This is a genomic window from Cohnella terricola (assembly GCF_007786475.1).
Lineage (GTDB): Bacteria > Bacillota > Bacilli > Paenibacillales > Paenibacillaceae > Cohnella > Cohnella terricola.
The window spans coordinates 1-57671 of sequence record NZ_VNJJ01000011.1; the positions used below are offsets into that span (position 1 = coordinate 1).

At 54.0% G+C, this 57671-nt stretch carries 52 protein-coding genes (1 of these 52 running past the window's edge); 2 read left to right on the forward strand and 50 right to left on the reverse strand.

Annotated features, from left to right (window positions below):
- Positions 1–293 precede the first annotated feature (293 nt).
- The 4 genes from FPZ45_RS17535 to FPZ45_RS17550 all read right to left on the reverse strand — a co-directional run bounded on the left by FPZ45_RS17535 (position 294) and on the right by FPZ45_RS17550 (position 4814).
- The gene (locus FPZ45_RS17535) at positions 294–782 is read right to left on the reverse strand and encodes a hypothetical protein (RefSeq protein ID WP_144704755.1); all 489 of its coding nucleotides are present in this window, start codon (positions 780–782) and stop codon (positions 294–296) included.
- 150 nt (positions 783–932) lie between these two features.
- Positions 933–2090, reverse strand: a complete 1158-nt coding sequence (locus FPZ45_RS17540; RefSeq protein WP_144704758.1) for a tyrosine-type recombinase/integrase — start codon at positions 2088–2090, stop codon at positions 933–935.
- A gap of 176 nt (positions 2091–2266) precedes the next feature.
- Complete coding sequence (locus FPZ45_RS17545) at positions 2267–3976, reverse strand: ATP-binding cassette domain-containing protein (RefSeq protein WP_144704761.1); 1710 nt, start codon at positions 3974–3976, stop codon at positions 2267–2269.
- Positions 3948–4814: an ATP-binding cassette domain-containing protein gene (locus FPZ45_RS17550; protein WP_144704764.1), complete on the reverse strand. Its 867-nt coding sequence runs from the start codon at positions 4812–4814 to the stop codon at positions 3948–3950. The genes FPZ45_RS17545 and FPZ45_RS17550 overlap by 29 nt, the downstream gene beginning before the upstream one ends.
- A 100-nt stretch (positions 4815–4914) precedes the next feature.
- On the opposite strand from FPZ45_RS17550, the gene FPZ45_RS17555 reads away from it, so the two are divergent.
- Complete coding sequence (locus FPZ45_RS17555; protein WP_144704767.1) at positions 4915–5556, forward strand: biotin transporter BioY; 642 nt, start codon at positions 4915–4917, stop codon at positions 5554–5556.
- Between the two features lie 143 nt (positions 5557–5699).
- A complete protein-coding gene (locus FPZ45_RS17560; RefSeq protein ID WP_144704770.1) occupies positions 5700–6308 on the forward strand; it encodes a hypothetical protein in 609 nt (202 codons plus the stop codon).
- Positions 6309–6581: 273 nt separating this feature from the next.
- Here FPZ45_RS17560 and FPZ45_RS17565 read toward each other — a convergent pair whose 3' ends face one another.
- The 46 genes from FPZ45_RS17565 to FPZ45_RS17790 form a co-directional block, all read right to left on the reverse strand.
- Positions 6582–7064, reverse strand: coding sequence for a YlbF/YmcA family competence regulator (locus FPZ45_RS17565; RefSeq protein WP_144704773.1), 483 nt, complete (start codon positions 7062–7064; stop codon positions 6582–6584).
- A 38-nt stretch (positions 7065–7102) separates the two neighbouring features.
- Positions 7103–8665 carry a tRNA (N6-isopentenyl adenosine(37)-C2)-methylthiotransferase MiaB gene (gene miaB, locus FPZ45_RS17570; RefSeq protein WP_144704775.1) on the reverse strand — a complete coding sequence of 521 codons (1563 nt, stop codon included), beginning with the start codon at positions 8663–8665 and terminating at the stop codon, positions 7103–7105.
- 146 nt (positions 8666–8811) lie between these two features.
- The gene (locus tag FPZ45_RS17575; protein ID WP_144704777.1) at positions 8812–9396 is read right to left on the reverse strand and encodes a phosphate propanoyltransferase; all 585 of its coding nucleotides are present in this window, start codon (positions 9394–9396) and stop codon (positions 8812–8814) included.
- A 103-nt stretch (positions 9397–9499) separates the two neighbouring features.
- Positions 9500–10366 carry a 2-oxoacid:ferredoxin oxidoreductase subunit beta gene (locus tag FPZ45_RS17580; RefSeq protein ID WP_144704779.1) on the reverse strand — a complete coding sequence of 289 codons (867 nt, stop codon included), beginning with the start codon at positions 10364–10366 and terminating at the stop codon, positions 9500–9502.
- A gap of 1 nt (position 10367) precedes the next feature.
- The gene (locus tag FPZ45_RS17585) at positions 10368–12104 is read right to left on the reverse strand and encodes a 2-oxoacid:acceptor oxidoreductase subunit alpha (RefSeq protein ID WP_144704781.1); all 1737 of its coding nucleotides are present in this window, start codon (positions 12102–12104) and stop codon (positions 10368–10370) included.
- Positions 12105–12288: 184 nt separating this feature from the next.
- Entirely contained in the window at positions 12289–13230 is a 942-nt protein-coding gene (locus FPZ45_RS17590) for a dipeptidase (RefSeq protein ID WP_144704783.1), read from the reverse strand.
- A gap of 145 nt (positions 13231–13375) precedes the next feature.
- Complete coding sequence (spoVS, locus tag FPZ45_RS17595) at positions 13376–13636, reverse strand: stage V sporulation protein SpoVS (protein ID WP_027084382.1); 261 nt, start codon at positions 13634–13636, stop codon at positions 13376–13378.
- 171 nt (positions 13637–13807) lie between these two features.
- Positions 13808–14602 carry a TIGR00282 family metallophosphoesterase gene (locus FPZ45_RS17600; RefSeq protein ID WP_144704785.1) on the reverse strand — a complete coding sequence of 265 codons (795 nt, stop codon included), beginning with the start codon at positions 14600–14602 and terminating at the stop codon, positions 13808–13810.
- A gap of 90 nt (positions 14603–14692) precedes the next feature.
- Positions 14693–16240, reverse strand: a complete 1548-nt coding sequence (rny, locus tag FPZ45_RS17605) for a ribonuclease Y (RefSeq protein ID WP_425457017.1) — start codon at positions 16238–16240, stop codon at positions 14693–14695.
- Positions 16241–16493: 253 nt separating this feature from the next.
- Positions 16494–17387, reverse strand: a complete 894-nt coding sequence (locus FPZ45_RS17610) for a regulatory protein RecX (protein ID WP_144704787.1) — start codon at positions 17385–17387, stop codon at positions 16494–16496.
- Positions 17388–17454: 67 nt separating this feature from the next.
- Positions 17455–18516, reverse strand: a complete 1062-nt coding sequence (recA, locus tag FPZ45_RS17615) for a recombinase RecA (protein ID WP_144704789.1) — start codon at positions 18514–18516, stop codon at positions 17455–17457.
- 288 nt (positions 18517–18804) lie between these two features.
- Positions 18805–20058 carry a competence/damage-inducible protein A gene (locus tag FPZ45_RS17620; RefSeq protein ID WP_144704791.1) on the reverse strand — a complete coding sequence of 418 codons (1254 nt, stop codon included), beginning with the start codon at positions 20056–20058 and terminating at the stop codon, positions 18805–18807.
- A gap of 42 nt (positions 20059–20100) precedes the next feature.
- Entirely contained in the window at positions 20101–20679 is a 579-nt protein-coding gene (gene pgsA, locus FPZ45_RS17625; protein ID WP_144704793.1) for a CDP-diacylglycerol--glycerol-3-phosphate 3-phosphatidyltransferase, read from the reverse strand.
- Complete coding sequence (rimO, locus tag FPZ45_RS17630) at positions 20676–22004, reverse strand: 30S ribosomal protein S12 methylthiotransferase RimO (RefSeq protein ID WP_144704795.1); 1329 nt, start codon at positions 22002–22004, stop codon at positions 20676–20678. Before rimO ends, pgsA begins: the two co-directional genes overlap by 4 nt.
- Positions 22005–22088: 84 nt before the next feature.
- A complete protein-coding gene (locus FPZ45_RS17635; RefSeq protein WP_144704797.1) occupies positions 22089–22580 on the reverse strand; it encodes a YajQ family cyclic di-GMP-binding protein in 492 nt (163 codons plus the stop codon).
- A gap of 98 nt (positions 22581–22678) precedes the next feature.
- Positions 22679–23578 (reverse strand): RodZ domain-containing protein, encoded by a 900-nt coding sequence (locus tag FPZ45_RS17640; protein WP_246120487.1) that lies wholly within the window; start codon positions 23576–23578, stop codon positions 22679–22681.
- On the reverse strand, positions 23568–24338 hold the full coding sequence (locus FPZ45_RS17645) for a DUF3388 domain-containing protein (RefSeq protein ID WP_144704799.1): 771 nt from the start codon (positions 24336–24338) through the stop codon (positions 23568–23570). The genes FPZ45_RS17640 and FPZ45_RS17645 overlap by 11 nt, the downstream gene beginning before the upstream one ends.
- A gap of 212 nt (positions 24339–24550) precedes the next feature.
- Positions 24551–24805 (reverse strand): DUF3243 domain-containing protein, encoded by a 255-nt coding sequence (locus FPZ45_RS17650; protein ID WP_144704801.1) that lies wholly within the window; start codon positions 24803–24805, stop codon positions 24551–24553.
- Positions 24806–24892: 87 nt separating this feature from the next.
- The gene (gene ymfI, locus FPZ45_RS17655; RefSeq protein ID WP_144704803.1) at positions 24893–25627 is read right to left on the reverse strand and encodes an elongation factor P 5-aminopentanone reductase; all 735 of its coding nucleotides are present in this window, start codon (positions 25625–25627) and stop codon (positions 24893–24895) included.
- Positions 25624–26904 carry an EF-P 5-aminopentanol modification-associated protein YfmH gene (gene yfmH, locus FPZ45_RS17660; RefSeq protein WP_144704806.1) on the reverse strand — a complete coding sequence of 427 codons (1281 nt, stop codon included), beginning with the start codon at positions 26902–26904 and terminating at the stop codon, positions 25624–25626. Before yfmH ends, ymfI begins: the two co-directional genes overlap by 4 nt.
- A 1-nt stretch (position 26905) precedes the next feature.
- Positions 26906–28189 carry an EF-P 5-aminopentanol modification-associated protein YfmF gene (gene yfmF, locus FPZ45_RS17665; protein WP_144704808.1) on the reverse strand — a complete coding sequence of 428 codons (1284 nt, stop codon included), beginning with the start codon at positions 28187–28189 and terminating at the stop codon, positions 26906–26908.
- 171 nt (positions 28190–28360) lie between these two features.
- Positions 28361–29140, reverse strand: coding sequence for a spore cortex-lytic enzyme (gene sleB, locus FPZ45_RS17670; protein WP_144704811.1), 780 nt, complete (start codon positions 29138–29140; stop codon positions 28361–28363).
- A 136-nt stretch (positions 29141–29276) separates the two neighbouring features.
- Complete coding sequence (locus FPZ45_RS17675; protein ID WP_144704814.1) at positions 29277–31976, reverse strand: FtsK/SpoIIIE family DNA translocase; 2700 nt, start codon at positions 31974–31976, stop codon at positions 29277–29279.
- A gap of 64 nt (positions 31977–32040) precedes the next feature.
- Positions 32041–32301 carry a YlzJ-like family protein gene (locus tag FPZ45_RS17680; RefSeq protein ID WP_144704817.1) on the reverse strand — a complete coding sequence of 87 codons (261 nt, stop codon included), beginning with the start codon at positions 32299–32301 and terminating at the stop codon, positions 32041–32043.
- Positions 32298–33035, reverse strand: coding sequence for a ClpP family protease (locus FPZ45_RS17685; RefSeq protein ID WP_144704820.1), 738 nt, complete (start codon positions 33033–33035; stop codon positions 32298–32300). Before FPZ45_RS17685 ends, FPZ45_RS17680 begins: the two co-directional genes overlap by 4 nt.
- 123 nt (positions 33036–33158) lie before the next feature.
- The gene (locus tag FPZ45_RS17690) at positions 33159–34838 is read right to left on the reverse strand and encodes a ribonuclease J (protein ID WP_144704823.1); all 1680 of its coding nucleotides are present in this window, start codon (positions 34836–34838) and stop codon (positions 33159–33161) included.
- 204 nt (positions 34839–35042) lie between these two features.
- Positions 35043–35924, reverse strand: a complete 882-nt coding sequence (gene dapA, locus FPZ45_RS17695) for a 4-hydroxy-tetrahydrodipicolinate synthase (protein WP_144704826.1) — start codon at positions 35922–35924, stop codon at positions 35043–35045.
- Complete coding sequence (gene dapG, locus FPZ45_RS17700) at positions 35921–37174, reverse strand: aspartate kinase (protein WP_144704829.1); 1254 nt, start codon at positions 37172–37174, stop codon at positions 35921–35923. The genes dapA and dapG overlap by 4 nt, the downstream gene beginning before the upstream one ends.
- Positions 37175–37271: 97 nt before the next feature.
- Entirely contained in the window at positions 37272–37868 is a 597-nt protein-coding gene (locus FPZ45_RS17705) for a dipicolinate synthase subunit B (protein ID WP_144704832.1), read from the reverse strand.
- Positions 37865–38764 carry a dipicolinate synthase subunit DpsA gene (gene dpsA / locus FPZ45_RS17710; RefSeq protein WP_144705139.1) on the reverse strand — a complete coding sequence of 300 codons (900 nt, stop codon included), beginning with the start codon at positions 38762–38764 and terminating at the stop codon, positions 37865–37867. The genes FPZ45_RS17705 and dpsA overlap by 4 nt, the downstream gene beginning before the upstream one ends.
- A 424-nt stretch (positions 38765–39188) precedes the next feature.
- Positions 39189–39482 carry a hypothetical protein gene (locus tag FPZ45_RS17715; protein ID WP_144704835.1) on the reverse strand — a complete coding sequence of 98 codons (294 nt, stop codon included), beginning with the start codon at positions 39480–39482 and terminating at the stop codon, positions 39189–39191.
- A 443-nt stretch (positions 39483–39925) separates the two neighbouring features.
- Entirely contained in the window at positions 39926–40369 is a 444-nt protein-coding gene (gene dut, locus FPZ45_RS17720) for a dUTP diphosphatase (RefSeq protein WP_144704838.1), read from the reverse strand.
- Positions 40335–41612: a M16 family metallopeptidase gene (locus FPZ45_RS17725; RefSeq protein WP_144704841.1), complete on the reverse strand. Its 1278-nt coding sequence runs from the start codon at positions 41610–41612 to the stop codon at positions 40335–40337. The genes dut and FPZ45_RS17725 overlap by 35 nt, the downstream gene beginning before the upstream one ends.
- Before the next feature lie 65 nt (positions 41613–41677).
- The gene (locus FPZ45_RS17730; RefSeq protein WP_246120488.1) at positions 41678–42673 is read right to left on the reverse strand and encodes a polysaccharide deacetylase family protein; all 996 of its coding nucleotides are present in this window, start codon (positions 42671–42673) and stop codon (positions 41678–41680) included.
- Positions 42674–42837: 164 nt separating this feature from the next.
- Positions 42838–44940: a polyribonucleotide nucleotidyltransferase gene (pnp, locus tag FPZ45_RS17735; protein WP_144704843.1), complete on the reverse strand. Its 2103-nt coding sequence runs from the start codon at positions 44938–44940 to the stop codon at positions 42838–42840.
- A gap of 189 nt (positions 44941–45129) precedes the next feature.
- Positions 45130–45399 (reverse strand): 30S ribosomal protein S15, encoded by a 270-nt coding sequence (gene rpsO / locus FPZ45_RS17740; RefSeq protein WP_144704846.1) that lies wholly within the window; start codon positions 45397–45399, stop codon positions 45130–45132.
- 176 nt (positions 45400–45575) lie between these two features.
- A complete protein-coding gene (locus FPZ45_RS17745; RefSeq protein ID WP_144704849.1) occupies positions 45576–46556 on the reverse strand; it encodes a bifunctional riboflavin kinase/FAD synthetase in 981 nt (326 codons plus the stop codon).
- A gap of 15 nt (positions 46557–46571) precedes the next feature.
- On the reverse strand, positions 46572–47534 hold the full coding sequence (gene truB / locus FPZ45_RS17750; RefSeq protein WP_144704852.1) for a tRNA pseudouridine(55) synthase TruB: 963 nt from the start codon (positions 47532–47534) through the stop codon (positions 46572–46574).
- Positions 47531–48517: a DHH family phosphoesterase gene (locus FPZ45_RS17755; RefSeq protein WP_144704855.1), complete on the reverse strand. Its 987-nt coding sequence runs from the start codon at positions 48515–48517 to the stop codon at positions 47531–47533. Before FPZ45_RS17755 ends, truB begins: the two co-directional genes overlap by 4 nt.
- Positions 48518–48538: 21 nt before the next feature.
- Positions 48539–48895, reverse strand: a complete 357-nt coding sequence (gene rbfA, locus FPZ45_RS17760) for a 30S ribosome-binding factor RbfA (RefSeq protein WP_144704858.1) — start codon at positions 48893–48895, stop codon at positions 48539–48541.
- Between the two features lie 29 nt (positions 48896–48924).
- A complete protein-coding gene (infB, locus tag FPZ45_RS17765; protein WP_144704860.1) occupies positions 48925–51927 on the reverse strand; it encodes a translation initiation factor IF-2 in 3003 nt (1000 codons plus the stop codon).
- Positions 51920–52252: a YlxQ family RNA-binding protein gene (locus FPZ45_RS17770; protein ID WP_144704863.1), complete on the reverse strand. Its 333-nt coding sequence runs from the start codon at positions 52250–52252 to the stop codon at positions 51920–51922. Before FPZ45_RS17770 ends, infB begins: the two co-directional genes overlap by 8 nt.
- Positions 52236–52556 (reverse strand): RNase P modulator RnpM, encoded by a 321-nt coding sequence (rnpM, locus tag FPZ45_RS17775; RefSeq protein ID WP_144704866.1) that lies wholly within the window; start codon positions 52554–52556, stop codon positions 52236–52238. The genes FPZ45_RS17770 and rnpM overlap by 17 nt, the downstream gene beginning before the upstream one ends.
- Before the next feature lie 11 nt (positions 52557–52567).
- Entirely contained in the window at positions 52568–53665 is a 1098-nt protein-coding gene (nusA, locus tag FPZ45_RS17780; protein ID WP_144704869.1) for a transcription termination factor NusA, read from the reverse strand.
- A gap of 71 nt (positions 53666–53736) precedes the next feature.
- Positions 53737–54198: a ribosome maturation factor RimP gene (gene rimP, locus FPZ45_RS17785; protein WP_144704872.1), complete on the reverse strand. Its 462-nt coding sequence runs from the start codon at positions 54196–54198 to the stop codon at positions 53737–53739.
- Positions 54199–54392: 194 nt separating this feature from the next.
- On the reverse strand, positions 54393–57671 hold the 3' portion of the coding sequence (locus FPZ45_RS17790) for a PolC-type DNA polymerase III (RefSeq protein ID WP_425457018.1). Its footprint extends 1026 nt past the window's final position; the window shows 3279 of its 4305 coding nt (coding positions 1027–4305); the start codon falls outside the window, past its right edge; the stop codon is at positions 54393–54395.

The window sequence follows — 57671 nt, forward strand, 5'->3', positions numbered from 1 at the left end:
AAACTCTTCTAGGTTATATGGATAAAAATCACCAATAGGTTTTCCGTTTATGATTTGCTTCAAAGATTCCTCTAATAAATCCATATTTGTTCCTCCGCTCTTGGAGAATTTCGTCTAACGTTCCCGTATTCACGACGTTCAACTCCCTTAAGCCCAAAGGGCGGCCGCGATGCGGTTAGGGAGTTGGATGTGTCCGGCTGCTTTCACTTCCCTGTATCTGAGATTACTCCAATCGAATCCTCTTCAACTTCTGTCCGGACCGAGGGGCTAAGCCCCGATGCGTGAATATGGTGTTAGCTGATGTCGTGCCATCTTCGAATACGCTTTACAATCATTCTTCTAAAAATAAGTTTTATTAATGCTTCTGAATGTAATGTGATTTCATGTTGTAAGTATGTGTTATCAATTGAAGTTATTTCATCATATGCCCATTCTTCCAGTCCCCTTCTATCCTCCAATTCCAAATAATAATCATCAGCTTCATCTGATCTGTAAATCTTCTTCTTGCCACTAAAAGAAAGATCTAATTGATTGATCCCGCTCCATTGAATCACATATTCATATCCATCAATGTCTTGTATCTTTGCTTCGATACTTGTAGGATCTAATGATCTTCTTAACAATGAGGTATTACTGATATTTAATTCAAGCACTCTCGCATCATGAAAAGAATGATTACTTATAACATTAAAAGTGTCTTTAGAAAATCTATTAGATAAAGATCGTAACTGTTTCCAGTACCCATCAATATCCCAATGTTCATCTGAGATAAAATACTTCATTGAATCACCTCAATAATTAGCTCTTGCATGATTTCAGCTAACTTCTCTTCTGCGAACTTCGCTAAACCATCCTAACCATCGTTATCTCGGAATTTCGCGAATGCCCGATTTTTCGAGCAATTTACCGAATCATTTCTCCCGCTGACACGTCTATTCCTCATACTGCTGAGATCCCCGGCTTTTGCCCATAATCCGGTCCAATGGGCTGACGATTCTTCGCGCATCCATGGCTGCGACGTGGGTGTAGATTTCGGTGGTTTGAATGCTCTTGTGGCCCAACAACTCTTGTATGTAGCGAATGTCTACTCCGTCTTCCAAGAGATGTGTGGCGAACGAATGCCGCAAAGAGTGCACGCTCACATTCTTCACGATATGCGCCGCTCGTGCTGCCTGCTCGAATACCTTTTGCACGGTGCGTTCTGTCAGATGTCGGGATGAGTCTTGCCCGGGAAAAAGCCAACCGCTTGGTTCATATGTCCGCATATATTGATCGACCATTTCTAACGCCGCGTCGGACAAAACGGTTATGCGGTCCTTTCTGCCTTTAGCCTGTCGAACGTGAAGTGTTTTGCGCGCGCGGTCAAGGTCAGTGATTCGGAGACGTACGATTTCGCCGACCCGCAGTCCGGATGAGTAAGCAAGATACAGGATCGCCCGATGCTTGCGATTGTCCACGGCTGACAGCAGCCGCACCACCTCGCTCGAAGCGAGCACGTTGGGAAGCTTTCGCACCTTCTTGGGGCGGACATATGGAAAGCTCCCTTCCAACATCCCGCACACCGTCACCAAGTAGAACTTGACCGCACTAATCGCTTGATTGACATAAGCGTGGGAGAGTCCCTGCTCCAGCAGCCGGTGGCTGAAAGCCGGAACCAAATCCAGCGTCGACGCGCCAAGGTTCGCCTCATAGAAACGATAAAACCGCTCAACATGTCCGCGATAAGCGCGGATCGTTTTCACGCTATAACCTCTGACTTTCAATTCGAAAACGAGTTTGCTTTCGACGAACGTTCCCCACTTGGATGTTTCGAATTCCACGCGCTCTACACCGGCTTGGCTTCCGTCTGCCGCCGATTCAGTCAATATATAACACTCTTCTCGCAAATCCGCGGTCACCCGGATAGACGCATCCTCGAACAGTTCTATGAATCTCTCCACATGCTTTAACGTGTACGGAAACGTCCAAACCCGCAGCTTAGTATCCCAGCGGCTCTGCGGAAACTTCCTTAGCCGATTCCACCACTCCGGATGATACGGCAACCGAACCTCAAGTTCCCTCTCGTTCTTTTTCATCAATTCCAATTCCATACCCGATCACTCCCCCTTATTCTATCAGATCAATCCAACATTTGGAAAACAAAAAGAGGCCCTATCCCGCGGATAGAAGCCTCACGATTCTTTCGGAGCTATATGCCAATATGAAGTTTACCAAAATCTTACCACTTGCCACAGCTGTTGTCTATTATCGTTACTTTTAGTGAAAACTATCGGCTTCCGATCGCCCATAACCCGATTGCCAGTCCTAGTGAACCTGCCGCTAAAGCGTAATCTCTGCCGCGCCAGCGCATCCGTACCTGGCAAGTCGGTTGCACCGATCCGCCGACTCCCCGGCTCTCCAACGCGAGGGCTACCTCGTCGCCCAACCGGAATAACGCAAGCAGAAAAGGGATCGCGGTGTCCCGCAGCCTTCTGCCCATTGCAGCCGGGTTGCGTGACACCGATTTCCCTCGAGCCCGGATGATTTTCGCAAACCGTTCCCACAATTCGAGCAGCACCGGCACGAACCTCATGATAAGTGCAACCGTTAATATCATTCTTTGCGCCCATACGGGAGACCTTCCCCGAATCGAAGTTAACTGCTCAAGAGATCTTCTTAGCGATAATGGGGACATCACAAGCGGGATCGCCAAGCCAATCAGCAAGATCAGCATCGTCCGTGAGAACGGGAATAACGTCGCTGCGAAAGCTTCTCCGCGAACGTTCCACTCCCCGCTTGCTCCCCAGGCGAAGATTGCCGACGTCGCGACTGAGAAGATCGCATAGTTCACGATCACCACGCGCCATCGCCGAAGCGATACGTTGCCCGCGCCGAGCAGCGCGGCGACAATCGCCGCCCCGATCAGAATGCCGATCCAATCCCCAAGCCGATAGATGCCAACCGACAAAAGAATATACGCCAGCCATACTGAACGAGGGTCGAACCCCGACAATCGATGTCGCACACCCTGCCTAATTCGTGGAGCTATCTCCTTCCCTAACGGCGACAGTGCACCTTGCCCTTCCGGCAGCACTTCGACCACTTCTGTCTCATCTCGAACCGGCCAAGCCTCCGCAGCTTCCTTCGGATGCCAGAGCAGTTCCGCCGGCACGCCATTCCGCCATAAATGGTGCACCGTCCTCAGCCACTCAGACACACGCATTCCCGCTTCCGTCAGTAGCTCCGGCTTCTCGATCAACTGTTCGCGTGCGCACAGCACGATCGAGCCGCTCGGCTTCAGCAGCATCACCTGATCCGCAAGCGGCAAGGCCCAATCCGAGTCGTGCGAGACGAGGACAACTCCCGTACCTTCCGAGCGCATCCGGCTCAATTGATCCGCTATCGTCTCATGTCCCGCTCCATCCAGTCCCGCGGTCGGCTCATCCAGAAAAAGCCATGGAGCCGGAGCCGCGAACGCCGCGGCAAGCGCCATCCTTCGGCGTTCCCCGCCGCTCATCAAGTACGGATCCCGCTCCAGCCAACCTTCATCCCATCCGATCGCGCGAAGTGCAAACTCCGACCGCTGCTCCCGTTCTTTCACCGACAGTCCGTACGGACGCATGGAATACTCAAGCTCGTCCCGAACGGTTCTCGCGAACAGCGCTTCTTCCGGAGCCTGGCTGGCGTAGCTATAATTCAGGAGCGCTTTCGCGTTCGGCCTTGCCCCGGCTTTTCCCGATTTGCGGCGTTTCCATATTTCCACAGCGCCGAAGCTCACCTGCAAATCTTCCGGGGGACGAAGACCTGCCATCTTCTCGAGCAGAGTCGACTTGCCGGCCCCGTTCGCCCCTATGAGCAACGTGATCGTTCCCGGCGCAAGCGTCAATCCGTCCGAGCGATCGGCTTGCCTATTCTCATCCGAACGACGCCACCGCACTCCATCGATTCGAAGCGCGAACCGCTTCGGCTCATTTTGCCGCGATGTTGTTGTTTCCATGACTTACGTTCCCCCAGTTTTCTAGCCACTCCCGCTCCGTCATCGGCAACGGATCGCTTAGCTTCCCCATACGTCTGAGCTCCAACGCAAGCTCCGTTAAATACGGCAATCGAAGCCCTGCCCTGAGGCAAGGGGATACCGGCAAAGCGGCTGAGCCGTACATGAACTCCCGACCGCCGCCGTCGTAGATCACCCAGCCTTCTCCGATCGCGACAACGCGATCCTCCGGCCCGACCTCGTCCAGCCGCTGCGTCACCCATACGACCGACGTACCTTTGCCATGAATCTCCCGAACCGCCCGCAGAACGATGTCCCGATGTTCCTCATCGAGCATCGACGTCGCTTCGTCCAGAACGAGAAGCGGAGCGGCGCAGGCCGTCGCCGCCGCGATCGCGGCTAGCTGCTGCTGACCACCCGACAACCGCTCCCACGGTTCGTCCGCAAGCGGCGCCAAACCTACTCTATGTAAAGCTTCTTCCGCAGTACTTTTCATTTCACTCGCCGGTATTCCCCGCCACTCCAGGGCGAACCCCATTTCCTCGCGCGGCGTCTCCCCGAACAATTGCGCTTTCGGCTGCTGAAGCACGATCGGACAGGCTCCTTCCCCGGCAAACCCGCGTCGAACGATCCCCTCCATCGCCTCCGGCACAAGCCCGGCGAGCAATCTGGCAAGCGTGGATTTACCGCTCCCGTTCACCCCGACGACGGTTAACCATTCACCCGGCGCCACGGACAAACTCGTTTCTTTTAATCTCGCGGCATGCTCGCCCGATTCGCTGTTTCCATATACCGTTACGCGGTCAAGCAGCATCGGTTCCATCGACGCGTGCGGACTCATTTTATAAAATCCCTCTTTTCAATCGGACTTTCCCATGCTACAATCTCAATTGTTAACCACGAGAACAAATACAGGTTAACATTCAGGAGGCCTTTTGACAATGTCCAATTCAGCAACGCCAGCATCAAACCAACCCGCGATCAAAGCAAACAACCAGTGGATCAGAGGAATCGTCTTCACTGCGCTGTTCGGGGCGCTCTTCATCGCCGGAAGCTTCATCAAAATCAACCTCGGCTTTACGCCGGTACCGATTTCCCTGCAACCCTTCGCCGTTATGCTTGCAGGCGGACTGCTCGGAGCCGTTTACGGATTCTGGAGCATTTTCCTCGTCGTCGCTTTAACCGCTATAGGCCTTCCTCTGATGAACGGCTCTGGCGGAATCGCCCAGATCACCGGACCGACGGGCGGATTTATTTGGATGTTCCCCGTCTCCGCGTTTCTGATCGGCTGGGTGACCGACCTGATCTATGCACAATCGAAAAAAATAAGCCTCATCCGCCAAATCTGGCTGCTTGTCGCGATCTTCGTATTCGGTGCATTGCTCCTCTATGTATCCGGTGTTCCTTGGCTGGCGCATGTCGTGGACAGCGAGAAATACAACACTTTCTCCGGGGCGCTTAAAGCAGGCATGTATCCCTTCTTACCAGGTGACGCGATCAAAGCCGTCGCGGCCACGCTTGTCATTCTATCCTTGAAGCCTGTACTTCCGGCTATACGTCCGGCGGGCAAACGTCGTTCATAATCCCGCTCTTCATCAACATGGGACTCCTTCGAAGAAGGAGTCTTTTTTTCGTCCATGGGACGAAGGTACAAACATGCTTCCGCTGACATTCATATTCTAAAGGATTCCATAGTTTGATAGCCCATAGGAAGGGGTCGCTCTTGATGGCAAGGGGAAGGGTAGATTTATTTATCGCCAAGCTGCCCATGCACACCGTCGTACTGACGCTGAATGGCTTGGATTCGGTCTCCGAGTTGCTTGCCATTCCACGCAATGCGCAGATCACGCTGAAACGAGGCAACATCCGCCAAGCCGTTAAACTGGAGTTTCTTGAAGGGCGGGAAAGCTTCGCCGATTTCATGGAGATGAATGGCGCCTTGGCCCGGAAGTTTCAGCTTACCCCGCTACGGAGATATCTGCTGATCTATAACCCGCTTGACAGTTCGCTGTCGATCAGCCCGTCACCGCTTAGCGAGTCGGCAGTATCTCTTACCCGGAGTACGGCTGGCCCCGGTTCGCTCTCCGTCGGATACGAATTGCTGTCGTATCTAGGCATTCCCGAACGTCAAGGTACGATGATCAAAGTCCGTTACGGAAGAAATTTGGCCCGATTACGCCTGCACGTTCCCGAGAATTTGTCCGACAATCGTCTTCGACTGCCGGCTCAGTTAATGAAGAAGTGGCGGCTACCGCCCAAACAGAATCTCGCCTTGCAGTTCGATCAGCGAAATTTCACGCTTGGTCTGGCTCCTCTATCCCTACTATCTCGCTAACCCGGTAATCGTGCCCTACTTACGGTAAGACAAAGGACCACGCTTCCGCATGGCCCTTCTGGTATTTACTTCGATTTTTTCTTCGCGGCCGAGCGGCCTTGCTTCTTCGGGTCGTCCGGCTTCGGAGCCCGGGTCTGCGAGTTCGGAATGCCTTCCGTCATCGGCTTGTCCTCCTTAGGCGATCGGGACTTCGTATCCCTTGCCCCGCCAGTAGGTTATGAACAAATCCGACCGCTTATGCAGCCTGGCAAACCCGATTCTGGAAGTCCTCGCTTAATCGCACTGTTCCGGATCTTCAGCCGGTTTGGCGGCTTCGATGTCGATCTTCTCCGCGATCGTATCGCGAACGACGGAGATAATCGATTGCAGCATGTAGTTCACGTCGACTTGGCTTTGCTGGAACTGTTGAACGATCGGAATGCCGTCGAGTTCGTCTTGCAGCACTTCAATCTCCGCTTCGATTTTCTCGACCATGGCCGGATTTTTGAACGTATTCTGGAATGCGACGAGTTCCTTCTGTTTTTTCTTGATCTGCACAATCAAGCCCTGAACTCTATCGTGCGACTGGATCAGTTTCTCTGACCGTTGATACAATTCGACCTCTTCGGTCGTCGTGACCAGATGCGCCAATTCTTTGGCTCTGGCTAAAATATCTTCGCGAACGATCAGCTCGCGGTTGTCGAAGGATGGAATTCCGCAGCCTTCCCCGTGCTGATGATCGTGATCATGGTCGTGGTCATGCGCATGTGCTGACATGTAAATTTCCTCCCGAATCGATTATGTTGGCTGATTATTTATCCGGCTTGGCTAGGCATAACTGGCTCTTTTACGACTTCCGCTTTCACGTACCAGGATTGGGCAGCCGTTACCTGAACATCTACGAACTGGCCGATCCATTCTTTCTTCCCTTCAAAATGAATGAGCTTGTTCGCACGGCTCCGTCCGGAAAGCACGTTCGAATTGCTCTTGCTCTCGCCTTCGACGAGCACTTCGATCGTTTGACCTACCAACGACTTGTGATGTTCGAACGACAATTCTCTGATTTCTTCGTTCAGACGCGCAAGTCGCTTCTGCTTCACTTCGTACGGCACGTTATCCGCCATGTCGAACGCCGGCGTTCCTTCCCTCGGCGAGTAAATATACGTGTAGGCCGAAGTGATTCCAGCTTCGCGCACGAGCGTCAGCGTTTCTTCGAACTGCTCTTCCGTCTCACCCGGGAAGCCGACGATAATGTCCGTCGTCAGCACCGCGTTCGGAATCTCCGCGCGAATCCGGTTTGCGAGCTCGAGGAACCGTTCCCGCGTATACTTGCGGCTCATCCGTTTCAAGATTTCCGTGCTGCCGGACTGCATCGGCAAGTGAATATGCTCGACCAGATTGCCGCCCTTCGCAAGCACTTCGATGAGATGTTCGTCAAAATCGCGAGGATGCGAAGTAGTAAATCTCACGCGCGGGATATCAATCTTACGGATGTCGTCCATCAGATCTCCGAAACGGTATTCACGGTCGGTAAAATCTTTGCCATAAGCGTTAACGTTCTGTCCGAGCAGCGTGATTTCTTTATAACCTTGACGCGCCAAGTCGCGCACTTCGGCGATCACGTCTTCCGGCAGTCGGCTCCGCTCCTTGCCGCGCGTATAAGGCACGATGCAATACGTACAGAACTTGTCGCAGCCGTACATAATGTTCACCCAAGCGCGCAGGCCTTCCATGCGCTTCTTCGGCAGGTTCTCGATGATGTCCCCTTCTTTGGACCAGACGTCGATGACCATCTCTTTGCCGAAATGCGCCTCCTGCAGCAAATGCGGCAGTCGATGAATATTATGCGTACCGAAAATCATATCAACGTGCGCATGCTTCTGCATAATCCGGTTAACGACGGAAGCTTCCTGCGACATGCAACCGCATACGCCGAGAATCAACTCGGGACGCTGCAGCTTCAGCACCTTCATATGGCCGAGCTCGCCGAACACTTTATCTTCCGCGTTTTCGCGTACCGCGCACGTATTAAAGAGAATAACATCGGCTTCCATTCGATCTTCCGTGGACACGTAACCCATTTCCTCGAACAGACCGCGCATCACTTCCGTATCGTGCTCGTTCATCTGGCAGCCGTACGTGTAAATGATATATTTTTTCCCGACGCCTAAGCTTTTCAGTTCGTCTGGAACGGCGTTCTCGTAGTGGACTTGAATTTCTTCTTTGCCCCGCTGCTTCTCCTGCCGGTAATCGGGCTCGGAGACGATATGGATATCCCGTCCGTTCAGACGGATCGTTTTGCCGTTCTGGTCCTCGGAGATCACTTTGGCGCCGGAGAAATCGAAGTATTTGCTGAAATCTTTGGATTCTTTAGCCATTTCAATACTCCCCCCAAGCAACATGCTTCTAGGTCAATCTTACCTATTATATCATGAATCCGCGGCCGGACGCGACTTCGAATAACGTGCATAACGGAATAACCGCCCCCCGAGAGGAACGGTTATCGCTGAAGCCTTCCGATTAGTTATTCGACGATTTCTCCGAAATCTCCGGTGCCGACTCCGGCCGCGTTCCCTTCGTCCGTGTCGATATGCATATCGAGCGCGAACTGGTCGGAGACTCGCGCAACGACTTGTTCGAATACGACGCCGCGTTCACCGCCTACGCGGACTTTAAGCAATTGCTTATCATTGATATTCCAACGTTCGGCATCTGAAGTATGAAAATGAATATGGCGCGCGGCCACAATGACGCCTTCTTCCACCGTCACTTCGCCTGCAGGCCCGACGATGCGAATGCCTGGTGTCCCGGCGATGTTTCCCGATTCGCGGACGGGCGGCTGAAGGCCTAACGCGAACGCGTCCGTGCGGGACACCTCGAGCTGCGTCGCGCGGCGAGCCGGTCCGAGAATCCGTACTTTAGGAAAAGAACCTTTAGGTCCGAATACGGCTACCGTTTCATTCGCGGCGAATTGTCCGGGCTGCGATAAAGGCTTCATCTCCGTCAGTTTCGCACCTGCTCCGAACAGAATTTCGACGTGCTCCTGGGACAGATGAATGTGCCGAGCCGATACGCCGACGGGAATTTTCTTGATGTTCGCTTCGCTCATGAACAACCCAACCTTTCCTGTTATCTCCTATCTCTCCCCAGTATAACGCAAGAAACGCGCGGGACAAACCCGCGCGCTTCTCATCAACGGCCCAAAAGGGCGCTTATTTGAATTCCGTCAACAGTTTGTCAAAGTCTTCGCGGGCCAGCGTCAAATCCTGCTTCGCGAGCGCTTCCTCTTTGAAGCCGACGGCCAAGTCCTCGTAAGATTTGCGTTCCTTGTTCTGATAGATCAGACCGGTCAGCATGCCGTTCGTCTCCATGATTTTGTTCATCGCGACGACGCGGTTGGACGGATCGTAATCCGGGAATTGCTCCAGGTTTACGATGTTCTCCTTGAACCAGTCGTAGGTGTTGATCTTGTTGAACGTCACGCAAGGACTGAACACGTTGATCAACGAGAAGCCTTTATGCTGCAAGCCTTGCTCGATCAACGAAGTCAGTTGCTTCAGATCGCTGGAGAACGACTGCGCCACGAACGTCGCGCCTGCCGACAAGGCGATCTCTAATGGAGACAGCGTGGACTCGATCGAGCCTTCCGGCGTCGATTTGGTCTTGAAGCCTTCTGCGCTGCGCGGGGACGTCTGGCCTTTCGTCAGACCGTAGATCTGGTTGTCCATTACGATATACGTAACATCGAGGTTCCGGCGAATGGCGTGAACCGTATGACCCATGCCGATCGCGAAGCCGTCTCCGTCTCCGCCGGAGGCGATGACCGTAAGCTCGCGATTCGCGAGCTTGACGCCTTGGGCGATCGGGAGCGCGCGGCCGTGAATGCCGTGTAGTCCGTATGCGTTAATATAGCCGGAAATCCGTCCCGAGCAGCCGATTCCCGAGATGACCGCCAGTTGTTCCGGTTCCAGGCCGACGTTCGCCGCCGCGCGCTGGATCGCCGCTTGCACGGAGAAGTCGCCACAGCCCGGGCACCAGTTCGGCTTGACATTGTTGCGGAACTCTTTGAATGTAGCCATCTTAGTTCAGCTCCTTGCAGGCTTTATGAATTTCCGAAGGCAGGAACGGAGTTCCGTCGTACTTCAGCAAGTTGCGGATTTTGCTGTGATAGCCGATGTTTTGTTTGATCAAGTTGGCGAGTTGGCCCGTTGCGTTGTTCTCGAGCACAACGACTTGCTTCGCCGCTTCGAGATGCGGCTGCAGCATTTCGACCGGGAACGGGTGCATCTGGCGAACCATAATCTGGTTCGTCGAGATTCCATCCTCCGTTAAGCGAGCGCGCGCCTCTTCGATCGTGCCGCCCGTGGAGCCCATCGCGATGATCAGCAAATCCGGTTTCGCATGAGGCACATCCGACTTGATCGCGTTCGTGACGCGCAGGTTATGGATTTTGCCTAGGCGTTTGTCCATCATTTTCTCGCGATTAAGCGCGTTCTCGGAAGGTCTGCCTTCCTGATCGTGCTCGACGCCGGTCACGTGATGGATACCGTTCTTCGCGCCAGGAATAACGCGAGGGGATACGCCGTCCTCCGTGAACTCGTAACGCTTGAACAGGCGATTGTCTTCGTTCGCCGGCAATTCTTCCGTCACGAGCTTGCCGCGATTGATGACGATCTTGTCGTAATCGAGCGCCTCGGACGTCTGCTTGCCCAAGGACAATTGCAGATCCGTAGCGATAATGACGGGAATTTGATATTGTTCAGACAGGTTAAAGCCTTCGATCATATCGTAGAAGCACTCTTCGATCGTGCTCGGGGCGACGACCAACTTCGGAATCTCGCCGTGCGTGCCGTTGATGAGCGCATTAATATCGGATTGCTCCTGCTTCGTCGGCAGGCCCGTGGATGGACCGCCACGCTGCGTGTCGACGATAACGAGCGGCGTTTCCGTCATACCGGACAGGCCGATCGCTTCCATCATGAGTGACAGCCCCGGACCGGCCGATGCCGTCATCGTGCGGACACCCGCGTAGTTCGCGCCGATCGCCATCGTCACCGCGGCGATCTCGTCTTCGGTCTGAACGACCGTACCGCCGAACTTCGGAAGTTTCTTGATCAAATATTCCATAATTTCGGACGCCGGCGTAATCGGGTATGCCGACATCAACCGACAGCCCGCGGCGATAGAGCCGAGCGCGAGCGCTTCGTTACCGATCATGAACAGCTTTTGTTTGCCGTCCGCTTCCTCAAGCTTGAACTCGTCTAGCGGTCCGCCCGCTTGCTCGAGAACGAATTCCGCTCCGCGGCGCACTGCTTCTACGTTCTTCTCAACGATCGCCGCGCCTTTGCGTCCGAATTCTTCCTCAACCGCTTTATTGAATACTTCCATGGGCAAGCCAAGCAGCCCCCAGGAAGCCCCGGAAGCGACCATATTTTTCATGAGGGAAGTGCCTAATTCTTCTGCGATGGCCGTAATCGGAACCGCGAATAGCCGGGCTTGCACACCTTCCGGAAGCGTCGGCGAGAACTTCGCGTCGGCTACAACGACACCACCCGCCCGAAGCTCACCTGCGTTTAGATCGATACTTTCCTGGTCAAATGCAACAAGAATGTCCAGGTCATCGGAAATCGCTCGAATCGGCTTCGTGCTGATGCGGATTTTGTTGTTCGTGTGTCCGCCTTTAATCCGCGAGGAAAAGTGACGATACCCGTACAGGTAGTAACCCAGCCGGTTCAACGCGGTAGAGAAAATACGGTCGGTACTTTCAACGCCTTCACCTTGCTGGCCGCCAATTTTCCATGACAGTTGACTGATCACAGTGCCCATCTCCTCTTAATCTCTCGTTCGTCAAAAATCGACAGATTTACCCTATAATCTTTTTTATTACCCGTATAAATATTATGTTTTACCAACGTAAAATGCAAGACATATTCGCATATCGGACACATAACTGTTTGCGATGAAAACGTTCCCATTCCGAGATTGATCACCCTCGAACAATTCAATTCGGGAGATGCTTTGTAAAAAAACGGATAGCATTATCCCCCGCAATATCTTGTACGATCGATTCGGGATAACGTTTCAGCAAAGCTTCTATTAGATTCGGATAACAACCCGGGTGGTTCAAATGTTCGACATGTCTCGAGATTCCGTCGAAGTCCGAGCCGAAGGCAATATGCCTTGCTCCGCCCAATGCGCAAATATGCTCCACATGGCGGAGCACGTCCTCGATCGAGGCGGGTTCTACGGATGCGGCGAACCAAGGCACGAACGTCACGCCGATGATACCTCCCGCGGCAATCACGGCCCGGATCTGGTCGTCGGTCAGGTTGCGCGGATGGTTCACGACGGAACGGGCGTTGGAGTGCGACGCAAAGAACGGCCTGCCGGCCCGTTCGGCAAGCTCCCAGAATCCGCGATCCGACAAATGGGACACATCTACTAGGATACCCAACGTTTCGCATTCCGTAACAAGCCGTTTTCCCGCTTTCGTAAATCCGCCCCCGCGTGGCTCCATTGCGCCGTCGCACGCCCAGTTAGCGTGATTCCATGTCGGTCCGAGCAAGCGCAGCCCAAGCCGGTAAAGCAAACGCAAAACCCACATTTGGCCTTGGAGTCCTCCCGCGCTTTCCAGCGATAACATGGCTCCAATCTTTCCCTCTCGATGAGCCGTCGCCAGATCGCCCGAGCTTCGAATCAGCTTAAAGCCTTTTTTCGTCAGAATCTCATGCCAGAACAACTCCGCCGCCCAGAATACGGACTCCGGTTCCTCCCGCTGCGTCTCGGGCAGGAAGATCGGAAACACCTGAAGCCCGATTCCTCCTTGCCTCAATCGCTCGGGAGTCGCGTCGAATACGGTTCCCGCATTCGAATCGTCCCAACCGGCACCAGGGTGCTCCAATAGTTTGCAGATTACGTCGGCATGCAAATCCACGATTCTCATCGCTTGCTCCCCCTCGTTCAGCGACTTGCAACGATATTAAGAACGCGCAACAAAAAAACCTGCTGCATCGATCATGCCCCGTCCGGCGCCGGGCGCCGGGTCGCAAGCATCATCAAGGAACAGGTCAACGACAACCTCCGTGCGCTTACCTCGGCTCGACAATGAGTTTGATTGCCGTCCGATCTTCTCCATCGATCACGATATCCGTAAAAGCCGGGATGCAGATCAGGTCTACCCCGCTCGGTGCCACGAATCCGCGGGCGATCGCGACCGCTTTGACCGCTTGATTAAGCGCCCCTGCGCCGATCGCTTGCAATTCGGCGGCGCCGCGCTCGCGGAGCACGCCTGCCAGTGCGCCAGCTACGGAATTTGGATTGGACTTTGCGGAAACCTTTAATACTTCCATGACCAGTACCTCCTCTTATGACAACCAGACTGGCACATCGGTTGCATCGGGAATTCATCGGAAATCAAAGGATGGGCCCACTAAGGCATACTTATTCGGTAACCCGCCTATTAATTCCTTCTTTTCCAGAGGGGTTTGGTTATGGCGATCGCCCACGAATCTGAATCGCGGCTATACCGCGATCCAGGAGTCCTCATCTACGGATATATTTTGCACTTTAACGGCTTTGCCGGTCGTTTCGTCGATATCCACGAATACGCCGTTCAGCGTCCATTTGCCTTCCGCGACCGTAAATCTGCCGGGCATTCCCGTGATGAAACGCCGCAGCACCGTTTCCTTCTCCATGCCAAGCACGCCGTCGCGCGGTCCCGTCATTCCCGCATCGGTCAGATAGGCCGTTCCCTCCGGCAATATTCTCGCATCGTTCGTCTGTACGTGCGTATGCGTCCCGACGACAAGTGAAGCATAACCGTCCAGATGCCAGCCCATCGCGATCTTCTCGCTGGTCGCTTCCGCGTGGAAGTCGACGAGAATGCATTTCGTCTGGCGGCGAAGCGCCTCGATCTCCTCTTCCGCCGTCCGGAACGGGCATTCCGCCGGCGGTAGGAACGTACGGCCAATCAGATTAACGACGCCAAGCTCCTTGCCTCCGACTTTGACGATCATGCTCCCGCGGCCGGGCGTTCCCGGCGGCAGATTCGAAGGACGGACCATACGCGGCTCGTCGTCGATAAATTCGAATATATCCCGGTTATCCCACGTATGGTTGCCCATCGTAATCCCGTGGACGCCCCATTCGAACAGCTCGCGCGTAATTGCGGCGTTGATGCCGCGTCCTCCCGCGGCATTCTCTCCGTTCGCGATAATGATATGAGGCTGATATTTGTCTTTGATCCAGGGCAGCAGACGTTTCACCGTTTCTCTGCCGACGTTGCCGACGATATCGCCGATAAATACGACTTTCATAGCAGTTCAACTCTCTTTCCATTTGAAAAAAGGGAAAAAGTGGCTGCATATTCGCGCAGCCACTTCTCAGCCTTCCATGCATTCCGTTCCTTATTTGGCGTACTCGACCGCACGGGTCTCACGAATAACCGTAACCTTGATGTGGCCTGGATAATCCAGTTCACCTTCGATTTTCTTCGTGATATCCCGGGCTAGGCGGAACGCCTCCGTGTCGTCGATCTTCTCCGGTTGTACCATGACGCGCACTTCGCGTCCGGCTTGGATCGCGTACGATTTCTCGACGCCTTCGAACGATTCCGAGATCGCCTCGAGCTTCTCGAGCCGGCGAATATACGTCTCAAGCGTCTCGCGACGAGCGCCAGGACGAGCCGCGCTGAGCGCGTCCGCCGCACCGACGAGCATCGCGATAACCGAAGTGGCTTCCACGTCTCCGTGGTGGGATGCGATACTGTTAATGACAACGGGATGTTCCTTGTACTTCTTGCCCAATTCCACGCCGATCTCGACATGCGAGCCTTCCACTTCGTGGTCGAGCGCTTTGCCGATATCATGAAGCAATCCCGCGCGTTTCGCAAGCGTGATGTCTTCTCCCAGCTCCCCGGCCATCAGTCCGGTCAGATAGGCGACTTCCATCGAATGCTTCAGCACGTTCTGTCCATAGCTCGTCCGGAATTTCAGTCGGCCAAGAATCTTGATCAGATCCGGGTGCAGGCCGTGAACGCCAACCTCGAAGGTCGCCTGTTCGCCGTACTCGCGGATTCGTTCGTCGACTTCCTTGCGCGACTTCTCCACCATTTCCTCGATGCGGGCCGGGTGAATCCGTCCGTCCGCAACCAGCTTTTCCAATGAAGTCCGGGCGATCTCCCGACGAATCGGATCGAAGCCCGACAGAATAACCGCTTCCGGCGTATCATCGATAATAAGGTCAATACCCGTTAACGTCTCAAGCGCACGGATGTTACGGCCTTCGCGACCGATGATGCGGCCTTTCATCTCTTCGTTAGGCAGTGCCACGACGGATACCGTCGTTTCCGCCACGTGATCCGCGGCGCAGCGTTGAATCGCGAGAGAGATGATGTCGCGAGCTTTCTTGTCGCCTTCTTCTTTCGCTTGATGCTCGATTTCTTTGATCATTTGCGCCGTTTCGTGACGCACTTCCTGTTCGACGCTCGTCAGAATCAATTGCTTGGCATCTTCCGTCGTCATATTGGAAATGCGTTCCAGCTCGGCGATTTGTTGCTTATGCAGCAATTCGATCTGGTCTTGAATCTCTTCGATCCGTTTCTCTTTGTTGGCGACTTGCTCCTCTTTGCGCTCCAACGCTTCGAGTTTGCGATCCAGCGACTCTTCCTTCTGCAATAGCCGCCTTTCCAGGCGTTGAATTTCGTTACGGCGTTCGCGAATATCGCGTTCCGCCTCGTTACGGAGTTTGTGCACCTCGTCTTTGGCTTCCAGCACCGTTTCCTTGCGGACGGCTTCTGCTTCTTTCTTCGCAGCTTCTACGATCTGAACGGCAGCCGCTTCGGCGCTGGAGATTTTGGCTTCCGCAATGGATTTGCGTACGACATAACCGATCCCAAAGCTAAGGACGCCAACAACGAGAATGATCAAGATCCAGATCCATGGGGCAATCGTCATGGTCTTCACCTCCTCGTTGCATCACCAAGGCAACCGCTTGGGGATACTTATTCAATTGATTTTCCGGTTTCCAAACCGTTTGATTACGTGTGAACAAATCAAAAAGTGTCGAAATAACGCTCTCCGAAACGCTTCTTGGAAGGAAAAAGCGGCCGGAGTGGAAGATGGAATACAATTTCATTTTATCTTTTACGAATTTAGATTGTCAAGCAAGCCTGCAAGTCGTCTTGCGCCAAGCGGCGCGTGCTTTCCATTAATCTTCCATGTATTCCGAATCATGCAAGACGTCGTCTCCGAAACCCTCGTCCGAATCATCTTCGCCAGTCTCTTCTGCCGCTTGCTGCGCGGCCCATTTGACGATATTTGACGGGAACCCTCTACGCATGAGCAGCCCCATCAACTTCATCTTCCGTTCCCTGTCATTCCCTTTCGTATTCGGCCATCTCTTGCGCGCTAACGCCAGCGCCGACTCCCGTTCCACCTCGCCGTCCAATCCGTCGATCGCCCGGTCGATATCTTGGCGCTCGACGCCTCTTTGCAACAACTCCTGCCGAATCAACATCCGGCCTTTGCGCTGCCCCGTCGCGCGCTGCTCCGTATACCGTCTTGCGAATGCCTCGTCGTCTAGCATCCTTTGCGCCCGCAACCGTTCGAGGCAAGCCGACACGGCCTCCGGCGCATACCCTTTGCGCCGCAGCGCTTGGGACAGCTCCGCCGTCGTCCTTGCCTTCCGCTCGAGCATCAGAAGCGCCGAGCGATAGGCTTCTTCCTTCTGTTCATCCTGCACAAGCGCCGCTACCTCTTCCACCGATAACCGACGCCCCTTCAATAATCGCAGGCTCACCAGCGTATCTTCATGTACCGTAATCAACGTCTCGTCCGCTTCCTTCGCCGACTGGGCTCCCGCGATCAGAGCGTCTACCTCATCGTTCCAGTCCGACGTCTCCGGTTCGGCCGTCGAAGCCTCCTTCGATCGTTCATCCGCTTCCATCTCCGGATGCGGATCGAGCTTTAACGAGATTCGATACATATGCGGTTTTTTCGGGTGCGCTTCGATCCCCGTCACGACCGCTCCGACTTCCGGCAGCGGCAACGGCTGTTTCCGTTCCGTTTCCTTGGCCTTCCCGGCACGCCTAGGCTTGTACATCGCTTGATAGGCCTCCTCCGAAAAATAGGCAAGGCGGCACGTAATCTGCCGCCTCGCCTATCATCTATTATTCCTCTTCGCCGAACTCGTCGTCCTCATCGTCTTCATCCGCCGAGAATGAACCCGAAGGGGCGGCGGCAGCCGCAGAACTAAGCAGCGCTTCGCGAATCTGCTTCTCGATCTTCTCCGCGATCTCCGGATTGTCCTTCAAATACTGCTTGGCGTTCTCCCGGCCTTGGCCGAGACGCTCGTTGTTATAGGAGAACCAGGCACCGCTCTTCTGAACAATGTCCTGCTCCGATCCGATGTCGATGATGCTGCCGACTCGGGAGATCCCTTCCCCGTACATGATGTCGACTTCCGCCTGCTTAAACGGAGGCGCCACCTTGTTCTTGACGACTTTGATCTTCGTACGGTTACCAACTACGTCGTTGCCTTGCTTGATCGCTTCGACCCGGCGCACGTCAAGCCGCACGCTCGCGTAGAACTTCAGGGCCCGTCCGCCCGGCGTTACTTCCGGGTTGCCGAACATGACGCCGACTTTCTCGCGCAGTTGGTTGATGAAGACCGCCAGGCACTTGGACTTGCTGATCGCCCCGGACAATTTGCGCATCGCTTGGGACATCAGACGGGCTTGCAAGCCGACGAAAGAGTCTCCCATGTCGCCCTCGATCTCCGCTTTCGGCACGAGTGCAGCTACCGAGTCGACGACGATGATATCGACTGCGCCGCTTCGCACGAGCGCTTCGGCGATCTCCAGCGCTTGCTCGCCCGTATCGGGCTGCGAGAGCAGCAGCTCGTCGATGTTCACGCCGAGGCTTCTCGCGTATGTCGGATCGAGCGCATGCTCCGCGTCGATGAACGCCGCAGTTCCGCCCGAGCGCTGCACTTCAGCGATCGCGTGAAGGGACACTGTCGTCTTACCCGAAGATTCGGGTCCGTATACTTCTATAATACGTCCGCGAGGGTAGCCGCCGATTCCGAGCGCGATATCCAATGCCAGGACTCCGCTGGATACCGACTCCACCGTACGCTGCGCGCTTTCTCCCAATTTCATTACAGAACCTTTACCGAATTGCTTCTCGATCTGGCGCAAGGCCATGTCTAGTGCGGCGCGACGATCCGACAACACACCCACATCCTTATCTATTTGATAGTTTTATCATACCGTGTTTCCAACCGTTTGCCAAGCATTTTAAGAACATTTGTTCGATTATTTTGCGAAAAAAGAACCGCAGCAAAGTAATCTTCGCTACGGTTCTTCCGCAACTTTCATGTAAACTTTAACACAAGCCTGACGAGTTGACAAGCATCGACAAAGATTTGTCACAATCTGTTTTACGTCCCCACCGATCCGATTCCTCTGAGCGAAAGGGATATCGTCAGAGAGGAACGAGACGCGCGCAGCCCGCAGAGCTTAACCCTGACCCGACAGCGATTGCCAGAGCATGTACAGCGCCCGCTTCGCCGCGCGTAGGCGGATGCCCTCGCGGTCGCCGGATAGCTGCAGCTTCTCCACTCTCGTGACTCCGCCGCGTTCTGCCAGGCCGACATAGACAAGGCCTACGGGTTTGTCTTCGGCCGCGGACGGTCCCGCATTGCCGGTAACCGACAGCGCGAAATCGGAGTCCGCGGCGGCTCTCATGCCTTCCGCCATCACGGCCGCCGTCTCGGCGCTGATCGCCCCGGGCGCGCCTGGCCCTTCCAACAGCTCGCGGGACACGCCCAATTGCTTCATCTTCACTTCGTTGCTATACGAGACGATTCCGCCCTTGTAGACAACAGCGCTTCCCGGTATCGTCGTGACGAGCCCGGATAACATGCCGCCCGTGCAGCTTTCGGCCAGCGTCAGCGTCCGCTGCTGCTGCGTCAGCATGCGGACGACAGCTGCCTCGATGGGCACGTCGTCTTCCGCGTACAAGTATTCCCGCGTTCTGCGGCGAATCTCGACGAGCGTGCCTTCCAGCTTCCGTGCCGCCTCATCGGCATCGGTCGCCTTCGTGGACACGCGAACAGCGACTTCCCCCTCCTTGGCGTAAGGGGCGATCGTCGGATCCTGCTGCTCCCGGATCAGGTCGATGAGCAGATCCTCCAGCATCGATTCCCCGATGCCGGCAAACTTCATCATGACCGAATGCAGCGCTGCCGATGGCCCCAACTGCTCCTTCAACCAAGCCGAACCGTCGTTATCGAACATCGGCTTCATCTCGCGGGGAGGCCCGGGCAGCAGCAAATAACTGATGCCGTCAACGGTCAAAGCGTTGCCTACCGCAAGCCCCGTATCGTTGCGAAGAGGCGTAGCCCCTTCGATCAACATCGCCTGGCGGCGGTTGCTCTCGACGAAAGCGCCGCCCCGGCTCGCGAACATGTTCATAATCTTTTCCATCGTCGGTTCGTGCAACCCGATCCCGCGGCCTACATATTCCGCCAGCGCATCCCGCGTCAGATCGTCGAGTGTCGGGCCCAAGCCGCCCGTGAAGACGAGCAAGTCCGCCCTTCCTCTCGCGATGCCGATCGCTTGCATTAACCTTTCCTTGTTGTCGCCCACAACGGTCTGGTAATAAACATCAATGCCCAGCTCTGCCAATCCTCGCGACAGATACTGGGCGTTTGTGTTTACGATTTGACCGAGGAGCAGTTCCGTGCCAACGGCGATAATCTCTGCTCTCATGAAACCGCACCTCGCAAGATTCGAACCCGGCCGCGCAGGCGGTCAGTCCGAAACCGGAATCAGATTTTTGTTTTTCACGAAATAATCGACGCCCGAATACACGGTAATGAGTACAGCCGCCCATACGACGACCAGATCGATGCGAAAGTCGATGAAGTTAAACGGAAAATTGTTCAGCAGCAATACGATGATCATCGTGATCTGTATCGCCGTCTTCCATTTGCCCCATTTGCTCGCGGCCAGAACGGCCCCCTCGAGCAAAGCGACTTGCCGCAGGCCGGTTACCGCCCATTCGCGGCTTATGATAATGATCGCGACCCAAGCCCCGAGCTTCTCCATTTCGACCAATGCGATGAGCACGGCCGCCATAAGCAGCTTATCCGCGAGCGGATCGAGCAGCTTCCCGAGATTCGTGACGATCTTGCGCTTGCGCGCGATGTAGCCGTCTAGACCGTCCGTGCTTGCCGCGATAATAAAGAGCAACACGGCGCACAGTTGGTTATAGGAGATCGAGTACTCTCCGATCGTAAGGGTTCCTAGATTCACTTTGACCAACATCAGTATCGTAACGATCGGAACGAGAAAGATTCTGGCGAGCGTGATCCGGTTGGCGAGGTTCACGCGATTCCCTCCCCTGACAAATCATACTCGTAAGCATGGGTAATCCGGACTTTGCCCATCTCGCCGATCTGCACCGGGCAATTCGTAATGTACACTTCGCCGTCCACTTCCGGAGCATCGTATTGGCTGCGGCCGATAAACACGTCGCTTCGCCCGTCGTAGCGTTCCACGAGTACGTCCAGCGTGCGCCCTACGTATTTCGAGGCGTTCTCCGTCGCCACTTGGCGCTGAATCTCCATTAGCGTATTGGCGCGGAACTGCTTCACTTCATCCGGCAATTGGTCCGGCAACCGGTTCGCAGGCGTATCTTCTTCCTGAGAATAGGTGAAGACGCCAAGACGGTCGAATTTTACTTCGCGGACGAAATCGCACAGCTTCTCGAAATCTTCTTCCGTTTCTCCCGGGAAACCGACGATCATCGAAGTGCGGAGCGCCACTTCCGGAATGTGAGAGCGGATTTTCCCGATCAATTCTCGAACGTCGCGTTGCCGGCCCGGTCTGCGCATTCTTTTCAGAATCGTATCCTCGCTGTGCTGCAGCGGCATATCGATATAATTGCAGATTTTCGGATTCGCGGCGATCGTCTCGATCAGTTCGTCCGTGAAGAAACCCGGATAGGCGTAATGCAAGCGTACCCACTCGATGCCCGGCACTTCGCTCACCCGATTCAGCAATTCCGGAAGCTTGAAGCCATCGTACAGATCGGTTCCGTAGTTCGTGGAATCCTGGGCGATCAGGCTGATTTCCTTGACGCCTTGATCGGCAAGCGACTGAACCTCGGCCAGAATCGACTCGACCGAACGGCTGCGGAACTTCCCGCGCATGATCGGAATGCTGCAGAACGTACAGGCGTTGTCGCAGCCTTCGGCGATTTTTACGTATGCCGTGTGGCGCGCCGTACTGAGCAGTCTAGGCAGTTTTTCTTCATAGTTAAATACGGGGTTGCCTACGTAGACCGGCTTGCGGCCGCGAAGCGCCTCGTCGATAATGTCGTTGATCCGATGGAAATCTCCCGTACCGACGATCCCGTCGATTTCCGGCATTTCATCCATCAATTCTTTTTTATACCTTTGGGTTAGGCAACCCGATACGATAAGCGCCTTTAAACGAGCCGTCTCTTTCAGCTCCGCTAGGTTCAATATCGTATTTACCGATTCTTCCTTCGCCGCGTCGATGAAACCGCACGTATTCACGATGACGACCGTCGCATCCTCCGGCTTCTCGACAAGCGAGAACCCTCTCTGGTGAATGAGGCCGGACATAATCTCCGAATCGACTAGATTTTTCTCGCAGCCTAGCGTGACGACGCTGACTTTCTCTATCATGGATGACTTCCCCCAAACGTTCGTCCGTTATTATCCACAACAGTATATACGAACCCGCCGAATGGTGTCAAAAACGGACGGCCATTACCGATAGTTCGTAAACTGCAGTTCAAGGGACAGACCCGCTCCCTGAAGAAGAGACATAACGGCTTGCAGGTCGTCTTTGCTCTTGCCCGTTACCCGCAGTTGATCTCCCTGGATTTGGCTTTTGACCTTCAGCTTGGAATCCCGAATGAGCACGTTCATCTTCTTCGCGTTCTCCTGATCGATGCCTTGTTTAAGCTTGATCGTTTGGCGAACCGTTCCGCCCGATGCGGGCTCGATTTTGCCGTACTCCAGGTTCAAGATCGGAACGCCGCGTTTGATCATTTTGGATTGCAGAATATCGACTACGCTTTTGAGCTTATAGTCGCTATCGGAGACGACGACCAATTGGTCGTTCTCCAGCTTAATGTCGCTTTTGCTGCCTTTGAAGTCGAAACGGGTTTCGATTTCTTTCAGCGATTGCGTAACCGCGTTGTTCATTTCCTGCATGTCCACCTTGGACACGACGTCGAACGAATATTCCGATGCCATTAACGATCCTTCCTTTCAGCTATTGCCCTATTATGGATATATTATAGCATGAGTACCGCCCATGAATAAAACAAGAAGCCCCATCAAGGGGGCTTCGCTTATTGCGGCTGTTCGGCTATTGGAGTAAAAATGTATTTTGACGATCCCGCCGAGTTGCCGTCGTCGAATGTTGCGTCATCCACGTAGAATGTCACCTGATCGGTACGGCCTACGTTTACGTATAACGGCATATCCAAGTCGAACGTAAATACTTCCGGTTTGGTCGTGCTCTTGGAGAGCCGCGTTTTCCCGTTTCGGTTGTTCTCCCGAACTTCAAACCAGACTTTGCCGGTCACGTCGAGTTTTAATTGGTGTCCTTCTGCGGGGGTCACGTCGTAGTAATTAACGTTGCCCTTTTTCTCCCTGAACGTCAGCGTAACCGAGCTCTCGGAAGGCGACGGAGGGGCGGTTTCCGAAGGGGTCATGCTCGGAATTTCGTCTGAAGGGGACACCGTAGCCGACTCCGTGGATATCGGCGGTTTGGAATTCAGTTCTCTCGCGTCGGGTTCTTTGTTATTCGTCCAATAAACATAAATGACTGCTATGATCAAAATAGGAAAAGCCCACATCAGCATCGATACGGCGGCTTTGCCCCAACGGTCGTTATGCTGCACGCTTCTTCTTCTCGGTTTGATCTTCGGGTCCGCGATGATCGTTTCGATCGACGGTGGCTGCGGCAGTTCCTTGTGATAAAGACGAAGCACCTCCTCCGCGTCCAGACCGACCGTTTCCGCGTACGTTTTAACGAAAGCACGCACATAAAAGGATCCTGGCAGTACTTTATAATCACCAGACTCGATCGCTTCCAGGTAACGTTTGCGTATTTTGGTGTACTCTTGAATATCGTCGAGCGTATAACCGCGCTGCTCGCGCGCCTTGCGAAGCAGATCGCCCAGATCGGACATGTTTTTTTCACCTCCCGGCAGTGCTACTTTCTCGGTATGTAGCTTAGAATTCATCGTTTAGACCCGCCGTCGTGAATTTCTCGTAAGTGATTTCCTCGTCGGGCGTATTGCGCAGTTCCACGATGCAATCGAACAAATCGTAATCGTAATTGGACTCCCTTACGAATATGTCCGGATGTTCGATCACCTTCGTCGAAGGCATGGCCATGATCTCCTGGAGCAACGCGTAATGCTTCTCGTTGGAGCGGATCGTACTGACGATCCCGTCGATAATAAAGACGTTGTTCGGATTCATTTCCTCTTCCGATAATTGGCTTCTTACGGTTTGGCGCAGCAACGTCGAAGAGACGAAAGCCCAACGCTTGTTGGAGCATACGCTTCCCGCGATAATCGATTCCGTCTTGCCTACCCGCGGCATGCCGCGAAGGCCGATCGTTTGATTGCCTTCTTTCTTGAACAATTCGCCCAAAAAATCGACCAATAGGCCTAATTCGTCGCGGGTGAAGCGGAACGTCTTCCTATCGTCGGAATCTCGCTCGATATACCGGCCGTGCCGGACGGCCAAAATGTCCGTCAGACGAGGCGGGCGAAGCGTCACGACCGTAATGTTCTCGACTTTGCGGAGCATCTTGCCGAGCAGTTCGATTTTCTCTTCATCGTCGGTTTGCAAGAGCATTCCGCGCGTACGGTCTTCCACTCCGTTGATCGTAAGAATGTTCACTTCCAGCATCCCAAGCAATGAAGCGATATCGCCGAGCAAACCGGGGCGATTTTTGTGAATCTTGTACTCCATGTACCATTGTTTGGGTTCCATCTTGCACCTCGTTCGAATTACGGAAAAATATGCCGATTATGTTATGAGTTAGAAATGGCTTTCCGTTTTTAACGCCCTTCTCTTTTATTCTACAACGCTCCTCATTATCCTGCAAAATAAAACAAATTATTACTCCAAAAGTCCTATAAAGTTTAAAAAGGCCGCAGATGGACAGAAAGCCTCCGCATGGAGGCTTTCCTTAACACTGCAGCTTAATTGCTGCTATCCGCGAGCTTCACCATCAGGCGCGCCATCGTCTTGCGATCCGCTTCGTCTCCGACATCCCAGAGTTCTTTCAGAACTCTTTGCTCGTCGTTTTTCGGGTCGACCTTCTGGCCGAGAAATTCTCCGATCTCATAAGCGAGCTTAGAGATGGCTTCCTCATTAATGCCAAGTTTCTTAGCCGCTTCTACTCGATCGCCCAAGAACTTTTTCCAGGTGTCGAAATTGTTGAGTACGGTTGACATTGAGCAGCCTCCTAGCGGTGTTGGGTTAAAATAAGCTCAACGCTAATATGTCCGTAATCAAACGTATGTATGCGGCCGGAAACGGGGTCACATATGCCATCCGCCGTTCAGACTGAGCGTCTGCCCCGTGACGTATCCCGCTTTTTCCGAGACAAGGAAGCGGACCAACTGAGCGACTTCCTCGGATCGCCCGAGCCGTCCGGCCGGGATCTCCCCGCACAGTCGCAAGCGATCGTCGGCGTCAAGATCGGCCAGCATATCTGTATCGATCGCCCCGGGACTAACCGCGTTGACGGTAATGAATGATGAGGCCCATTCTTTGGCCAGCGACTTCGCCAGAGCGTTCAGGCCGCCTTTGGAAGCGGCGTACGCCGCTTCGCCGGAAGCCCCGACCTCGCCCCAGATGCTAGACAGAAGCACGAATCTCCCCCATCTGCGCCATCTCATTGCCGGGCCGAACCATTGGGCCAAATAATAAGCGCCCTTCAAATTGACGTGCATTAGATCGTCCCATATCTGCTCGTCGGTATCCTCCAGCAGATTGTAATGCGCCATGCCCGCGCAGTGAACGACGATATCGGGCGACCACTCCAGATCGTCCAAACGTTGCTTAAGCGCCATGGCCGATGATTTGCCGCGAAGATCCGCCTGTACGGCGACCGCTTGGCTCCCGAAGCTCCTGCACGCCTCGGCTACCGTCTCGGCTGCCTCCGCCGCCGCGTTGTATTGGATGGCTACGTCGGCGCCGTCCGCAGCCAATTGCCGGGCCACCGCGGCTCCGATGCCGCGGGAGGCGCCGGTTACGAGCGCGACGCGTTTCAAGCCGTCCCGCTTCTTACGATGGAGATCGCGAGCCGGTCTGGGTCGGCGTGCTCTTTAAGCCGTTCGTTAATCTCGTCCGGCGTCAAGCTTTCGTACAATTCAACGACCTTGAACAGATCGCCGCCTTTGTGCCGGTAACGCGTAAATTCACTGGCGATCGCTTCGGGGCTGTTCATCATACGCAGGAACGCTCCGATTTTTTTGCGGCGGGTCCGTTCGAAAACCTCAGAGGAAATTCCGTTCTTTGCCGCATCGTACAGCGCTTGGCTGACTCTGGCCGCCAACTCGTCTGGATCTCTCGTCTCGCCGCCGATCATCGAGAACGAATAACCCGGACCCGTATTGTATTCGTGTCCGAAACCGTCCGAGATCAGATTGTCGTCATATAACTGCTGGTACAACGGAGAACTCGAGCCGAGAACGGCTTCGAGCGCCAACTTCGTCGTCAGTTCTCGGCGCACGGGGTCTTCGCCCTCGTACGATTCCTCCTTGAATCCGAACAAACATTTCGGAAGGGATACCGGCAAGCTTAATTCCTTTCTTTTGTCCTTCACCTGCGGCGGCTCCGCCTCAAACAACCGTTTGATCTCTCCGCCTGGAGCGAATGTTTTCGCCGCTTGATCGCGTTTGACGCGCTCCAACGTAGCCTCGGGGTCGACGCCTCCGACGACGAACAAAGTCATGTTCGACGGATGGTAGAACGTGTTATAGCAATCGTACAGCATTTCTTTCGTAATCGAGCGGACAGAATCCGCCGTTCCCGCGATATCGATATGGACGGGATGACGCGAATACATCGCCTCGATCAGGCCGAAATACACGCGCCAATCCGGATTGTCGCGGTACATATCGATCTCCTGGACGATGATGCCCTTCTCCTTCTCCACATTCTCGTCCGTGAAATACGGATTTTGGACGAAGTGAAGCAACGTGTCCAAATTCGCATCCACTTCGTGCGTCGCCGTGAACAAATATACCGTTCGGTCGAAGCTCGTATAGGCATTAGCTGAAGCGCCTTGGGATGCGAATTGCGAGAAAATGTCTCCTTCGGGCTCTTCGAACATTTTGTGCTCGAGGAAATGGGCGATTCCGTCCGGCACCTTGATCGTCGTTCCGTCCGGTCTCGTAAAATGATTGTCCACGCTGCCATATCGAGACGTGAACGTGGCATACGTTTTCGTAAATCCCGGCTTCGGTAGAATAAACACTTCCAGCCCATTATCCAGCTTCTCGTGCCACAACGTCTCCTGCAACTTCGGATAAGATGTCGTCGCCATCTTAGCTTTCCTCCTTCCGATCTCGCAAGAAATAGATGGTGTCCAGCTCTACGCCTTGCGCGACCGCGGTAACCATCTCCGGCGTAACGGCCTGAATCTCGGCAATAAAGCTGTCTCCCGTACGTTCCGCTCCGGACATTACGTTGCTGAAGTCGAATGCGATCCGCTCGAACGCCGAATCCTGAAGCTCGCGCAACTGGCCGCCGATCATCGCTTGCGTCCGGCGGAGATCATCCGCCTCGAATTGTCCGGCTTTCATCGCGTCGAGCTGTTCACGCATAATCTTAACCGCTTTCTCGTAATTGGCAGTCTCGATACCGGATTGCAAGGTCAATATCCCTTTATGTCCGTCAAGACGGGATGAAGCATAATAAGCAAGGCTTGCCTTTTCACGCACGTTCATGAACAGCTTGGAATGCGGGAATCCGCCCAAAAGCCCGTTATAAACGAGCAAAGAGGCGTATTTGTCGCTCCCGTAGGTTTCACCGACGCGAAGGCCCATATTCAGCTTGCCTTGACCGACGTCCATGCGCTCGACGATCGTCTGCACTTCGGAACGCGCGGGTCTAAGCGACGGCGGCGCATAACGCGATGGTTCTCCGGTCGGAAGCCGGAACGACTTCTCAACAAGAGCCTGCACTTCTTCCAAAGTCGTATCACCTGATACGTACAAGTCGAAAGAAGCCTCCTGCAGCCATTGCCGATAAGCTTGATAGAGCTTGTCGGCGTTCAATTCGGCCAGTTGGTCCTTGCGTCCAAGCGCCAGAAGCCGGAACGGTTCGTCTTTGCACATTTCTTCGACGCAGCGTTCGGCGGCATAGCGGATTTTATCGTTGATGATCGCTTCGATTCTCTTGGAGATCGTCGTTTTCTCGGCTTCTACGTACTTGGAACGGAATTTGCCATCTTCCAACGCGGGCGATGTAAGCACTTCGCCCAAGAAGGACAGTGCTTCTCCGAGCAAAGAATCAGAAGACGAGACAAAGCGGTCGTTGATCATATCGAGCCGGAACTGAACGATCTGGTGATCGCCCCTCTTATACAGGTCGAAGCCGAAACCGGCTCCATACAGGTCGTCGAGCCGTTCGCGGAACGATATCGTTTCGGGGAAGCTTTGGGTACCGCGCCTTAGCACGAACGGGGCCAAGGCAACCGAGGTCACCTTCTCTTCTGTTAACGGCACGCCCGCGAATAACGACAAGGCGAACGTTTTGAAGCGTTTCGTCGGAAGCACGTGCAGGCGCATTCGCCCCAATGTTCCTCTCTGGAACTGTTCGGACATCATCTCATGCTCCTTTAAGTAGAGTCACATCGCAAAAGTTATTTCTTGGCATTTCAGCCCCATTCTAACCGATTGGACGAACCGGAAGCAAATGCGGGTAGGCTGCGAAACGTCCCAAAATACAGGCAACCAACCGCGCCCCGTCGAAAGGACGTCGGTTGGTTGCCTCCACAGTTACCTACAAAAAATATGTTTACCGATCGTTTTATATTGAGGACGGGTCCAAATCCACTTCGACGTCGCCGTTTCCGGATTGAAATAATATAGACAGCCGTCGCTCGGATCCCATCCGCTCATGGCGTCTTTGACCGCTTTGAGCGCACTATCGTTCGGGGTCAGCCAGATTTGTCCGTCCGCTACGGCCGTGAAGGCTCCCGGCTGGAAGATGACTCCCGTCGGCGTGTTCGGAAATTCCGGCGACTTCACGCGATTCAGGATGACGGCCGCTACAGCTACCTGACCTTCGTACGGTTCCCCGCGGGATTCTCCGTACACCGCATTAGCCATCATCTTCATGTCCTTATCGGTGAAACCGAGGTTATTCGATGCGGGGAGATTATTGCTTTCATTCGTGGGCTTGCCCCCGGCTCCCGCATTGCCGCCTCCGGACGTCTGCGGCAATTCCTCCGCTGTCGGCTTCCAGCTTTTCGTCGCCTGCCACAGCTTCAGCTTTGTTTTCGCCCCGACGATGCCGTCCGACTTCATGCCGAACTTCCACTGAAACCAGGTGACCGCGTTTTTCGTTTTCGCGCCGAAGTCGCCGTCTACTTTGCCGTCGTAATAGCCGAGCGCCTTAAGCCGGCCTTGCAATTCGTAGATATCTTTGCCCGACGAGCCTTCTTTAAGGATAGCGTTGCTGAACGTTTCCCGGGTTTGATTGTGATGCTGCAACGTATATAACCCAAGCAAGCCGAAAACGACGCATACGGTTAAAATCACGAGACGGTAACTCACGTAAGTCACGCCTTTCTTGGTCCATGTTAGTCTTCGACCGTTAGTATGAGAAAGGCGGGAGGCTCTTATACCCAAATCATCTGTTTGTTGGCCTTAAATACAAAACTCGCCGTCCTGATTAGGACGGCGAGTTTCGTTATGATGGAATCCGCTGCTGGTACTGTTCCATTGTCATCAATACCTCGCGAGGTTTGCTGCCCTCGTAAGGCCCGACGACACCTTTGGCCTCCATGGAGTCGATCAGCCTCGCAGCGCGCGTGTAACCGATGCGCATACGCCTCTGAAGCAGAGATACGGAAGCTTGCTTCGCATCAAGTACGATCTGGACCGCCTGATCGAACAGCTCGTCCAGCATTTCTTCCGAGGCCTCGCTGGCGCTATCGTCTACTTCGGGCACTAGCTCCTCGTTGTATTCCGCTTCCGCTTGGCCGCGGCAATAACCCACGACGGCCTCCACTTCCCCGTCGGACAAGAACGCCCCTTGAACCCGGATCGGCTTGGATGCGCCCATCGGCAGGAATAGCATGTCCCCTCTGCCGAGCAGCTTCTCCGCGCCGACCATATCCAGAATCGTACGGGAGTCGACTTGCGACGATACGCCGAACGCGATCCGGCTCGGAATGTTCGCTTTGATGACACCTGTAATGACGTCGACCGAAGGCCGCTGCGTCGCGATGATCAGATGGATGCCCGATGCCCGCGCCATTTGCGCGAGACGGCAGATCGCATCCTCCACATCGTTCGCCGCGACCATCATCAGATCGGCAAGCTCGTCTACGATCACGACGATATAAGGCAGAACGGCATCTGGATTGTTGCCGCTCATCATCAAGGCGTTGTACCCTTCGATATTTCTCGTTCCCGACTTCGAGAATTTCTCGTATCTTTTCTCCATCTCCACGACGATCTTTTTCAGCGCGAGTGAAGCGCGCTTCGGATCTGTAACGACGGGCGCCAGCAAATGCGGAATCCCATTGTAAACGTTCAGTTCCACCATCTTCGGGTCGATCATGAGAAATTTGACTTCCTCGGGCTTCGCTTTGTAAAGCAGACTCGTTATGATTCCGTTGATGCAGACGGATTTCCCCGAACCCGTCGCCCCTGCGACGAGTAAGTGCGGCATTCTAGCCAAGTTGCCCACGATCGGCTGCCCGGAAATATCTCGTCCGAACGCGATCGTCAGCTTGGCCTGCGAATCCTGAAACGGTTGCGTCTCCAACACTTCCCGCAGCGTCACGACGCTGACCTCGTTGTTCGGAACCTCGATGCCGATCGCGGATTTGCCCGGTATCGGGGCTTCCATACGAATGTCTTTGGCGGCGAGCGCCAGAGCGATATCGTCGGTCAGACTGACGATACGGCTTACTTTCACGCCTACGTCCGGTTGCAGTTCGTAGCGGGTAACGGCTGGCCCTCTCGCTACGTCCAGCACTTTAGCTCGTACGCCGAAGCTTTCGAGGGTTGCTTCCAGCTTCCTAGCGGTATTCATATAATCTGCCGGGTTGCCGGATTTATTGTTTCCGCTCGGTTTGTCTAACAAGTTCACAGCAGGCAGTTTATAAGGCTTCTGAACTTTGCGGACCGGTTTCGGCGCGGCAGTCGCTTCCGGTAGCGCAACCTGTTCACCATCCGTTGGCAGCTCCATATCCTCTTCCGGATCGGCATCGCGTTTATCGGAGAGCGGTAATTCCGCTCCGGGTATCGCCATCATTCGTTCTTGTCCGTCCCATTCGCCTTCAGCATCGGAGTCGGGATCGCCGGCGGAATCGATATCCGTTTCGCGATCGGAATCTTCGTACGTCTGAGCAGAGAAGTCCGTAAATCGAGGTATGTACTCATCCGGACCCTCCGGATCGTTATCATCGTCTTGTCCGACGTTCGGAGGAAGTTCCGCTTCCATCGTCTGTTCCCGGTATTCGGCCGGTTCTTCGCGCGATTTCCTGTCAGGCGACGCCTTGCCCGAATAATCGCCCGCTTCATCTTCTTCCCATTGCTCGTCTTGCGCGGAAGGGAATTCCCGATCCTGTTGACCATGGAATAATTGGAAAAATAGCGGCGTCTTGCGCCGGGCCGGAATAAACGAAGGATCGTCCATTCCGTCATCCTCCGGCAAGGTCGCATCCGCAAGAACTTCCGGCTGCTTCGTCTTACCCTTCTTGCCCGAGCCGTTCACGGGAACGATCTTCACCGACAGGAGTTTGCGTCCCGAAGAAAACCGTGCCGCAAGCAGGGGCATCATTCTTAGCAGGAACAACCGAATTGATCTTCCGATTTCCACATACGAACGATTCGTAACCAGCATAATCGCGATCGCGATCTCGATAATCAGCACGAACTTGGCGCCGTAATAACCGAAAAGCCAGTAAAGAACAGAATATTGCAACGCTCCGACGATCCCGCCGCCGACATCGGCGTTAAACACTTTAATGTTGGTCGCGCTCGGAGCTTGCCATAGCATTTCTTTTAATTGAGCCATCGTCTGATTCACTATGCTCGCGGGCGTTACCGAATCCATAACGCCAAGACTGTTATCGATCGCGGCCATTGCGCTCCACAGCGTTGCAACAAGCGCGACGAGCACGTAACCCGAACGCCTCGAAGTCCAGCCGCGCGGCCAACTGCGTTTCATCATGACGTACAGGCCGACCCAGATGCCGGCTAACGCCAGGAAATAATAATGTTTGCCTAATAGAAATCCGAATAGCTTGGATAGCGAGCGGCCGACGGCGGCCTCTCCGGAGATGGCAATGACGGAGATCGTGATAAGTAAAATGCCGTATATTTCGTATTTCAGGCCCGTTGCGAACGGAGCCCGCTTCTTCTTGCGCTTGGCCAAATTTGCCACCTCCCGGTTCAACATTATATCACAGTTGACGGGAGGTTGGCATGGCTATCGCGGCTCAAGTCCCGAGTCCCGAAGATATCACCGTTGCGATATGTTCCGGGGAGGGGTGGTAACTAATCATTTGGCCGGGCGCGTATTCCGGCATTAAATAGCGGTCGAGCGGAGCCGAGATCAGTCTGACGATCCGCCCGATGCCGGGCGCGACAGGTGCAAGCTGCATGGTCATTCCATTTATCGTCGCCAGAATGGCAGGTTCGGGTTCGTTCTGAATTCCGTCGAGCACGAGTTCGAGCGGCATGGCGGTATAGAGCGTCATGCGCCATCCGCTCCTTCCTGAGCCCCGGATTTACGTGTATTGATTCTCCGGTTCAATTCCCGCAACGCGTCGCCGACGCCGCCGACCGCATCGATCAAGCCGTGTTTGACCGCGTCGGAGCCTATGACCGTCGTACCGATGTCCCGGGTCAACTCCCCGGTTTTGAACATCAGCGTCTTAAACGTTTCCGCCGAAACTTTGGAATGCCTGGTCACAAATCGGGTCACTCTCTCCTGCATTTTTTCCAAGTAATCGAAAGTCTGCGGCACGCCGATCACGAGCCCGTTCATTCGAATCGGATGAATCGTCATCGTCGCCGTCTCGGCAATGAGCGAATAATTCGCCGATACCGCAATCGGAACGCCGATTGAATGGCCTCCTCCCAGGACAAGGGTGACGGTCGGTTTCGTCAGCGAGGCGATCATCTCCGCGATCGCGAGGCCTGCCTCGACGTCTCCTCCGACCGTGTTGAGCACGATAAGCAGCCCTTCCACCTTGGCGTTCTGTTCCGCGGCGACGAGTAGAGGGATGACATGCTCGTATTTCGTCGTTTTGTTCTGAGGCGGCAGTACCAGGTGGCCTTCGATCTGTCCGATGATCGTCAGGCAGAATATATTACTTTCCGGAGCTGGTACCGATGCTTGCCCAAGCTGGACGATCGATTCCGCTTTGTTCCCTTCTTCCGACGGTGCGGGTTGTTCCGACGTCTCTTCCGGTTTTTCTTTATCGCTCATAATCAGACCTCCTGCTATGTTGACGGTGTGACATAGTATGGGCCTTTTGCATAAAAAAAACCGCATTCCGACCGCACAGCGGTGGAAAACGGTTTTAGATGAGTGTGGGTTTGTTTTTCTATACTATACTTCCATGATGATCGGCAAGATCATCGGTCTTCTTCTCGTTTGTTCGTAGAGGAATCTGCCAAGCGCGTCCTTCACGTTCGTCTTGAGCGATGCCCATTCGTTTACGTTGTCGTTCATCAGCTTATGCAGCGTGTTCGTTACGATCCGGTTAGCTTCTTCAAGAAGGCCTTCCGACTCCCGAACGTACACGAAACCTCTGGAGATGATATCCGGTCCGGACATGATCGTTCCATCTTGCTTGCTCAACGTCACGACAACGACGAGAATGCCGTCTTGGGAAAGCAGCTTGCGGTCGCGAAGCACGATGTTGCCGACGTCTCCGACGCCGAGGCCGTCGATCAGAACGTTCCCGGAGGAAACTTTGCCCCCCTTGCGGGCAACCCCGTTCTGAATCTCTACCGTGTCCCCGTTGTCGAGCAGGAAAATATTTTCCTTCGGAATGCCGACTTGTTCGCCAAGCAATCCATGGTGACGAAGCATCCGGTATTCTCCGTGAATCGGGATAAAATACTCCGGACGCATCAGGTTAAGCATCAGCTTAAGCTCTTCCTGGCTGCCGTGACCGGATACGTGAACGCCGGACACCGAGCCTGGGCCGTAGATAACGCTTGCACCTAGACGCATTAATTCGTCTACTGTTCGTCCGACATACCGCTCATTGCCTGGAATCGGAGTCGCGGCGATAATGACGGTATCGCCTGGCAGAATGTCCACCTTGCGATGCGTGGAGCGAGCCATCCGGGTAAGCGCCGACATCGGCTCTCCCTGACTGCCGGTTGACAAGATGACAACGCGATCAGCTGGAAGCTTGTTCACTTCCTCCGGTTCGATCAGCATGCCTTCCGGAATGTTCAGATATCCGAGCTCCGAGGCAATGCTTACGACGTTAACCATGCTTCTGCCGATTACCGTCATTTTGCGGCGCGTCTCCGCGGCCGCGTTAATAACTTGCTGAATGCGGTGCACGTTCGAGGCGAAAGTCGCTACAACGACGCGTTGCTTCGCGCTGCGGAACAAGGATTCGAACTCCTTGCCGATATTGCTCTCGGACGGCGTGTAACCCGGACGTTCCGCGTTCGTACTGTCGGACAGCAGAGCAAGTACCCCGCGGCTGCCGATCTCGGCCATTTTCTGCAAATCTGCATACTGGTCGTTCACCGGCGTATGGTCGAACTTGAAATCCCCCGTATGCACGACGTTGCCTTCCGGCGTTTCCAGGCATACGCCCACGGAATCCGGAATACTGTGGTTCGTACGGAAAAAGCTCGCTTTGATCGTTCCGAAAGTCAGTTCCGAATCTTCATTGATCAAATGGCGTTTCGTATCCCCTAGCAATCCCGCTTCCTTCAGCTTGTTTTCCACCAATCCTAACGTAAGCTTCGTTCCGTAGATCGGTATGTTCAATTGCTTGAGCACGTAAGGAAGACCGCCAATGTGGTCCTCATGTCCGTGCGTAAGCAGAATGGCGCGCACTTTGTCGCGATTCTCCAACAAGTAGGCAATGTCCGGGATAACGACGTCGATGCCGAGCATCTCTTCTTCCGGGAATTTCAATCCAGAGTCAACGACTACGATGTCGTTGCCATACTGGATGCAATACATGTTTTTTCCGATTTCGCCAACGCCACCGAGCGCGAAAATCAGTAATTTGTCTTGGTTGTTCTTCTTTGACACTATCTAGTACCTCCTAGATCCAATCGACGCACCCGATCGATATGAAATTTTCAATTTGCCATAATTTATTTGCCGCACCCAATCACTCTCAATCATTATACATGAAGCAATTCGGGAAAAACAAGATCGGTTATATGTATGAAAAACCGATGCCCTGAGGGCACCGGTTCGATCCGGACGAGCCGGAGCCACCTAATAGCCTCGTCAATACGCTTTTAGTAGGTTTTGTATAAATGCAGCTTCCCCTTCGCTGGCGGGCACGAGAGGGAGACGGACTTCGCCTACCGGGATCCCGCGCAGTGTCAGCGCATACTTCACGGCAACCGGATTCGGCACCGGATGCGGACAGCTGAACAATCCTTTAAATACAGGGAACAGCTTGGCATTGATTGCTGTTGCGTCTTGCACTCTACCTTCGAGGTAAGCGAAGATCAAATCTTTCATCTGCGCTCCTACGATATGGCTGGCAACGCTGATCACGCCATATCCGCCAACGGACAACGTCGGCAGCGTAACCCCATCATCCCCAGTGTAGAGGACGAATCCTTCCGGAGCGCCTGCGACAATCTCCGTCATTTGTTCCAATGACGCGCACTCCTTCGTGGCGACAATATTCGGAATTTGCGCCAAGCGAAGTGTCGTTTCCACGGACATGCTGACGACGGTCCGGGAAGGAACGTTATACAAAATAACCGGTAGCGTAGTCGCTTCGGCTATCGTGCGGAAATGCTGATAAATCCCCTCTTGAGAAGGCTTATTGTAATAAGGAGCGACGAGCAAGATGCCATCTACGCCCGCTTGTTCGGCTTTTCGGGTCAGATGAACGGAGTGAGCCGTCTCGTTGCTTCCTGCTCCAGCAATGATTTTACAACGGCCGGCCGCGTGTTTGACCGCGAATTTGAACAATTCTACCTTCTCGTCGTCCGTCAACGTCGGAGATTCGCCGGTCGTTCCAGAGACGACAAGGCTGTCGGATTTTTGCTCATCGATCAAATAATCGATTAATTTCGCTGTCCGATCCCAGTCGATATTTAATTGTTCGTCGAACGGTGTCACCATTGCTGTAATTAAACGACCGAAACTCATAATCCTACTTCCTCCTCTATATTTCTCCTATTAGGAGTAAGGTGCAGCCCGAATGCCGAATGCAGCGCCTGCAGCGCTTCGGCCAAATCTGTCTCGGAGATCAGCACCCAGATTGTCGTATTGGAATCCGCCGATTGCAGGATCGGGATGCCAGCCGCCGTCAACGCTTCGACGATAACGGCCATGACGCCCGGCTCGCCGTTCATGCCGCCGCCGATGACGGATACTTTGGCACAGCCCCTCCTTACTTGGGGCTCGAAGCCTAGTTCCGCGAGCAGACGCACCGCAAGCGGAGCGTCCGAATCGGATACGGTATAATGCACGCCTGTCGGCATTACGTTAATGAAGTCCACGCTTATTCCGTGAGAAGCCATCGCGCGAAACACGCGCAATTGCAGATCGGCCGGACCGTCATGATTCACGACGGACAACTGAGTCACGTTCTTGACGTGGGCTAGCCCCGTCACGGTTCTATCATACCATATGCCTTGGCTTCGCAAAGCTTGCGCGTTCGTAACGAGCGTGCCTTCGCTATCCGAGAACGTCGAACGCACTCTTACCGGTACGCCCGCCTTCATGGCGATCTCGACCGCTCTCGGATGAATGACTTTGGCGCCGTTCTGAGCCATATTGCATATTTCCTCATAACTGACGGCCGTCAGCGGACGGGCATCGCTCACCCATCGAGGGTCGGCCGTAAGAATTCCGTCGACGTCGGTATAAATATCGACGATATTCGCCTTTAACGCGACGCCTAGCGCCGTCGCCGACGTGTCACTTCCTCCGCGTCCGAGCGTCGTCACCTCTCCGTCCCGGGTCATGCCTTGGAAACCGGTTACGATGACGACCTCGCGAGCCGACAGATGCTTGCGAATCCGCTCGCCGTTTATTTCCAAGATGCGGGCGGATCCGTAATGGTCGTCCGTCCTTATTCCTGCCTGTCCTCCCGTCAAGACGACGGAAGGAAAGCCTTCGGCTTGGAGAAGATTGCAAAGAACGGCCGCGGATATGAGTTCGCCACAGGAGAGCAGCAAATCCCTTTCGCGCGGCGGCAGTGCATCGCCGCGACCTCTAATCAAGTCGAGAAGCGAATCCGTCGCGTACGGATCCCCGCTTCTTCCCATGGCCGAGACGACAACAACAAGCTGATTGCCGGCCTCAAGCTCCCGGATAATATGACGGAGGACGTGGCGCCGACTTTGATCGTCGGACAGCGACGTCCCACCGAATTTCTGTACGATCAGGTCCATCCCGTTTTCCTCCGCTCCGGAGAAGAATCGCGAAGTATTGCATCATTCTGCACGGCGTTCCACGCAGCGTCATTAGGAAAATTGTCGAACATTCGTGTCAAGCGTTCAAGTATCGCTCTATCAGCAAAGGCTGCAATTGTTTGCCTTGCAGAGCGGCCTCGCATGTTTCCATCACGAGATCCATTCTAGCGACAAGCGAATTCGGCTTCGCGATCGGATTATCCTGTCCGAACGGCACGAAGTATATATGTTTCATGATGAGCAGCTTGGCGATATTCGCAGCATTCAGCCCCAAACCATCATTCGTGGATATGGCCAGAACGAGCGGTCTTTGATTGCGCATCTGGGCTTTCGCAGCCATCAGTACAGGACCGTCGGTCATGGCATTGGCGAGCTTGCTTGTCGTATTCCCAGTACAAGGCGCGATGGTCAGGACGTCGATCCGCTTCGAAGGACCGAGCGGTTCGGCTTCCACTATCGTAGATATGATTTCGTTGCCGGTAATTTGACGCAAAGAGTCTTGCCAGTGGTTGGATGTTCCGAATCTCGTATCCGTAGTCATGATCGACGAAGATACGATCGGAACGACATTGGCCCCCGCATCCACGAATCTCTGGATTTGAGGCATGATTTCTTCCAATGTACAATGAGAACCAGATAACGCATACCCAACGGTAATTCCTTGCCAGTTCATGGTTGATTCCCCCGTAGTCGGTTGTCTTCCAGAATGATCTGGGACAGACTGTTCGCGATGATTCGACCGGCTGTCTTCGGAGCCACGATCCCGGGCAATCCGGGAGCCAGCAACGCCTTGATTCCGCGCTTCTCCGCGAAGCGAAAATCGGTGCCGCCGGGCTTTGAAGCCAAGTCGATAATACATGCGCGTTGGGGAAGTTGGGCGATCACTTGCGCTGTGACTATCATAGTCGGAATTGTGTTAAAAATCAAGTCGATATTCCCCGCCTGACGCGCCAAATCAGCGATATAGAAAGGCTCGAAACCCATCTCGAACGCCCGGGCGAACGCTTCGTCCCGGCGTACTCCAGCCTTCACGTGCGCCCCTAGTGCCTGCAAGGTTCGGGCCATCGTAAGACCAGTTCTCCCCAGCCCCAGAACGATGCAGTTGGAGCCGTGAATCGTAATATCGGTATTTTGAATAGCCATCATCAACGCGCCTTCGGCGGTCGGTATCGAGTTATAGATGGCCACGTCGTCCCGCTCGAACAGCTCCACGAGATCCAGATGATGCTTCTCGCACAGCTTCCGCAAATAAGGTTTAGCCATTCCGGTAATGACTTTGCTCGTTTTCGGGAGCGCGGCAAGATGGGCGTCGGTCAGCTTCAACTCCAAATCCGTGAACAGAGCCGGAATAACCCCCTCGTCCTCTGTCCCAACAGCGGGCAGGATCAACGCGTCCGCCTGCGCCAAAATTTCAGGCGACCACTCTCCTTTTACCGCGCCGCTAAATGGAGTATCCAGCCTGTCGAAACCTACGATCGTCACCGAGGCATCCCATTCCGTTAACCGCCGAATCACTTCCAACTGCCGGGCGTCTCCACCCGCGAGAACGATTTGAACTCCCGTAAGTATCGGTGCCCCCTCCTTTCGGCATTCTTGCATAGATCATCGTATGCATGCGCCCAGTCCGGGGTGCCGATCATTCCGTTGTGTCTCTGCCGTTATACGGCCCAATCTGTTATCCTTGTCCCTTAGCAGCGAGTCCTTACCCAATCCTCCCTTATGCCGGTATCCCCTCCGCTCAGAACTTTGCATTCATATGCTCCAATTTTGAGACGATCGATACCTCCTCACAATTCTCTTTGCCGGTATCCCCTCCGTTCAGAACTTTTGCATTCATATACTCCAATTTTGAGACGATCGATTCCTCCTCACAATTCTCTTTGCCGGTATCCCCTCCGTTCAGAACTTTTGCATTCATATACTCCTATTTTGGAATGATCGATACCTCCTCACAATTCTCTTTGCCGGTATCCCCTCCGCTCAGCACTTCCTCTCATCTCCCATCTATCCAAGGCACTTTTTTGGCCTTCATTCGCACGTTCACCCATAGTCCGTCTATCCAAGGCACTTTTTTGGCCTTCGTTCGTGCGTTCCCCAATAGTCCATCTATCCAAGGCACTTTTTTGGCCTTCGTTCCCGCGTTCACCCATTGTCCGTCTATCCAAGGCACTTTTTTGGCCTTCATTCGCACGTTCACCCATAGTCCGTCTATCCAAGGCACTTTTTTGGCCTTCGTTCCCGCGTTCACCCATTGTCCGACTATCCAAGGCACTTTTTTGGCCTTCATTTGCTCATATCCCCGGGTGTCGAAGCAACCAATACTGAGTAAGAGGGATACCGGCAGAGGAAACTGCGGACATGTTCATCAAAACGCACCAGACTGAGCGGACGGGATAGTGGTCATTGGTATATCAGGATTACTCGCTTTCTGAGCAAGAGGGATACCGGCAGAGGAACTGCGGACATGTTCATCAAAACGCACCAGACTGAGCGGACGGGATAGTGGTCATTGGGCTACCAGGATTACTCGCTTTCTGAGAAATGGGAATACCGGCGGAGGAAACTGGCGGACATGTTCATCAAAACGCACGAGACTGAGCGGGCGGGATAGTGGTCAAAAGTATATCAGGGTTACTCGCTTTCTGAGCAATGGGGATACCGGCCTTACCAAAATAATAAACAGCCAACCTTCCCCGATCGGGATTGATTGGCTGCGTATGTACGATAAAGTTATTTGCCCGTATGGCCGAAGCCGCCCGCGCCGCGGGAAGTGTCGGTCAACTCGGACACTTCCTCGAAGACAACCTGAGGCACGCGCTGGAAAACCATTTGCGCGATGCGCTCGCCCCGCTCGATGATGAAGGCTTCCTGCCCCAAGTTGACAAGAAGCACCTTTACTTCTCCGCGATAATCGGCGTCGATCGTCCCCGGCGAATTCAAACAAGTGATTCCGTGTTTATAAGCCAGGCCGCTCCGCGGCCGGATTTGTGCTTCCAACTCTTTGGGCATCGCCATCGCAAAACCGGTCGGAATTAGCTTGCGCTCCCCCGATTCCAACGCTACGGGTTCAGATACCGCGGCGTGCAGATCGAATCCCGCCGCCCATTCGGACATTTGGCGGGGCAGTTCAATATCTTCATTACCCGGCAGTCTCTTCAACTGAATTGGATACAATGAATTCCCTCCCGATACCTGACAACACCTTCTGATTAGCGCCGACTAACGCGACCGCGCTTGGCTGGGCCATCATCATCTGCATCATGTCATCCAGATCCGACAGCTTCACTTGATCGATCCGGTCGAGCATCTCGTCGAGCGTATAATGCCGTCCGAGCATCAACTCGTTTTTACCCAATCGGTTCATCCGGCTGCTTGTGCTTTCAAGGCTTAAGATTAAGTTTCCTTTAAGTTGTTCCTTGCCGCGGGAAAGCTCAGCTTCGCTTAACCCTTTAGCCGCAATCTCGCCGAGAAGGTCCATCGTGACATCGTACACTTCCTGCGTTTGCTTAGGTGCGGTCCCGGCATATACCGTAAACAAGCCGCTATCTGCATATGAAGTGTGGTATGAGTATACCGAATACGCTAGTCCGCGTTTTTCTCGGATTTCCTGGAACAGTCGGGAGCTCATTCCGCCGCCGATTGTATTGTTCAGAAGAATCATCGCGTATAGATTCGGCGCTTTGATCGAGCAACCGGGGAAAGTCAAGCAGAGATGATTTTGCTCCGTCTTCTTCTGATGGAACAAAGCTTGGGAATGAAACACCGGAGCTTCCAGCACCGTATCGCTGCCCGTATTGTCGAAACGACCGAAATAACGCTCGATCAACTCAAGCGCTTCTTCCCCGACATTGCCAGCAATGCTGATGACTGTGTTATCGATGCGATAGCGTTCCTTCATATATTGGCGGAGATGATCCGAGCCCATCGGATTCAATTGCTCGGCCGTTCCCAGAATCGAATAGGCGAGCGGATGATCGTGGTACGCGGCGCGGGAAGCCAGATCATGCACCGTATCGTCCGGCGTATCTTCGTACATGGAGATTTCTTCGAGAATGACGTTCTTTTCTTTGGCAAGTTCCGAGTCGACCATCTGCGATTCAAAAAACATATCTGACAAAATGTCGACCGCGATCGGAAGATGCTGGTCCAATACTTTAGCGTAATAACAAGTGTATTCTTTAGACGTAAACGCGTTTACGTTCCCACCGATCCCGTCGAAACGGTCGGCGATATCTTTGGCGCTATGCCGATTCGTTCCTTTGAACAGCATATGTTCAATAAAATGCGAAATACCGTTGTTGTTAAGGTCTTCGTAGCGGGAACCGGTCTTGACCCATATCCCGAACGAAACGGATCTGCACGTCGGAATGGATTCGATCATCACGCGAAGCCCGTTCTTGAGCTGATACTTGTTCATCCGATTTCCCCCTTCGCTTACTGGCTAATAAACAGTGATACCACTATATCAAATTCCGACATTTGTCACAACCGATCGTCAATTCGATCCGACGAGAGCGTCTCGGACACGGTTCCAAGGGTATAGCCTTTGCTTCGGATCGCCTTAATCATTCCCTTGAGCGCGCCTTGAGAAGATGAAGTCGGATGCATCAAGATCAAACTTCCCGGGCCAACCTTCTGCGCTACCTTCGCGACGACAGCCGAAGGTTCCGGTTTCTTCCAGTCGATCGTATCAAGCGTCCATAAAACTGTCCTTAACCCGTACTCCGAGGCCACCTTAACCGTATTATCGTTGAAGTAACCCGATGGCGGGGCGAACCAAACGTTTTTCACACCTAGTTTTTTCAATAATTCTTCGGTTCTGCCGATCTCCTGCCTTTGCCGCTCGTCTCCAAGCTTGCTCATATCAGGGTGGGTATAGGCATGATTGGATACTTCATGGCCTTCGCCGATGATCGTCTTGGCTGTGTCCATATGCTTCGAAAGCCAAGAGCCGTCGAAGAAAAACGTCGCTTTCACATTCTCTTCCCGCAAAATACCAAGCATAGATGGGATATACTCATCCCCCCATGCAACGTTGATCATGAGGGCGACCATCGGCTTGGCCTCATTTCCCCTGTAGATCGGTTGATTAGGCAAGTCTTTTAACGAAATTTTAGGTTTTACCGTCTTATACACCCAGGGAAACCCTTCGGCTGAGCCCGGCGCGGATCCGACCAGCTTCGCTTTTAGATATGTAGCTTGTACGTCCACGACCCGCCCTTCATACCCCGGAACCGCCTTCCATACCCGATCAATAACCGCATCGACCGGAGGCCGGTTGCGTTTGGGCGCTTCCGATTTGATCCAGTTCAACAGCTTGTCTTCGCCATTATCTTCCGTCGTCGCCAAGATTGAAGCCTTCTGCGGTTTGACGGCCTGTACATATGGCTTTAGCGGACCGAAAGTACCCGCGATCAAAACCGCCGTTAAACAGATTCCCATCGCAGCCCAAATGCCAACCGGTAATTTTCTCGCCAACTCACTCACCCGCCTTGTCCGATTCCCTGCCTTCATCCTATGCCTGAATTTAGGGCTTTATGAGTGAGCATCCCAAGGTAGTGCCGGTTTTATGCAAACAAAAAGAGACCTTCACGTTGGAGTCTCTTTTGTCCGTTTTCTTTATGGATTTGTACGTACGCGCGTTATACCGAAGGAGCCTGCTCTGGGCTGAGCAAAGCCTTGCGAGACAAGTTGACACGGCCCATATTGTCGATCTCGGTTACCTTAACTTCGATCTGATCGCCGATGTTCACGACGTCTTCGACTTTGGCAACGCGTTCGTTCGCCAATTGGCTAATATGGATAAGCCCGTCCTTGTTCGGAAGAATTTCCACGAAACAACCGAACTTCTCGATCCGTTTAACCGTTCCCGTATAGACTTCCCCGACGACGACTTCTTTGACGATGCCTTCGATGATCGCGCGGGCGCGTTGGTTTGCCGCTTCGTCCGCAGATGCGATATAGACGGTTCCGTCTTGTTCGATATCGATTTTGACGCCGGTTTCTTCGATGATTTTGTTGATGATTTTTCCGCCGGAACCGATAACGTCACGGATTTTATCCGGATGGATTTTCATCGACACGATCTTCGGCGCGTACTTGCTCAATTCGTTGCGCGGCTCTTGGATCGTCTCCAGCATTTTGCCTAAGATGAACATACGTCCTTCTTTAGCTTGGTCGAGAGCCTCATTTAGAATTTGGCGATCGATGCCGTCGATCTTGATGTCCATTTGGATCGCCGTAATTCCGGCAGCCGTTCCCGCGACCTTAAAGTCCATATCGCCGAGATGGTCTTCCATACCTTGGATATCCGTCAGAATCGACGTATGTTCGCCGTCTTTAATCAAGCCCATCGCCACGCCGGCAACCGGAGCTTTAATCGGAACGCCCGCATCCATCATCGCAAGCGTGCTTGCGCAGATGCTCGCCTGAGAAGTGGAACCGTTGGATTCGAGCACCTCGGATACGAGACGGATCGTATAAGGGAATTCCGCTTCCGACGGAAGAACCTTAAGCAGAGCGCGCTCGCCCAAAGCTCCGTGTCCGATCTCCCGACGTCCAGGCGGACGAAGCGGACGCGCTTCTCCGACGGAGAATGGCGGGAAATTATAGTGATGCATGAAGCGTTTCGATTCTTGCGGACTGATGCCGTCCAAGATTTGAACTTCGCCCAGCGGCCCTAACGTACAAACGCTCAACGCTTGCGTCTGTCCGCGAGTGAACAATCCCGAACCGTGCGTGCGCGGCAGAATGGAGATATCCGAAGAGATCGGACGGATTTCCGACAAGCCGCGGCCATCCGGACGCACTTTGTCATGCGTAATCAGACGGCGTACTTCGTTCTTCACGATATCATAAAGCACTTCTTTCACGTCGCTGAGTTTGCTAGGCGTATCAACATAGACGCCGGTAAAGTGCTCGACCGTCTCCGTGTTGATGACGTCGATTGCTTCCTGGCGCGCGTGTTTCTCAGCGATGCGCACGGCTTCGATCAAACGCTCTTGAGCGTACGCTTTCACTTCCGCTTCGACTCCGGCGTCGACGCTATGCAGTACGACTTCCATCTTAGGCTGGCCGGCAACGGCAACCAGACGTTCGATCGTATCGACGATTTTCTTGATTTCGTCATGGCCGAACATGATGGCTTCGAGCATATCCGTCTCGGAAACCTCGTTTGCTTCCGCCTCGACCATCATGATCGCGTCGCGCGTTCCGGCAACAACGACGTACATGTCCGAGATTTCTTCCTGTTCCTGCGTCGGGTTGACGACGAATTTGCCGTCGATTCTTCCGACGATAACGCCTCCGACCGGACCGTTAAACGGCACGTTCGAGATCGACAGTGCCGCGGAAGTACCGATCATTGCGGCGATCTCCGGCGAACAATCCTGATCTACGCTAAGCACCAGGTTCACGATCTGTACATCGTTGCGGAACCCTTCCGGGAAAAGCGGCCGGATCGGACGGTCCGTCAAACGGCTGGCTAGAATCGCCTTCTCGCTTGGGCGTCCTTCCCGTTTGATGAATCCTCCAGGAATTTTACCTACCGCATATAAACGTTCTTCGTAGTTAACGGTAAGCGGAAAAAAGTCTAGATCTTTAGGCTCGCTTGAAGCCGTTACGGTAGACAGTACTACCGTATCTCCGTAGCGAACGACGATGGCGCCGCTTGCCTGCTTCGCAAGCCGTCCGGTCTCCAGAGTAAACGGTCGTCCGCCAAGCTGCATGTCCACGCTTTGTTCCAAACCAATACCCTCCTCTTAGGAATTAACTTTATGTAATTTCGACACTGTTCCTAGTATTTCCTGCCGAAAGGCTGCTTAGGCATGGACCGACAGTATCGTCTATCGTAAATAGGGAAAAAGCAACCTGATCGCCTGTTAGGGCTATAAGCCCTGATAGACATGGCCAGGTTGCTTTCTTGCGAGTACCAATTAACGGCGAAGTCCCAATTTTGCAATCAGGGCACTATACCGGCTAACATCTTTGTTTTTCAAGTATGCCAGCAACTTACGACGTTGACCAACCATCTTAAGCAGACCGCGACGGGAGTGATGGTCTTTCTTGTGCTCCCTGAAGTGTCCTGTCAGATTGTTGATGTTCTGCGTAAGGATAGCGATTTGGACTTCCGGAGATCCGGTGTCCGTCGCATGAGTCTTGTGCTCAGCGATCAATTCTTGTTTACGCTCTTGCGTCAATGCCATCCTTGTTCACCTCCTTCATTAGAATCGCCATTAGCCGAGCTGGCGTCGGTGAGAACGCTTCGCCAAGCTAAGGTTCCTGTATGCTGATCTAAGGGCAATTGCCCGTCGACAGCAACGTTTTATAGTATAGCATAACTCCATCTTGAAGTCTAACGGAATCCGATCGGATTCGCTCTCTATGCATTTGAGTCGGAAGATAATATCTCTTTCGCTCTCGCGGAATCGCTGGAAATTTGTTGAACCAGTTGATCGATGGATTCGAATTTCTTCTCCGCCCGTAAGAACGTATGCAAACTTAGAGCAAGCTTCCGTCCGTACAAGTCGCCGTCGAAATCGAACAGATGCGCTTCCAGCTTCAGCGCGCCTCCCGGAGCATCGAATGTAGGTCGGTAACCAACATTAAGCACTCCGTTATATTCATTCTCCGGCTCTCCCGTCTCCGATAAAACGCCGATCCGAATCGCATAGACGCCCGAGCGCGGAATGACATAAGGCTGCTCCGGCTGCAAATTCGCGGTCGGATAACCGAGCTGTCGGCCTCTGGCGTCGCCGTGAACGACGATCCCTTTAATGACGTAAGGCCTTCCTAGCAATTCGGAAGCTTCCGAGATTAGCCCATCCTCAAGCAGCCCGCGAATTCGGGTGCTGCTGACTTTCTCCTCTTGCATGAATACGGGCGCGACGACTTGTACTTCAATCTCTCCGTCCCCGTATTCCTTCAGCGTCTCGGCGTTGCCTTGCCCCCGATGTCCGAATGCAAAATCAAAGCCTACGGTCGTCGCTTTGACGCCAAGAGGAGCGATGAGCGTCTTGACGAATCGCTCGGCGGTCACTTCCGAGAACTCCCTTTCAAACTGGATCACGTATGCAGCTTCTACTCCCAATTCAGCAAATAAGGCAAGCTTGTCCTCCAATGGAGTAAGCACCGTATCGAATTGGGACCCGTGCCCGAGCACGACTCTCGGGTGCGGATCGAAAGTCATCACGGCGGGAACCAATCCGCGCTGCCTCGCAAGCGCAACCGCCTGACGGACGACTTCCTGATGTCCCAAGTGCACGCCGTCGAAAAAACCGATCGCAAGCGAAATGCCTTCCTTGCGAGCACCTTCGGGGAGATCCCCCTTTACATTCGCGATTGATATATCATACCGTTCCACCTGATGCCCTCCTGCTTAATCGGACTGACTGCCGCTCGGCCGATCTTCCGGGACGAGAAACACTTTGACCGGACGAACTGTTCGCAGCGTCTCATCAACGGAAAATAACCCCAGAAAAACCCCGTCCGAGCGGTAAAGCTTCCGTATTCCCTGCCGGTCCGGAGGCGGCTGCAGTCTTTCCGCACTGATCCCTTTACCCTGAAGCACATGCTGTGACTCCGGAGAAGGTACGGTGGATGACGGAAAATTCGTCAGCAACCGGTCGGCCGCAATCAGCTTCTCGCTAATCTCGCCGTTCTCGATAAGCTCCGGGATTTGCTCAAGCGTAACGCACTGATCCCGGCGAAGTCCCGCGCTTTCCGTACGCACAAGCTCGGCCATCACGGCGGGCACGCCCAGCTTGCGTCCAATATCCGCACATAGAGTTCGAATATAAGTTCCTTTGGAACAAGACACAGTGAACGTTAGCTCCGGCTGTTCGCCGCCGACGCTCACCCCGAGTATTTCAATGAGATGAATCGTGACGCGCCTCGGCTTCCGTTCTACCGTCAAGCCCTGCCGTGCGAGTTCGTAAAGACGTTTGCCGTCCACTTTGACCGCCGACACCATCGGAGGAATCTGATCGATCTCTCCGACGAAAGATAGCGCGGCCTCCTCGATCATTGACCGCGTTAAGAATGAAGCGTCTGCCGTCTCGATTACGTTGCCGCTCAAGTCTTCCGTATCTGTAGCGAGTCCGAAACGAAGCGTCGCTTGATAGGTTTTGGGCGACTCTTGCAAATATTCGACCATTCGAGTCGCGCGTCCGACGCATAAGGGAAGCACCCCCGTCACGGCGGGATCGAGCGTCCCCGTATGGCCGATTCTGCGTTCCCGAAGCAATCTCCTTGCTTTGGCGACGACGTCGTGCGAAGTCCATCCCGCAGGCTTCCAGATCGCAAGAACGCCTTCCCATTGTTGTTCCTTCGGTTGATTCATGATTCATCCAACGCTTTCTGCACGGCGCCAATGACTTGCTCGATCGTGTCCGGCAACGGGTCTGTCAATCTGCAGCCCGCCGCCTTGACGTGACCGCCTCCTCCGAAGAGCTGGGCGATCGCCGCAACATTCGCTTTGCCCGCCGAACGCATGCTGACCTTCACCGATTGCGTGCCGTTCTGCTTAAACAGCAGTCCGACCTCGACCCCTTCGATGTTGCGAGGGTAATTAACCAAGCCTTCCAGATCTTCGTTGGTCGCACCCGTTTCCTCGAGATCCTCGGAGGTAACCCATACCCAGGCGATCCGCTGATTGGAAGTGAGGGATAACCGTGACAGTCCGCGCTGTAAAATATGCAGTTGTCCAACTGTCATGCGCTCGAGCAACGTCTCCGCGAGTTCGGGTCCGTTGACTCCCAGTTCGAGCAGTCGCGAAGCCATAGCCATGACGAGAGGCGAAGTATTCGAATAGCGGAAGCCGCCCGTATCCGTCAGCAATCCCGTATAAATAGCGGTCGCAACGTGCACGTCCGGCCGAAGCGCCATTTCGTCCAGTAACTCGAACAAAATTTCGGCAGTCGCTGCCGCATCGAATTTCATTAAGTTGACGCGACCGAATCCGTCATTCGTCGGGTGATGGTCGATATTGAGGATCTCTGCATCAGGAGCAATCCACTCCCGTGCTCTTCCTGCTCGCGCGTAATCCGCGCAATCCACGCAAATGACGTTTCGATATTGCCGCGTTGGTCCGTTCAATTCCCCGTCAAGCGATCGAATCTCCGAGCTTTTCCAGAGGAAACGAAGCCTGGAGGGCACGGGGCCCTCGTTCAACATCGTATAGGTTTTGCCAAGCTGCTCCAGCAGCCACCCCATGACTACGGTAGAACTGATCGCATCGCCATCGGGCTGCACATGAGAAACGATCAAGAAATCGTCCCTTTCGCGAATGAAAGCGGCCGCTTCCTTCAAATCTTCGACCCACATGCTTTTTCCCCCCGACGAATCCTAAGACTCCAAAGATTGATTGTTAATTTGCTGCAGCAGCGCTTCGATATGGCTGCCGTATGCAATTGAGCTGTCGAAACGGAATTCGATCGACGGAGTATGGCGCAGCTTCACGCGGCGACCCAGCTCTGAACGCAGAAAGCCGTTGGCGCGTCCAATCGCCTTCAACGTCTCTTCTTTCTGCTCTTCGCTGCCCAGAATGCTTAAATACACTCTAGCTAGCGACAGATCGTTCGTGAGGTCTACCCCCGTCACGGTAATAAAACCGATCCGGGGATCTTTCAATTCCGTCTGAATAATGCTGCTGATTTCTTTCTTAATCTGTTCTCCGACCCGTCCGACTCTGAATTTGGCCATTCAGATCCCACCTTCGTGTACTGCTGGGATTAGCGCTCAACCGATTCCATGACGAAGGCTTCGATAATGTCGCCTTGTTGGAGGTCATTGAATTTATCCAGCGTAATTCCGCATTCATATCCTTCCGAAACTTCCTTGGCATCATCCTTGAACCGCTTGAGGGAATCGATCTTGCCTGTGTAGACAACGATTCCTCCGCGAGTCAGGCGAGCTTCGGCGTTCCGGCTGATCTTGCCGTCGATAACCATACAACCGGCGATCGTGCCGACTTTCGTAACCTTGAACGTCTCGCGAACTTCCGCGTGACCGATCACTTTTTCCTTGAATATCGGATCGAGCATGCCCTTCATCGCATATTCGATCTCTTCGATCACTTTGTAGATAATCGAGTGCAGGCGCACATCAACCTTCTCTTGCTCGGCGATGCCTTGTGCGCGCGGTTCCGGACGAACGTTAAAGCCGATAACGATCGCGGAAGAAGCGGAAGCCAGAATAATGTCCGACTCCGTAACGGCGCCTACGCCGCTGTAGATGGTCCGCACGCGAACGCCTTCGATCTCGATTTTCTCGAGCGAGCCTTTGAGCGCTTCGAGCGAGCCTTGAACGTCCGCTTTCAAGATGACGTTCAATTCCTTCATGTCGCCTTCTTTGATCTTGCTGAACAGATCTTCGAGCGTTACCGCTTGGTTCGCCTTCATCTGCGATTGACGCGTCTTAATCGAACGCTTGTCGGAAATCTCGCGCGCTTTGCGCTCGTCTTCGAACACCATGAACGGATCGCCCGCCTGCGGAACTTCCGTCAGACCGGTAATCTCGACCGGAGTCGACGGTCCCGCTTCTTTAATACGGCGGCCGCGGTCGTTCGTCATCGCGCGAATCCGTCCGAAGCAATCGCCTGCCACGAACGCGTCGCCGACTTTAAGCGTACCGTTCTGCACGAGAATCCGGGCAACCGGTCCTTTTCCTTTGTCGAGCTCGGCTTCCATGACTGTACCGCGTGCGCGTTTGTTAGGGTTCGCCTTATAATCGTTCACTTCGGCGACGAGCAAGACCATCTCCAACAAGCCATCCAAGTTCAGCCGTTGCTTAGCGGACACTTCGACGAAGATCGTGTCTCCGCCCCACTCTTCCTGAACGAGTCCGTACTCGGTCAATTCCTGCTTGACTTTGTCCGGATTCGCGGACGGCTTGTCGATCTTGTTCACGGCCACGATAATCGGGACGTTCGCCGCTTTCGCGTGCGCGATCGCTTCCACGGTCTGAGGCATGACGCCATCATCCGCGGCAACGACCAGAATCGTAATATCGGTAACCTGCGCTCCGCGGGCACGCATCGTCGTGAACGCTTCGTGACCAGGCGTATCGAGGAACGTAATTTTCTTGTTGTTGATTTCGACTTGGTAAGCTCCGATATGCTGCGTAATGCCGCCGGCTTCGCCGCTAGCGACTTTCGTTTCGCGAATCGCGTCGAGCAGGGTCGTTTTACCGTGGTCAACGTGTCCCATAATTGTGACAACCGGTGGACGGCTAATGAGATCGTTCGGATCGTCGTTTTCTTCGATGGTTTCGAAGTTCGTATCCTCTACGACGATCTTCACTTCGGCTTCTACGCCATATTCGGAGACGACAAGCAAGACGGTGTCGAGATCCAGATCTTGGTTGATCGTGGCCATCACGCCCATCATAAGGAGCTTCTTGATCACTTCGGAAGCGTCTTTATGAAGCAACTTCGCCAATTCGCCTACTGTCATGTTACCGCGAACGATAACCTTCTTCGGCGTATTGTCAATCTTCTCGCGCGGCGGTTGATTGTTCTTACGAGCGTTCTTGCCGCCTTTGCCCTTGGCACTTCTATAATTGTTTCTGCTGTCGTCGAAGCGGCTGTTCTGATCTTTCCGCTTGCCTGCTGCTCCCGGACCGCCGGAACGGTTGAAATCCCCCTCGCGGCCTTTACCGTCGCGTCCGCCCCTGTTCGCTCCTGTTGCAGACGGAGCCGGACTGCGACCTGCGCCGACGCCTTGACCCGGACGGGCAGAAGTCGCGCCTCCGCCTTGCGGACGATTGAATCCACCTTGGCCGCCTTGACCGCCTTGCGGGCGGTTGAATCCGCCTTGGCCTCCGCCTTGCGGACGGTTGTACCCACCTTGACCACCTTGACCGCCTTGACCGCCTTGCGGGCGGTTGTATCCGCCTTGGCCGCCTTGACCGCCTTGCGGACGGTTGTATCCGCCTTGGCCGCCTTGACCACCCTGCGGACGGTTGTATCCGCCTTGGCCGCCTTGACCACCCTGCGGACGGTTGTATCCGCCTTGGCCGCCTTGACCGCCCTGCGGACGGTTGTATCCGCCTTGGCCGCCTTGACCGCCTTGTGGACGGTTACCATCGCGGTTATATCCGCCTTGACCGCCTTGCGGACGGTTGCCATCGCGGTTGTATCCGCCTTGGCCGCCTTGACCACCTTGTGGACGGTTGCCATCGCGGTTATATCCACCTTGGCCGCCTTGCGGACGGTTGCCGTCGCGATTATATCCGCCTTGACCGCCTTGCGGACGGTTGCCGTCGCGGTTATATCCGCCTTGGCCGCCGCTTTGTGGACGATTGCCGCCTTCGCGTTGAGTCGGCGCGGACGGAGCAGCCGTGTTCGCAGAAGAAGCAACCGGAGCCGTCGGCGCTTCTTGCGTCGACGAAATAACCGGAGCAGCCGGACGTGCTTGCTGTACCGGCTCTTTCGGTGTTTCGGCGCTTGGCGCGCTTGCTGCGGCAGGTGCCGCGGATTGTGGACGACGCTCAGGTGCAGTTGCCGGTTTAGCGGAAGCTTGGGCCATTTTAGCCGCGGCATTCGCTTTAATATCGCGGAAGAATTTCTCCACCGCGCCCGTCATGCCGTCTTCCATCACGCTCATATGGTTGTTGACCGGCATGTTCATTCTTTTCAATATGGTTATGACTTCCTTGCTGCTCATATTGAGCTGCTTGGCGTATTCGTAAACTCTGAGCTTATCCTTGTTATCCGTTTGATCTTGTTTACTCAATATTCTCCACCTCCGAGTGATGATTCCAACCGGCGGCCAGCATATCCGCAAATCCCCTATCCGTAACAGCAAACATCACGCGTTCGGGTTTCCCGACAGCCGATCCCAATTCGAATCGTGTAAAACCGACTAACAGTGGCACACCGTAACTCTTGCATTTATCGCTAATTTTTTTCGCCGTATTACCCGATGCGTCGCCGGCTAGCAAGACAAGCTTAGCTTCGCCCGATCTGATCGCCTTAAGCACGATTTCCTCGCCGCTGATCAACTTGCCCGCCCTCGTGGCGAGGCCAAGCCGGGACAACACTTTATTCGCCGTCTTCATCGTCGTCCGCCAGCTCCTTATTCGCCTGGAACTGATCCTCCACTAGAATGAAGTCCGCTTCCAGACGGTCGTAAATCTCGGATCCAACCGGCGTCTTCAAAGCCCGTTCGAAAGCTTTGGACTTCTTCGCGAGCTTGAAGCAGGCGACATTGCCGCACAAATAAGCTCCACGTCCGGGCTTCTTGCCGGTCAGATCGATCTGAATGTCTCCCTGAGGAGAACGGACGATGCGAATCAGTTCTTTTTTCGGTTTCATTTCCTGGCATGCAACGCATTTGCGCTGCGGAATTTTCCTTGGCCTCACGGCGATCCCCCTTAGTCGATGGATACGCTGTCCTGATGCATTGTCGCTCCGGTCGATTTTGGACGTCCGTACTCCTGTTCGGCCTGAGTCTCGCTCTTAATATCGATTTTCCAACCGGTCAGCTTCGCAGCCAAACGGGCGTTCTGGCCCTTAATGCCGATCGCGAGGGAAAGCTGATAATCAGGTACGATGACGCGCGCCATTTTCTCCGCTTCAAAGACGATGACTTCGAGCACTTTGGATGGGCTAAGAGCGTTCGCGACGTACTCGTCGATCGCCTCCGACCAGCGCACGATGTCGATTTTCTCGCCTTTCAGTTCCGTCACGATCGATTGGACGCGAGTGCCGCGCTGACCGACGCACGATCCGACGGGATCAACTTCTTCGTTACGAGAGTATACCGCGATCTTGGAACGGAAGCCCGCCTCGCGCGCAACAGAACGGATTTCCACGGTACCGTCGAAAATCTCAGGCACTTCCAGCTCGAACAAACGTTTCAACAATCCCGGATGAGTGCGGGAAAGAATGATCTGCGGGCCTTTGCTCGTATTCTCGACCTTCGTGATGAAGGATTTGACGCGATCTCCTTGTTTGAACTTGTCCGTAGGCATCAGCTCGGTGAGCGGAAGAGCCGCTTCGACTTTGCCGAGGTCGACGTATAAGTTGCGCAGATCCATCCGCTGAATGATGCCTGTCACGATATCTTGTTCCTTGTCTACAAACGCGTGATAGATCAATCCCCGCTCCGCTTCGCGAATGCGCTGTGTAACGACTTGTTTGGCCGTCTGGGCGGCGATCCGTCCGAAGTCCCGCGGTGTAACTTCGATCTCCGCGATATCGTCGAGCTGATAGTGCGGATTGATCGCTCTCGCAGCTTCGAGCGAAATCTCCAATCGCGGATCCAGAACCTCTTCCACAATCGTTTTGCGGGCGTAGACTTTAATGAGCCCTGTTGTCCGGTTAATATCGACGCGAACGTTCTGAGCCGTATTAAAGTTGCGCTTGTAGCTGGAGATCAGTGCCGCTTCGATAGCTTCGATCAGGACGTCCTTGGCAATGCCCTTCTCCCGCTCGATTTCGGATAGCGCTTCGATAAACTCCATGCTCATGTCTTGTTTATTCCTCCTTAAGCGGCTACTCCGACAGCATATAACCGCGGATCGTCGCCGTTCTCAATAAATTAGAAAACAATGGCCAACCTAGCGGAGGCCACTTTATCGTAAGGGATGGCATGTTTGCGGCGTCCGACTTCCACGATGATCGTCGTTCCGTCGAACTCTTCCAGCCGTCCTTCGAACTCTTTGGCCCCGTCAATCTTTTCGTACGTCGTCACGAACACATGCTTGCCGACCGCTTTCGCGACGTCTTCCGCCTTTTTGAGCGGCCTTTCGGCGCCGGGAGAACTGACTTCCAGGAAATACGCTTCTTCTATAGGATCCAGCTCATCCAATTTTGCGCTGATGAATTCGGAGAAACGGCCGCAATCGTCGATATCGATCCCGCCTTCCTTATCCACGTAAATACGCAAAAACCAGTTGCTGCCTTCCTTCACGTACTCCACGTCCACCAATTCCAACCCGTTCTCCTCCAGGAAGGAGGTCGCGAAGTTTTCGACGATGGACTTGATTTGCGGTGAATTCAATAGGGTATACCTCCCGATGTTCCAAATGGATTGCCGCAGCCTTCACAACCGTAAAGATCCGCAGACAAAACGGAAAGAGTGGGTTTCCCCACTCTTCTGCAGACAGTGTTATCCACATGATTACCAAAATTAATATAACATAATCTTGGCGTTACTGGCAACCACTACTTTCCTCCGGAGATTCCCTCCCACGCTTAGAACAGCATAAGCTGATTCGATTCGGGGAGCCCTCTGAAAGCGCCTAGTCCGGCCAGCACTTCGACGATCGTCTTGCTTGCCCTTGACCGCTGTTGAAAGTCCTCAATCGAGAGGTAGTCTCCCTCTTCGCGGGAAGCCGCGATATTGCGAGCCGCGTTCTCCCCGACGCCGGCGATTGCGCCGAAAGGAGGAATAAGGCTGTCCCCGTCTACAATAAAGCGCGTCGCTTCCGAACGATAGAGATCGACGGTTTTGAACTTGAATCCTCTCGCCGTCATCTCCAGCCCCATCTCGAGAATCGAGATCATGTTTTTCTCTTTCGTCGTCGCTTGAAAGCCTTTCTCCTCGATCTCCAGCAGCATCTTCAAAATCGCGTCGTATCCTTGGCAGAACAGCTCGACGTCGAAGTCCCCGGCGCGTACGGAGAAATACGTCGCGTAATATTCGATCGGGTTATAGAGTTTGAAATAGGCCGTCCGCACTGCGGAAATAACATAAGCCGCGGCATGCGCTTTCGGGAACATATACTCGATGCGCAAGCAGGAATCGATGTACCATTGCGGCACTTTGCACCGCTTCATCTCTTCGATCCACTCCGGCGTCAAGCCTTTTCCTTTCCGCACGCTTTCCGTGATTTTGAACGCCAGCGAAGCGTCCATACCCGCTTTGTAAATCAGGAACAGCATAATATCGTCGCGACAACCAATAACCGTCTTAATCGTGCACGTGTTATTCTTGATCAGTTCCTGCGCGTTGCCGAGCCATACGCCTGTTCCGTGAGACAATCCCGAGATCTGCAGCAGATCGGCGAAGCTCGAAGGTTTCGTCTCCTCAAGCATCTGCCGCACGAACCGCGTTCCCATCTCGGGCACGCCGAATGTTGCCACCGGAGAACGGATCTGCTGCGGTGTGACGCCCAGCGCTTCGACGGAGTTGAACAAGCTCATCACCTTCGGATCGTTCATCGGAATCGTTGTCGGATCGATTCCAGTCAAATCCTGAAGCATCCGCATCATCGTCGGATCGTCGTGCCCGAGTATATCGAGCTTGAGCAAGTTCGCATCGAAGGCATGATAATCGAAATGCGTCGTTTTCCATTCCGCGCTCGTATCGTCGGCCGGGTATTGCACCGGCGTAATGTCTTCTACTTCCATATAGTCCGGAACGACGACGATGCCGCCGGGATGCTGCCCGGTGCTGCGCTTAACGCCCGTGCATCCGGCCGCAAGCCGGTTCAGTTCCGCTCCGCGCCATGACTTGTTATGCTCTTCTTCGTATTTCTTCGTAAAACCGAACGCGGTTTTCTCCGCGACTGTGCCGATCGTTCCCGCACGAAACACGCTTCTCTCCGAGAACAGCACTTTAGTGTAATTGTGTGCATGCGGCTGATATTCCCCCGAGAAGTTCAAGTCGATATCGGGAACCTTGTCTCCCTTGAATCCAAGGAACGTCTCGAACGGGATATCCTGCCCTTCTCCGCGCATGACCGTACCGCATTCCGGACAAAGCTTGTTCGGCAAATCAAAACCGCTCGGTACGCTGCCGTCGAGAAACCATTCGCTGTGCTTGCATTCCGGATTCCGGCACAGGTAGTGGGCGGGCAGCGGATTAACCTCGGAGATGCCTAGGAACGTGGCGACGACCGACGAGCCGACCGATCCCCGCGAACCGACGAGGTAACCGTCTTGGTTCGACTTTTTGACGAGCCGTTCCGAGATCAAATAGTTTGCAGAGAACCCGAACTTGATGATCGGTACGAGCTCCTTCTCGAGCCGCGCCGTGACGACTTCCGGAAGTTCCTCCCCGTACATGCTACGCGCCGTGGCGTAACACGTGTCGCGAATCTCGTCGTCCGCGCCTTCGATGATCGGCGTGAACAGCTCATCCGGAAACAGCTTGATCTCCTCGAAGCGGTCGGCCAGTTCGGACGTGTTGGTCACAACGACCTCGTAGGCCTTTCCATCTCCTAGAAACTTGAACTCTTCCAGCATTTCCGTCGTCGTGCGGAAATGCGCGTCCGGCTTGCGCTGGTCCTTCAGCGGACTGAATCCGGTTATGCCGTGAATCGTAATGTCGCGGAAAATTTTCTCGCGCGGGTTCAGATAATGGACGTTACCCGTCGCGATGACCGGTTTCGTCAGCTTCTCGCCGATCCGAACGATGCGTCGAAGCGCCTCCTCCAGGGATGCTCTGCTGGAGACAAGTCCCTTGTCCAGCAAATGCATATAGAAATCGAGCGGTTGAATCTCCAGTACATCGTAGAATTCCGCAACTTCTTCCGCTTCCTCCTGCGACTTGTTTAGCACCGTCTCGAACAATTCGCCTTTCTCGCATCCGGAAATGACGAGCAACCCTTCGCGATACTCGATGAGCTTGCTTTTCGGAATACAGGCCACACGATTAAAATATTCGGTATGGGATAAAGAAATCAGTTTGTATAAGTTCTTCTTGCCGATCGCGTTAAGCGCGTAGATGCCGCAATGGAACGGTCGGGTCGTCTTCCAGCTCATGTCGTTCAAATCGTTAAGCACGTGCAGTTCGTTGATCCCTTTGGCTTGAATGTCCTTCAGCAAACCGTTCAGAATGCCTCCGAGCGCAATCGTATCGTCGATCGCCCGGTGGTGGTTCTCTAGCGATACCTTATACAGGGACGCGAGCGTGTTCAAGCGATGGTTCTTCATCTTCGGATACAAGTATCTCGCCAATTCGAGCGTATCCAGCGCCGGGTTCGCTATTGGCGGAAGGCCGAATTGCTTGCAGGCGTGCTGCATGAAGCCAATGTCGAAACGAGCGTTATGCGCCACGAGCACGGCGTCTCCGACGAATGCGATGAATTCCTTCAGCTTCGGCTCTAGCTCGGGCGCATCCTTGACCATCTCGTCCGTAATATTCGTCAACTGCTGGATGTTGTAAGGAATCGGTTCGTGCGGATTTACGAATGTCTCGAAACGGTCAATCTCCTGTCCGCCGCGCATCTTGACTCCCGCAAGTTCGATGATCTTATTGTCCGTGACCGATAAGCCGGTCGTCTCGATATCGAACACGACGTATTCGGCGTCCGCTAAGCTTTGTTCTCTCGGCTGGAGCACCATCGGAACCGCGTCATTGACGATGTTCGCTTCGACGCCGTACATGACTTTGATGCCATGCTTCTTGCCGGCTTTCGCCGCGTCGGGATAACATTGCACATTCGCATGATCGGTAACCGCGATCGCTTTATGTCCCCATTTCGCCGCCGTCTTGATATATGCATCTACCGAGGTGACCGCGTCCAT

Excerpts from the sequence above, each read along its gene's own strand:
- FPZ45_RS17680 (WP_144704817.1), bottom strand. The coding sequence starts at position 32,301 with ATGACGCTCTATACCGCCATGCCGCTCGAACTCGTGCTCGACGGAATT.
- dapA (WP_144704826.1), bottom strand. The coding sequence starts at position 35,924 with ATGAGTTTCGGTCGTTTAATTACAGCAATGGTGACACCGTTCGACGAA.
- FPZ45_RS17550 (WP_144704764.1), bottom strand. The coding sequence starts at position 4,814 with ATGAGTCCGCACGCGTCGATGGAACCGATGCTGCTTGACCGCGTAACG.
- FPZ45_RS17590 (WP_144704783.1), bottom strand. The coding sequence starts at position 13,230 with ATGAGAATCGTGGATTTGCATGCCGACGTAATCTGCAAACTATTGGAG.
- FPZ45_RS17755 (WP_144704855.1), bottom strand. The coding sequence starts at position 48,517 with ATGTGGGTCGAAGATTTGAAGGAAGCGGCCGCTTTCATTCGCGAAAGG.
- FPZ45_RS17575 (WP_144704777.1), bottom strand. The coding sequence starts at position 9,396 with ATGAGCGAAGCGAACATCAAGAAAATTCCCGTCGGCGTATCGGCTCGG.
- FPZ45_RS17685 (WP_144704820.1), bottom strand. The coding sequence starts at position 33,035 with ATGAGCGATAAAGAAAAACCGGAAGAGACGTCGGAACAACCCGCACCG.
- yfmF (WP_144704808.1), bottom strand. The coding sequence starts at position 28,189 with ATGATGTCCGAACAGTTCCAGAGAGGAACATTGGGGCGAATGCGCCTG.
- FPZ45_RS17715 (WP_144704835.1), bottom strand. The coding sequence starts at position 39,482 with ATGAAGGCCAAAAAAGTGCCTTGGATAGTCGGACAATGGGTGAACGCG.
- FPZ45_RS17545 (WP_144704761.1), bottom strand. The coding sequence starts at position 3,976 with ATGGAAACAACAACATCGCGGCAAAATGAGCCGAAGCGGTTCGCGCTT.
- rimO (WP_144704795.1), bottom strand. The coding sequence starts at position 22,004 with ATGATAGAGAAAGTCAGCGTCGTCACGCTAGGCTGCGAGAAAAATCTA.
- FPZ45_RS17555 (WP_144704767.1), top strand. The coding sequence starts at position 4,915 with ATGTCCAATTCAGCAACGCCAGCATCAAACCAACCCGCGATCAAAGCA.
- FPZ45_RS17600 (WP_144704785.1), bottom strand. The coding sequence starts at position 14,602 with ATGAAAGTCGTATTTATCGGCGATATCGTCGGCAACGTCGGCAGAGAA.
- spoVS (WP_027084382.1), bottom strand. The coding sequence starts at position 13,636 with ATGGAAGTATTAAAGGTTTCCGCAAAGTCCAATCCAAATTCCGTAGCT.
- FPZ45_RS17535 (WP_144704755.1), bottom strand. The coding sequence starts at position 782 with ATGAAGTATTTTATCTCAGATGAACATTGGGATATTGATGGGTACTGG.
- yfmH (WP_144704806.1), bottom strand. The coding sequence starts at position 26,904 with ATGGCGACGACATCTTATCCGAAGTTGCAGGAGACGTTGTGGCACGAG.
- FPZ45_RS17640 (WP_246120487.1), bottom strand. The coding sequence starts at position 23,578 with ATGAATTCTAAGCTACATACCGAGAAAGTAGCACTGCCGGGAGGTGAA.
- truB (WP_144704852.1), bottom strand. The coding sequence starts at position 47,534 with ATGAATCAACCGAAGGAACAACAATGGGAAGGCGTTCTTGCGATCTGG.
- FPZ45_RS17645 (WP_144704799.1), bottom strand. The coding sequence starts at position 24,338 with ATGGAACCCAAACAATGGTACATGGAGTACAAGATTCACAAAAATCGC.
- FPZ45_RS17580 (WP_144704779.1), bottom strand. The coding sequence starts at position 10,366 with ATGGCTACATTCAAAGAGTTCCGCAACAATGTCAAGCCGAACTGGTGC.
- FPZ45_RS17635 (WP_144704797.1), bottom strand. The coding sequence starts at position 22,580 with ATGGCATCGGAATATTCGTTCGACGTCGTGTCCAAGGTGGACATGCAG.
- nusA (WP_144704869.1), bottom strand. The coding sequence starts at position 53,665 with ATGAGCATGGAGTTTATCGAAGCGCTATCCGAAATCGAGCGGGAGAAG.
- FPZ45_RS17770 (WP_144704863.1), bottom strand. The coding sequence starts at position 52,252 with ATGAAGACGGCGAATAAAGTGTTGTCCCGGCTTGGCCTCGCCACGAGG.
- FPZ45_RS17650 (WP_144704801.1), bottom strand. The coding sequence starts at position 24,805 with ATGTCAACCGTACTCAACAATTTCGACACCTGGAAAAAGTTCTTGGGC.
- FPZ45_RS17620 (WP_144704791.1), bottom strand. The coding sequence starts at position 20,058 with ATGAGAGCAGAGATTATCGCCGTTGGCACGGAACTGCTCCTCGGTCAA.
- rny (WP_425457017.1), bottom strand. The coding sequence starts at position 16,240 with ATGACGATTGCCCCATGGATCTGGATCTTGATCATTCTCGTTGTTGGC.
- dapG (WP_144704829.1), bottom strand. The coding sequence starts at position 37,174 with ATGGACCTGATCGTACAGAAATTCGGTGGGACGTCGCTGTCCGACGAT.
- FPZ45_RS17560 (WP_144704770.1), top strand. The coding sequence starts at position 5,700 with ATGGCAAGGGGAAGGGTAGATTTATTTATCGCCAAGCTGCCCATGCAC.
- FPZ45_RS17705 (WP_144704832.1), bottom strand. The coding sequence starts at position 37,868 with ATGAACTGGCAAGGAATTACCGTTGGGTATGCGTTATCTGGTTCTCAT.
- FPZ45_RS17610 (WP_144704787.1), bottom strand. The coding sequence starts at position 17,387 with ATGTACAAGCCTAGGCGTGCCGGGAAGGCCAAGGAAACGGAACGGAAA.
- FPZ45_RS17565 (WP_144704773.1), bottom strand. The coding sequence starts at position 7,064 with ATGTCAGCACATGCGCATGACCACGACCATGATCACGATCATCAGCAC.
- miaB (WP_144704775.1), bottom strand. The coding sequence starts at position 8,665 with ATGGCTAAAGAATCCAAAGATTTCAGCAAATACTTCGATTTCTCCGGC.
- rbfA (WP_144704858.1), bottom strand. The coding sequence starts at position 48,895 with ATGGCCAAATTCAGAGTCGGACGGGTCGGAGAACAGATTAAGAAAGAA.
- FPZ45_RS17725 (WP_144704841.1), bottom strand. The coding sequence starts at position 41,612 with ATGAACAAGTATCAGCTCAAGAACGGGCTTCGCGTGATGATCGAATCC.
- FPZ45_RS17540 (WP_144704758.1), bottom strand. The coding sequence starts at position 2,090 with ATGGAATTGGAATTGATGAAAAAGAACGAGAGGGAACTTGAGGTTCGG.
- rpsO (WP_144704846.1), bottom strand. The coding sequence starts at position 45,399 with ATGGCATTGACGCAAGAGCGTAAACAAGAATTGATCGCTGAGCACAAG.